The following is a 55,424-nucleotide window of genomic DNA, read 5'->3' on the forward strand; positions in this document are numbered from 1 at the left end:
AAGGGCGCGAGCTCGACGCCCGCGTCGGTGAGCAGGGGCGTGTCGGCGGCGAAGCGCGCCACCGGGCTCCTCGGGTCGAGCGCCTGCGAGCGCTCGGACGCGCGCCGCGCCGGCTCGTCGATCGGGTCCGGCCTCAGGGCCGTGTCCGTTTGGGTGTCCATGGCGGGTCTTGACGACCGTGTATCGGTTCGGATCCGAACCGGGAGAGCACGGGATCGCCTGACGCGCCGCACTCGCCCGACGCGGCCAGCCCCGCCGAGGTAATGCGCGGGGGGCCGAGCGTCAACGCGGGCGGGCCGGACGGTCAGGCCCGGTCGGGTCGCTCACGCGATCGGGGCGGCCATCACGGCGAGCCCCAGGGCGGGCAGGCCGAGCGCGAGGGCGGCCCGGGCATCCAGACGGTCCGCGCGGACGCCCGCCCGCCAGTGCCGGCTCGCCGCGCTCTCGATCAGCATGCCGGCGAGCACGAGACCGCAGCCGATCAGGGCCTGCATCGAAACCATGGGAACCTCGCCCGGACAGCCGCGCGACCGGGGGCGCCGCGCGTCTCGGCGCGCCCCCGGTTGCCGCTGGGAAAGTCCGTCCGGTGTCTGACGGTTCCTCGCCGACGCCTCAGCCGGCGCCTCAGCGCATGGCGGCCGCGCAGGCCGCGAAGACCAGGGCGGCGCCGGCGGCCGTGATGCAGCCGTTGGCCCAGGGCGCCGCCTCGGCGCGCCGCAGGCGGCAATCCGCGGCGACCGAAACGAGGATCCCGATCAGGAAGAGGCTGCAGGGGATCAGGTCACCGGGCATCGTCGATCCATCCAGGGGTTGCGGGTCGGGGCACGCCCGACGCGCCCCTGTTCTCCCGGTTCAACAGGCCGAAACGTGGCGAGTGCCCCGCGGCATTTGCGCGTCGCCGATTTGCCGCGGCGCCCCGGATGGATCGCGCTGGTTGAAGTCCCGCCGATGAAGTCCCGCCGATCAGGTCCTGGCCGAGGCCGGCCGGGTGTCGAAATCCTCCGGGCCCAGATCGAGGAGGTCGTTGGGGGTCTCGGTGCGGTCGTAGGCCTGGCTCGCCGCGGCCTCGATCACCGGCTGATTGCGGGCGAACAGCTCCAGGGGGGCGAGGTCGGCGCCGCCGAACTGCTGGCGCAGCACGGGAACCGGGACCTCGACCGCGATCACCCGCTGGCCGTTCGTCATGGCGAAGCGGATCAGCGAGTCGTCGGCGGGGAGGATGTGGGCGCCGCCGTCCAGGTAGCGTTCGAGGGGCATGCGGGGATCCTTCGTGTTGGGCGCCTTTCGGCGGAGCGCCGGCATACAGGCACGACTCCGTGGGGCCGGACAAGTCGCCCCGGCAGGGTCGGGCCGCCACCTCCGGAGTCGGCCCCGGGTTCACCGGCCGAGGAAATGCTGTAGACGGGCGCGGAACCGACCGAACCCCGCGCATCCCGAGTCGCACCGCAATGTCCGCCCCCCGACCCGCCCGTCCGGAACCGCGTCCCGGCGTCCTGGCGATCGACACCTACGTGCCCGGCAAGAGCGGGCGGCCCGGGGGCGGCAAGGTCTACAAGCTGTCCTCCAACGAGACGCCCCTCGGCCCGAGCCCGGCGGCGCTGGCCGCCCTCCACGCGGCGACTTCCAAGCTCGAGACCTACCCGGACGGGCGCGCCACGGTGCTGCGCACCGCCATCGCCCGGCGCTACGGGCTCGACCCCGAGCGGATCGTCTGCGGCGCGGGCTCGGACGAGCTCCTGTCGCTGCTGGCCTACGCGTATGGCGGGCCGGGCACCGAGGGGATCTACTCGGAGCACGGATTCCTCGTCTACCGGATCGCCATCCTGGCCTCGGGCGGCGAGCCCGTGGTCGCGCCCGAGCGCGACCTCACCGTCGACGTCGACGCGATCCTGGCCCGGGTCACCGACCGGACCCGGATCGTCTACGTCACGAACCCCAACAACCCGACCGGCACCTACCTGCCCTTCGACGAGATCCGCCGCCTCCACGCCGGCCTGCCGCCGCACGTGCTGCTGGTGATCGACGGCGCCTACGCCGAGTACGTCCGCGCGAACGACTACTCGGCCGGGCTCGAGCTGGCCCTCGAGGCCGAGAACGTCGTGATGACCCGCACCTTCTCGAAGATCCACGGCCTCGCCTCCGTGCGGATCGGCTGGATGGTCGCGCCGGCGCACGTGGCGGACGCGGTCAACCGGATCCGGGGCCCGTTCAACGTCTCGGGCCCGGCGATCGCCGCGGGCTCGGCCGCCATCGCCGACGAGGCGCACATGGCTGCCGCCGCCGCCCACAATGCCGAGTGGCTGCCGAAGCTCACCGAGGGCGCCCGCGCGCTCGGCCTGGAGGTCACGCTGAGCGTCGCGAACTTCCTGCTGATCCACTTCCCCGACGCGCCGGGCCGCTCGGCGGAGGACGCGGACGCGTTCCTGACCGAGCGCGGCCTCATCACCCGGCGGGTCACCGCCTACGGCCTGCCCAACGCCCTGCGGGTGACGGTCGCCGGGGCCGAGGCGAACAAAGCCTTCCTGGCCGCGCTCGGCGACTTCGTGCGGGGCCGGCATGGCTGAGACGTCCGTGGCCGGGGCGCCCGGGACCGAGGCGCCCGCTATCGGCCGCCTCGCCATCGTCGGCCTCGGGCTGATCGGCTCCTCGATCGCCCGGGCGGCGCGCCGCTACGGCCTCGCCCGGACCATCGTGGCGGTGGACCGCGACGCGGCCGTGCGCGCCCGGGTGCGCGAGCTCGGCATCGCCGACGTCGTCACGGGCGACCCGGCGGAGGGCGCCGCCGGCACCGACCTCGTCATCCTGTGCGTGCCGGTGGGCGCGATCGGGGCGGCGGCGGCCGAGATGGCGCCGCATCTCAAGCCCGGCGCGATCGTGTCGGATGTCGGCTCGGTGAAGGGCGCCGTGGTGGCGGCGGTCCGGCCGCACCTGCCCGAGGGCGTCGCGCTGGTCCCCGGGCACCCGATCGCCGGGACCGAGTTCTCGGGGCCGGACGCGGGCTTCGCGACCCTGTTCCAGGGCCGCTGGTGCATCCTGACCCCGCCCGAGGGCACCGATCCGGCGGCGATCGAGACCGTCCGCGCCCTGTGGGCGGGGATGGGCGCCGACGTCGAGACGATGAGCGCCGAGCACCACGACCACGTGCTCGCCATCACCAGCCACCTGCCGCACCTGATCGCCTACAACATCGTCGGCACCGCGGCCGACCTCGAGGCGGCGACGCAGTCCGAGGTGATCAAGTTCTCGGCGAGCGGGTTCCGCGACTTCACCCGCATCGCGGCGTCGGACCCGACCATGTGGCGGGACATCTTCCTCAACAACCGCGAGGCGGTGCTGGAGATGCTCGGCCGGTTCAACGAGGACCTGTCGGCGCTCGCCAAGGCGGTGCGCTGGGGCGACGGCGACGCGCTCCACGCGATGTTCACCCGCACCCGGGCGATCCGGCGCAGCATCGTGGCGCAGGGCCAGGAGACCGCGGCCCCGGATTTCGGCCGGCCGCGTCCGCCGGAGGAATAGGGAAGGCAGCGGACCGACCCTCACACGGACTGGGTCCCTCAGCGCCGTCTTTGCGAGCGCAGCGAAGCAATCCAGGGTGGCTCTACGCTGTGGGGGATGTCGCGCTGCCCTGGGTCGCTTCGCTGCGCTCGCGATGACGGGGAGCGCTCAAGCCGGCGGGCGGTTGACCAGCACCGGCTGCGCGGCCGTCCGCTCCGGGAACAGCTGCTTCAGGGCCTCGAGCTTCGGCGCGTCGTTGGCGGCGATGTACGGGTGGCCGGGGTGCAGGGCCATGAAGTCCTGGTGGTAGCCTTCCGCCGGGTAGAACGCGGCGCCCGGCTCGATCCGGGTGGCGACCGGCCGCGCGTAGGCCTGGGCCGCGTCGAGCTGGGCGATGTAGGCCCCGGCCACCCGCGCCTGGTCGGCGTCCTGCGGGAACAGGGCCGAGCGGTACTGGCGCCCGGCATCGGGTCCCTGGCGATCCACCTGGGTCGGGTCGAGGGCCACCGAGAAGAAGATCCGCAGCAGCTCGTCGTAGCGGATGACCGACGGGTCGTAGGTGACCGACACGGCCTCGGCGTGGCCGGTCCCGCCGCCGCTCACGGTGCGGTAATCGGCCTCCGCGCGGGTGCCGCCGGCGTAGCCCGACACCGCGCCGCTCACCCCGCGCACGTGCTGGAACACCCCCTGCACGCCCCAGAAGCAGCCGCCGGCGAAGACGGCCACGCGCGGCCCCGGCGGCTCGGCGGAGCGGGTCACGGCCTCCGGCAGGCGCCGGGGCGCCTCCTCGGCGAAGGCCGGGAGCCGGGGGAGCAGGACGGCGCCCGCGAGCCCGAGCCCGAGCCCCGCCCCGAGGACCGGGCGGGAGAGGGTGCGGAACGTGTCGCGAAGGGCCATGGTCAACCTCCTGCCGGATGCTGACAGCCCGTTCGCGCCGGCGCCCGATCCGGTTACGCGCGCGGCTGGCCGCATTGCGGTGACGGCGACATGGGTCTAGGCACCCGGCAACAGATCGACACGCGCGCGCAGGATCCGTCCCGTGACCATCGCCCCCGAGCCCAACTCCTTCCGCACCGGCCCCGACGAGCGCGGCCGCTTCGGCATCTTCGGCGGCCGCTTCGTCGCCGAGACGCTGATGCCGCTGATCCTCGAGCTGGAGGCGGCCTACGACGCGGCCAAGCAGGACCCGACCTTCCAGGCCGAGATGGAGAGCTACGGCACCCACTATATCGGCCGGCCGAGCCCGCTCTACTACGCCGAGCGCCTCACCGAGCACCTGCGCGCCAAGGCGCCGGCGGGGCAGGGCGCCAAGGTCTATTTCAAGCGCGAGGAGCTGAACCATACCGGCTCCCACAAGGTGAACAACGTGCTGGGCCAGATCCTGCTGGCCCGCCGCATGGGCAAGCCGCGGATCATCGCCGAGACCGGCGCCGGCCAGCACGGCGTCGCCACCGCCACGCTCTGCGCGCGCTTCGGCCTCAAGTGCGTCGTCTACATGGGCGCGGTCGACGTCGCCCGGCAGGCGCCCAACGTCTTCCGCATGAAGATGCTCGGCGCCGAGGTGATCCCGGTGGAATCCGGCACCAAGACCCTCAAGGACGCCATGAACGAGGCGCTGCGCGACTGGGTCACCAACGTCGCCGACACGTTCTACTGCATCGGCACGGTGGCGGGCCCGCACCCGTACCCGGCCATGGTCCGCGACTTCCAGTCGGTGATCGGCCGCGAGACCCGCGAGCAGATGATCGCCCAGGAGGGCCGGATCCCGGATTCCCTCGTCGCCTGCATCGGCGGCGGCTCGAACGCCATGGGGCTGTTCCACCCGTTCCTGGACGACCGCGAGGTCGAGATCTTCGGCGTCGAGGCCGCGGGCCACGGCGTCCAGTCGGGCCTGCACGCGGCCTCGCTCACCGGCGGCAAGCCGGGCGTGCTGCACGGCAACCGCACCTACCTGCTGATGGACGGGGACGGCCAGATCGCCGACGCGCACTCGATCTCGGCGGGCCTCGACTATCCGGGCATCGGCCCCGAGCACGCGTGGCTGCACGAGATGGGCCGGGTCACGTACCTGTCGGCGACCGATTCCGAGACGCTGGAGGCGTTCAAGCTCTGCTCGATGCTGGAGGGGATCATCCCGGCCCTGGAGCCGGCCCACGCCCTGTCCAAGATCCTGGAGCTCGCGCCGCAGCGCCCGGCCGAGCACCTCATGGTGCTCAACATGTCGGGCCGCGGCGACAAGGACATCCCGCAGGTGGCCGAGATCTTCGGCACGAAGATCTGAGGGCGCGCGGCGGCAGTCCTCCGCCCGCCGCGCCCCGCCTGTCCCGCGCGCGGACCGTCGGCCTCAGGCGGTCTCGATGTCCGTGAGCGGGAAGTCGTTGCCCTTGTGGAGCAGCGGGATGCCGTGGGCGCGGGCACAGGCGTAGGCGAAGCAGTCGCCGAAGTTCAGGCCGGCCGGGTGCCGGCCCTTGCCGAAGCGGTCGTAGGCGTCCAGCGCGCCCGCTTCGGCCTCCGGCGGGACGGCCACGATCTCGATGCCGGCGAGGTCGAGATAGGCGTGCACCGCCTCGCGGGCGGCCGGGACCGGGAGATCGAGGTGGCGCGCCAAGGCCACGCCGGTTTCCCAGACCGCCAGGGGCGACGTCACGCGGCGCAGCGCCCGCTGAAGCCGGGCCGCCAGGGCGGCCGCATCCGTCTCGTCGGTGAGGATCGCCGTGAGGGCCGACGCATCCACGAACATCGGGTCCCGCCTCAGGTGCGCTCGTACAGACCGTCGATGAACGCCGCGTCGGCGGGCTTCCGGTCCGGACCGGCACGCTCGTGCAGGGCACGGACGAAGTCGGCCGTCCGCTCGACGAGATCGGGCCGGTTCGTCTGGCGGGCGATCTCGTTCTGAAGCGCGCGGCGCACCGCGTCGGTCTTGCTCGTGCCCAGCAACGCCATGAGCTGGGCCGCGAGGGCGTCGACCTGCGGATCCTTGACGTAGAGCGGCATGCGCGGACCCCTGGGATATCCCGCACAGCGCTAATTTATATCCTCGGACGCCGCAAGGCGGAGCGGGCCGGAGCGGGTCGCCGGGCCGCGGCCGCTCACCGCACGGTCACCGCACGGTCACCGCACAGTCACCTGATCCTTGATCTTCTCGTAGACCGACCGGCTGAGCACGCGCTTCGACAGCAGCTGCTCCACCGACGTGTAGGGCCGCTTGGCGACGATCGCCCGGCCGATGGCGCCGCCGCCGCGCAGGTGATTGAGATCCGCCACCGAGGCGGTGTTGAGATCGAGGATGGCCAGGGCCCGGGGACCGGCGCTGTCCTCCGCCCGGTCGACCTCGGCCTGACCGGCCGCCTCCTGCGCCGACGGATCGGGCTGCGCCTCCCGCGGGGGCGGCTCGGCGGGGAAGGCCGTCGCGTCGGAGGGCATCTGCGTCGGCGCCGGAGCGCCGCCGGACGGGGCGGGGGCCGGCTCGACCGCCGCCGCGGGCGGGGCGGACGGAGCGGCCGGGGCGGGCGGCGCCGCAGTAGCCGCAGGAGGCGGCTCGACGCGCCGGACCGTGGCCGAGGGCTGGGGGGCCGCCGGTGTTTCCGGAGCGGACGCGGGCGGAGTCGCCGGTCCGGGCGCGGGGCTCGGCAGCAGGGCCTGCACCACCGCCGCGAGGATGCCGGCAATGATGAGGAGAACCGAAACTCTGAGAATTGCAGGACCGCTGAGCACGCACCACTCGACGAGGATTAAAACTATATGCATCTACAGTTAATGCTGTCCTTGCGCGTCGTCCAATCCACGCTCCAAACCCGGCGGGTCATCCCCAGGGTATGAGCGGGCCCGTACCGCGGCCGGGGGCGGGACTGCGTCGGCGGCTGGGTGAGCGACTCGGCAAGCGCCTGGGCGCGCGCGTCGGCGCCCTGCGCTACCTGCCGACCCTGTTCCGGGAGATCGCCGCCGCGAGCCCGCGCCTGCTGGCGGCGAGCCTGTCGCTGCGCCTCGTGGCGGCCTGCCTGCCGGTCCTGACCCTCTACCTCGCCAAGCTGATCCTCGACGGGATCGTGGCCGAGCACGCCCGGCCGGCGCCGGAGGCGGGGCTCGCTTCGTGGCTCGCCGATCCCGGCCGGGCGCGGCTCGCCGGCCTCGTCGCCGCCGAGTTCGGCCTCGCCCTGCTCTCGGACCTGACCGGCCGGCTCTCGAGCCTCGTCGAGACCCTGATCGGCGACCTCTACGCCAACGCGGCCTCCCTGCGGCTGATGGCGCACGCCGCCGAGCTCGACCTCGCCCAGTTCGAGGACAGCGCCCAGCAGGACCGGCTGGAGCGGGCCCGCCGGCAGGTCAGCGGCCGCACCGGCCTCATCGGCACGGTGTTCGGCCAGCTGCAGGGCCTGCTCACCCTCGCGACCCTGGCGGTCGGGGTCGCGGCCTTCACGCCCTGGCTCGTCGTGCTGATCGCCGCCGCCCTGGTCCCGGCGGTGCTCAACGAGTGGCACTTCACCAAGGCCGGCTACCGCCTCGCCTGGATCCGCAGCCCCGAGCGGCGGCGGATCGACTACCTGCGCTACCTCGGCGCCAGCGTCGAGACCGCCAAGGAGATCAAGCTCTTCGGCCTCGCGGGCTACCTCACCGGGCTCTACGCCGCGGTGGCGGGGCGGCTGCTCGCCGAGAACCGCGGCCTCGCGGTCGCCCGGGCCGGCTGGGGCTTCGCCTTCGCGAGCCTCGGGACGCTCGCCTACTACGCCGCCTACGCGGTGATCGTCTGGCGGACGGTGGCGGGCGCCTTCTCGGTGGGCGACCTCGCCTTCCTGGCCGGCGCGTTCCAGCGGCTGCGTGGCGGCCTGGAGGGGCTGCTCCTCGGGCTGACCCAGATCACCGGCCAGGCGCAGTACCTCGAGGACTTCTACGCCTTCTTCGCGATCCGGCCGCAGATCCGCTCGCCCGCGCGGCCCGCGCCGGTGCCGAGCCCGATCCGCGCGGGGCTGGTCTTCGAGGGGGTCGGCTACCGCTACCCGGGCACGCAGGTCTGGGCGCTGCGCGACCTCTCCTTCGCCGTCCGGGCCGGGGAGACGGTGGCGCTGGTCGGCGGCAACGGCGCCGGCAAGACCACGATCGTCAAGCTGATGACCCGGCTGTACGACCCGCACGAGGGCCGCGTGCTCCTCGACGGCGTGCCGCTGGCCGCCTACGACCTCGACGACCTGCGGGCGCGGATCGGGGCGATCTTCCAGGACTTCGTCCGCTTCGACCTCACCGCCGGGGAGAACGTCGCGGTCGGCCGGATCGCGGCCGCCGACGACGCGGACCGCATCGCGGCCGCGGCGGCCCGCGGGCTCGCGGCCCCGGTGATCGAGCGCCTGCCCGGGGGCTACGCCCAGCCGCTGGGCAAGCGCTTCGCCGGCGGCCTCGACCTCTCCGGGGGCGAGTGGCAGAAGGTCGCGCTGTCCCGGGCCTACATGCGCGAGGCCGAGATCCTGATCCTGGACGAGCCGACCGCCGCCCTCGACGCCCGGGCCGAGCACGACGTCTTCGCCCGGTTCCGGGAATTGTCGGCCGGGCGGACGACGGTGCTGATCTCGCACCGCTTCTCCACCGTGCGCATGGCCGACCGCATCCTCGTCCTGGAGGGCGGCCGGGTCCTGGAGGAGGGCAGCCACGCCGCCCTCATGGCGCGGGGCGGCCGCTACGCCGAGCTGTTCGCCCTCCAGGCCGAGGGCTACCGGTAGGCCGGCCGGCGCGTCGCCGGGGCGGCCCAAGCATTGCCCGATTCCCTGAGCCTGCTATCTGCGGCGGACCGAACCGGGGTTGTCCATGCGCCTGCGCCTCTTCCCACTGCTGACGGCCGGCCTTCTCGTCTGCGCCGGGCCCGCCCGCGCGGCCCCGCCCGCCGGGCCCGAACCGGAGGCCAAGCCGCCGGCGCCCGAGATCGTGCTCGCCAACCACCGCGCGGTCTACGACCTGTCGCTGGCCGAGGGCGGCGGCACCCGCTCGGTGGAGAGCGCCCGCGGGCGCATCGTCATCGACTTCCGGGGCGACGCCTGCCGCGGCTACACGATGCAGACCCGGCAAGTGACGGAGCTGTCCTCCGGCGAGACCGGCGCGCGCCTGTCCGACATGCGCAGCACCACCTTCGAGGGCGGGCAGGGGCGCGAGTTCCGGTTCAAGACGACGACGCTCACCAACAACAAGCCCGCCGCCCCCGTGGACGGGACCGCCTCCGAGCAGGGCGACGCCCTGACGGTGAAGCTGAAGGGCGGCCCCAAGCCGTTCACCGTGGAGGGGCCGGTCCTGTTCCCGAGCGAGCACATGCGCCGTCTGATCGAGGCAGCGCGGGCCGGCCAGTCGACCCTCGCGGTCAAGGTCTTCGACGGCTCGGACGACGGCCGGAAGGTCTACGACACCTTCGCGGTGATCGGCCACGCCGCGACCGGCCCGGCCCCGGCCTCCGGCTCGACCCGCGACAAGCCCCTGCGCGACGGGTCGCTGGCCACCATGCCGCGCTGGCCGGTCCGCCTCAGCTACTACACCGAGGGCGCCGGGGAGCGGACGCCGATCTACACCCTCGGCTTCGACCTCTACGAGAACGGCGTCAGCGGCGCGCTCAAGCTCGATTACGGCGACTTCGCCATCCTGGGCGACATGACCGCCCTCGACATCGACGCCAAGGCGGGGCGGGCCGACAGGGAGGCGGGCAAGGGCTGCACGCCCTGAGGCCCCGCCTCACGCCCATGCGTCGTCCGGCCGCGGCGAGAGCGCCTGCCAGGCCGCGGCGATCCGCTCCGGCTTGATCCCGAGGCCGTTCGCGCAGGCGACCAGCACGTTCTCGTCGCCCATCACGTGGTCGAGGACGCCGACCAAGAAGGCCGGCTCCCGGGCGCTCGCGCGGAGCGTGTCGGGGCTCAGGCCGCTCGCCGCCAGGAAGGGCAGGAGACGGTCGTCGTCCCCAGCGATCCACAACAGAACGTCCAGGGCGAGCCGTTCGGCCGACTCATGCCCTTGAAGAGGTTTGCCATTCATCAACATGTGAACGCTACAAAGGTGACGGAGGGGCTTCACGGCCCGCTAATCATGATCGGCGCGCACCGGGACAACGGATCATGAAGAAGACGGTGCTGATCGTCGAGGACAACGAGTTGAACATGAAGCTGTTCAACGATCTCCTGGAGGCGAACGGCTACGCGACGCTCAAGACCGCCCACGGCATCGAGGCGATCGAGCTGGCGCGCGCCCATCACCCCGACCTGATCCTCATGGACATCCAGCTCCCCGAGGTCTCCGGCCTCGAGGTGACGAAGTGGCTCAAGGAGGACGACGACCTCAAGAGCATCCCGGTGATCGCCATCACGGCTTTCGCCATGAAGGGCGACGAGGAGCGGATCCGCGAGGGCGGCTGCGAGGCCTACCTGTCGAAGCCGATCTCGGTCGCGAAGTTTTTGGCAACGGTTCGGGCCTATCTTGAACCGCGTTGACGCCGGCGAGGCGTGCCGTTGAACCGGACCCCCGGCCGCGCCGGGCCGGGTGACCGGTTCAACCGTCCGTCCCGTCGTGTCCGCCCCGGCCCCGGCGGCCGACCGGCGGCGCGCCCCCACGGCACACGGCGCCCGGTCCGGGCCGCTCACCCGCGCCCGCACGAGGAACCATGTCGGCCCGTGTCCTGATCGTCGACGATCTGTTCCCGAACGTCAGGCTTCTGGAGACGAAGCTCGGCCTGGAATATTTCGACACGCTCGCGGCCATGAACGGCCGGGACGCGATCGCGATCTGCGAGAAGGGCCTCTGCGACCTCGTCCTGCTCGACGTGATGATGCCCGGCATGGACGGGTTCGAGGTCTGCCGGCATCTCAAGAACAACCCGCTCACGGCCCACATCCCGGTGGTGATGGTCACGGCCCTCGACCAGCCCGCGGACCGCCTGCGCGGCCTCGACGCCGGGGCCGACGACTTCCTGACCAAGCCGGTGGACGACACCGCCCTGTTCACCCGGGTGCGCAGCCTCGTGCGGCTCAAGGCCGTGACGGACGAGCTGCGCCAGCGCGCGCTCGCCTCCCGGGAGTTCGGGATCGGCGATCCCCTGGCGCTCGCCACCGCCGAGACCGGCCTCGACGCCCGGATCCTGCTGATCGAGGACCGGCCCGGCTCGGCCGAGCGCCTCGCCGGGGCCCTGCGCCAGCACCACGTGGTCACGGTCGAGCCCGACCCGCAGGAGGCCCTGCGCCTCGCCGCCGAGGAGTCCTTCGACCTCGCCCTCGTGAGCCTCGACCTCACCGGCTTCGACGGCCTGCGCCTGTGCAGCCAGCTCCGGTCCCTCGACCGGACCCGGGCGATGCCGCTGATCATGCTCGCCGAGGAGTATGACCGCGCCCGGGTGGTCCGCGGGCTCGATTTCGGCGTGCACGACTTCCTGATGCGGCCGGTCGACCGCAACGAGCTGATGGCCCGGGTCCGCACCCAGGTGAAGCGCAAGCGCTTCACCGACGCGCTCCGGGGGGCGATGCAGGCCTCCCTGCAGATGGCCGTGACCGACGCGCTCACCGGCCTGCACAACCGGCGCTACCTCGACAGCCACCTCGGCACCCTGTTCGGCGACGAGGCCGCCCGCCGGGCGAGCCTCGCCGCGCTGATCCTCGACATCGACCACTTCAAGGGGATCAACGACAGCTTCGGCCACGAGGCCGGCGACGAGGTGCTGCGCGGCTTCGCCGAGCGGGTCCGCCAGCACACGCGGCCGATCGACATCGTGGCGCGCTACGGCGGCGAGGAGGTGGTGGTGATCCTGCCGGAGGCGGGCCTCGTCGAGGCGCAGGGCATCGCCGAGCGCATCCGCGAGCGCGTCGAGGCGGTGCCGTTCACCGTGCAGGGGGCGACCCGGACCGTGTCGGTGACGGTCTCGATCGGCGTCGCCGTGCGCCGCGGCGAGGATCTCGGCCCCGCCGACATGCTCCGCCGGGCCGACCTCGCCCTCTACCGGGCCAAGGCGGCGGGCCGGAACCGGGTCGAGTCGCAGGCGGCCTGACCGGCGGCCTGACAGGCGTCCCCGCGTCAATACGCGCGCCCGCGCGCGCGGATGAAAAGGCCGGCCTCGCCGTGTTATCGGATTCGGCCGGCCCGTCGAGGCCGGCGGAGCGGCGCGCGGGACCGAACCCATGGACATGCAGGTACCGGCCCGATCCGGCCGCGACGCGAGCGTGCTGAACCACCGCCGCCTGTGCAAGATCGCGTCCTCGCCGCACGCCTACGTCCGCGGCAGCACGGCGCGGTTCTACGAGCTGCTCGCCGGGATGCCGGCCGGCACCCTGCCCGAGGGGCCGCCCGTCTGGATCTGCGGCGACGCGCATCTCGGCAATCTCGGCGCGCTCGCCGGCCCGGACGGCGGGATCGACATCCAGATCCGCGACCTCGACCAGACCGTGGTGGCGAACCCGGCCTTCGACCTCGTCCGGCTCGCGCTCTCCCTGGTCACCGCGGCGCTCAACGCGACCCTGCCGGGCATCGTCACCGCCCGGATGATGGACGCCATGGCGGACGGCTACGCCGACGGGATCGCCGATCCCGAGGGGGCCGAGCGGGGCGTGGACCCGTCCGAGATCGTCGTCACGACGAAGCGGCGGGCGCTCGGCCGGCGCTGGCGCCACCTCTCGCGCGAGCGCCTGAAGGGCAAGGCCGCCCGGCTCCCGCGGGGCAGCCGGTTCTTCGACCTCGACGCCGACGAGCAGGACTCGCTGACGGCGCTGATCCGCGACCCGGAGATCCGCCGCCTCGTCCTGGCGCTCGGCAGCGCGGCCGACGACGCCGAGATCCGGCTGCTCGACGCCGCCTACTGGATCAAGGGCTGCAGCTCCCTCGGGCGCCTGCGCTACGCCGCCCTGGTGGAGGTGCTGGGCGGCGACCGCCCGCAGCTCGCCCTCCTCGACGTCAAGGAGGCGGTGCCGCACCTCGCGCCGGCCGCCGGGATCGCGGTGCCGCCCGACCACGCCGCGCGGGTCGTCGCGGGGGCGCGGGCGCTGTCGCCCAACCTCGGCGACCGGATGGTCGCCGGCCACATCGGCGGCACGCCCGTCACGGTCCGCGAGCTGCTGCCGCAGGATCTCAAGATCGACGCCGAGCAGTTCTCCCGCGGCGAGGCGGTCCGCGTCTCCCGGCACCTCGCCGCCATCCTGGGCCGGGCCCACGGCCGCCAGATGGGCGCGGCCGACCGCCGGGCCTGGATCGACGCCGTGCGGGCGCCGGGCCCGGGCCCCGACGCCCCCGGCTGGCTCTGGTCGGTGGTCACCGACCTGATGGGCGCGCACCAGCGCGGCTACCTGGAGCATTGCCGCCGGATCGCCCGGGAGGCGCTGGACGCGGCCTGACGCGGCCCTGACCGGCCCGGACCCGGGGCGCTTCCGCCACGACGCCGGTTGACACCATCCCCGCCATCGCCAACACCTCGCGCCCGCCGCCTCTCGCGCGGCGGACCCCGGGAAGACCTGTGATACGATGGCGGTGACGCGCACCTACCTCGACTTCGAGAAGCCAGTGGCCGAGCTGGAGGCGAAGCTCGAGGAGCTGCGCGCCGTGAGCGCGCGCGACGGCGCGGTCTCCATCGCCGAGGAGGTCGGCCGGCTCGAGGCCAAGGCCGGCCAGGCGCTCGCCGAGATCTACGCGAATCTGACCCCCTGGCAGAAGACCCAGGTGGCCCGCCACCCGCAGCGGCCGCACTTCGTGGACTACCGCGACGGGCTCATCACCGAGTTCACCCCGCTGGCCGGCGACCGCAGCTTCGGCGAGGACGAGGCGATCCTGGGCGGGTTCGGCCGGTTCCGCGGCCGGCCGGTCCTGGTGCTCGGCCAGGAGAAGGGCGCCACCACCGAGGCGCGGCTGCGCCACAATTTCGGGATGGCCCGGCCCGAGGGCTACCGCAAGGCGGTCCGCCTCATGGAGACCGCCGACCGGTTCGGTCTGCCGGTCCTCGCCTTCGTGGACACCGCCGGCGCCTATCCGGGCATCGAGGCGGAGGAGCGCGGCCAGGCCGAGGCCATCGCCCGCTCGACCGAGGCCTGCCTCGCGCTCGGCGTGCCCAACGTCGCCGTGGTGATCGGGGAGGGCGGCTCGGGCGGCGCGATCGCGCTCGCCACCGCCAACCGGGTGCTGATGCTGGAGCACGCGATCTACGGGGTGATCTCGCCGGAGGGCGCCGCCTCGATCCTGTGGCGCGACCAGGGCCGCGCGTCGGACGCCGCGACCGCCATGAAGATCACCGCCCAGGACCTGCTGCGGCTCGGCGTCATCGACGCGATCATCCCGGAGGCCACCGGCGGGGCGCACCGCGACCGCGAGGCGGCGATCCGGGCCGCGGGCGACGCCATCGCCGACGCCCTCGCGCAGTTCGACGGCCTCTCGCCCGTCGAGGTCCGCGACCGGCGCGCCGAGAAGTTCCTGGCGATCGGCCGGACCCTGTGAGCGAGCCCGGGGCGACGGGGGGCCTGTTCGGCGCGCTCGGCCGGCTGCTCGGCCGGCGCGACGCGCGGGAGCCGGGCCGGCACAACCACGCCTCCCTGGGCTGCAATTGCCAGATGGCGCACGTCCTCAAGACGCTCGACCTGCGCCAGTGGTCGGGGCCCCTCGACTGGATCTTCTCCATGCCCGGCATGGCCCGGGACTGCCTCGCCGACGACTTCGCGGCGCTCGTCGACCGGGGCCAGCTGGAGAGCATCCCGGAGGCCGAGCGGCGCGGCCCCGGCATCTGGCGGGGACGCCACCGCCTCTACCGGGAGCGGCACGGCCTCGAGTGCGTGTTCAACCACCACGACCCGGCGACGAGCGAGGCGGACTACGCCTTCCTCACCGAGGGCGTGCGCCGGCTGCGCCGGGCCCTCGACACGCCGGGCACCGACAACCGCCTCTGGATGATGACCCATCTGCACACGCCCCGCGACGTGGTCGAGGCGATCGACGACCTGCTCGGGCAGCGCGCCAGCCGCAACCACCTGACCTTCGTGCAGCTCGAGACCGGGCACCCGCGCATGGCGGTGGTCGAGGCGCTCGACCTCCGGCCCACCCTGCGCTGGCTCACCGTGCAGACGCCCTCGGAGCCGGTCGGCCTGCGGCTCGCCGACCCGGCCGACGACGCGGCGCTGGTGGCGATCATCCGCGCCGAGGCGGCGCGGCGGCCGGCTCTGTTCGCCTGAGCGGGCGCCCGGGGGCGACGTTGCGGGGCGGCGGACGGTCGGCTCCCGGGGCGGCCGTCAATGCGCGGCGCGCGACAGGGCAACGATCGCGCCGACGATGACGATCGTCTGGAAGCCGATCGAGCCGATCACCCATTTCATGATGTCGAACTTCGCTTCGGCCAGATCGGTCTTGGTGACGAGGTTCGTCAGATCGGAATCCCGACTCTCGCGGATCGCCGCGGTGATCGCCTCGGCCTGATCCTCTGACAGGCCGGTCGCCCGCAGGCGACGGACGAGGGCGTGCGTGTCGAGCGAGAGGGCCGTCATGGGCGACGTTCGCGTGTTCGAGCCGTCCGGGTCGATCGGCCGAATCCGGATGGCAGCCTCCGCGAACGTGGCGCCTTCATCCCGCCGAGGCAAGCAGCTCAAAGTTGGGCGCCCGGCGCGGTCGCACGCGTCCGCTCCGCCTGGGAGCCCACCGGTCCGCGCACCGGGCCGGCAGGCCGGACCGCGGGCGGGACCGCGCACGAGCACAGCATGGATCGCCGCGCGGCCCTGCGGCTCGAACGGCGCCGTCCCGCGACCCCGCCGCGGCGCGCTGTGGATAGCGCGCATGCGCGGGCTCTCCACACCCGAGAACAATCCAGTGTTGCAGCCGGGTCCTTGCGGTAAGGAAGGCGCAAGCTTAACGAGCCTATTGGGTTGGGGAGTGGCACCCGACGCGGCCAGCAAGGCCCGCGGGCGCGCGTAAGACGATCGAGGTTCCCCATGACGGCGCGTCTCGCGACCGCGCGACTGCTGGCGGCGGCGTCCCTGCTGGCCCTGTCGCTCGCCGCCTGCCAGGACGGTTCCGGGATCAACGGCCCGAGCGCGCGCAGCCTCGCGCCGATCGCCCCCCAGACCGTCGCGTTGATGCAGTCCAAGGGGATGCAGCCCTCCGACCCGATCCTGATCCGCACCTTCAAGAAGGAGGCGGAGATGGAGATCTGGAAGCGGGGGAGCGACGGCCGCTACGCCCTCCTGAAGACCTACCCGATCTGCCGCTGGTCCGGCCAGCTCGGGCCGAAGACCCGCGAGGGCGACCGGCAGGCGCCCGAGGGCTTCTACACGATCACCCCGGGCCTGATGAACCCGAACTCGTCGTACTATCTCTCGTTCGACACGGGCTTCCCGAACGCCGTCGACCGGGCCAACGGCCGCACCGGCAAGTACCTGATGGTGCACGGCACCTGCTCGTCGGCGGGCTGCTTCGCCATGACCGACGCCACCATCGCGGAGATCTACGCCGTCGCCCGCGACGCGTTCATCGGCGGCCAGCGCAGCTTCCAGTTCCAGTCCTACCCGTTCCGGATGACGGCCGAGAACATGGCCAAGTTCCGCAACGATCCGAACATCGCCTTCTGGCAGAACCTCAAGGAGGGCTCCGACTATTTCGAGGCCCTGCACGAGGAGCCGAAGGTCGGCCAGTGCGGGACCAAGTACGTGTTCGGCGGGGCCGACGCGGCCGCCGGCTCGTGCAAGCCGCGGGTCGACCCGCTGGTGGCCGAGAAGAGCGCGCGCGACACGCACGCGGTCGCCGACCTCGTCGCCAAGGGCACGCCGGCGGTGCGGGTCGTCTACCAGGACGGCGGCCAGAACCCGGTCTTCCGCCCGCAGAACGCCAGCGCCTTCGCGAGCCTCGGCGGCACCGAGACGGTCCTGCCCTACGACGCCAAGGAGTACGGCCGGCACAATCTCGGCGACGTGAGCCGACCCGAGACCCTGGCGGCCGGCCCGCAGGAGATCGAGCTCGCGCCGAAGGGCCAGCCCACGATGCTGGCCGGCGCCGAGCCGGCGGCCGCGACCCGCGCCGCGAAGGCCGGCGGCAAGGGGCACGGGCGGGAGCCAGCGGCGCCCACGACGCCCACGACGCTCATGGCGAACCGCGCCGATCCCGACGCGCAGGTCGAGACCACGGCGGCCCTGCCCGACAAGCCCGCTCGCATCGCGGTGGCGGACGCGGACGGCGATGCGAGCAGCTACCAGAAGCTGTTCGGCCAGCTCTTCGCCAAGGACAAGCCGGCCCCGGCGGCGCCCGCGGCCCCGGCGGTCGCCGCCGCGGTCGTGCCCGCGGCGGCGCCGGAGCCGGCGAAGGTCGCCCACGCCGCCGAGACGGTCGCGCCGAAGGCCGCCAGGGCCCACGCGGTGAAGACCGCGAAGGTCGAGGGCAAGGGTGAGTCGAAGGCCGACGCGAAGGCGGAGAAGCCCGCCCTCCGGAAGGGCGAGCCCGAGGGCCGGAAGCCCTGACGGTTCAGACCAGCGGCCGGTCGCGGTTCATCAGCCACAGGGCGTGGACCGTGCCGGGCAGCCAGCCCAGGATCCACAGCAGGATGTTCAGCAGGAACTGAAGGCCGAAGCCCGTGGTGACGAGCACGGCGATCGGCGGGAAGAAGATCGCGAGCAGGATGCGGACGAGGCTGGACACGGGGACTCCGGGCGTGAGGTCGGCACGTCCCGGCTCCAACGAAACACGGTTTTATCCGTTCCGCCCGATCTGACCCCGAACCGGCCCCGAAGACCCCGGCAGGCCGGGGCCGCGGGGGCGGCGCCTCAGTTCTTCGCCGGCGGCGTGGTGGCCGAGGGGACGTTGGCGGCCTGCTTCTCCGGGTGCTTCACCTGGCTGTAGGCGACGTTCGCGAAGGTGCCGATCACCGCGGGCCAGCTCGGGTTGCCGTATTGCGGGTCGTCGCGGCCGACCTTGCAGAAGGCCGTGGTCAGGCCGTTGACGATGTCGTCGTCGGTGACCCCGGTCGGCTCCGCCTTCACCTGCTGCACCAGCCGGGCGAGGGTCGGGACGAAGTCCTGCTGCTTCAGGCCCTTCAGGCTCGCCTGCAGGCCGATCTTGTCGAAGGCGGCCTTGAGCTTGTCCTGCTCGATCTCCGCGCAGGGCGCCGTGCCGGCCAGCATGGTCTTGGTGGCGGCGCGCGCCTCCGAGGCCTTCTCGCCGGTCACGACCGGCGCCTTGTTGCCCCAGGAATTGCGGATGTAGTCGGTGACGTTCTTCACCTCGACGTCGGTCATCTGCTGGCCGATCGCCACCATCGGGGCGAGCCCACTCTGGGCGCCGAGCCCGCCGTAGATCACCCGCAGCACCGTCTCGGGGCCCTCGGACTGGACCGAGGTGTTGCCGGCGAGCGCCGGGACCGCGCCCTCGATGCCCTTGCCGTCGGGCTGGTGGCAGGAGGAGCAGTAGGTCAGGTAGGTGGAGGCGCCGGGCGCGTCGGGCGTGTCGAAGGCCGTGAGGTCCTTCGGCTTGTAGGTCTGCTTGGCCGGCACGGTGCGCAGGTACGCCACCATGGCCTTCAGGTCCTCCTCCTTCACCTTGGAGAGGGATTCCATGATGGTCTGGCGCATCGGCCCGGCGGCGACGCCCGGCCGGTCGCCCGGGGCGGTGCCGGTCTTGAGGTAGGTCACCACCTGCTCGTCGGTCCAGGCGCCGATGCCCTGGTGGCCGTCCGGGGTGATGTTGGGGGCGTACCAGCCGTCGATCACGCCGCCGCCGAACCGGCCCGCGAAGCTCGAGTTGCCGACGAGCTTGTTCTCGTTGTGGCACATGGCGCAGTGGCCGAGCCCCTCCACGAGGTAGCCGCCGCGGTTCACCTCGGCGCTGGCCTTCGGGTCGGGCTTGAAGCGCTCCTCGGTGAAGAAGGCCGTCCGCCACGTCACCAGCGCCGTGCGGACGCTGAACGGGAACGGGATCTGGCTCTCCTTCCGCTTCTCGTTCACGGCCGGGACCGACTGGAGATAGGCCCAGATCGCCTTGGTGTCCTCGTCGGTGACCTTGGTGAACCACGCGAACGGGAAGGCCGGGTACAGGTAGCCGACGTTCTTGCTGTAGCCGTGCCGGAACGCCTGGTCGAAGTCGGCGTAGCTCCAGTTGCCGAGGCCCGTCTCCTTGTCGGGGGTGAGGTTGGGGGTCATGATCACGCCGAAGGGCATGTTCAGCGCGTAGTTGCCGGCGAGGTACTTGCCGCCCGGCGCCGTGTGGCAGGCCGCGCAGTCGCCCATCGTCACGAGGTACTTGCCGCGCTCGATCTGGTCGGCCGAGCCGTCCTGCGCCAGTGCCGGCGCGGCCAGGAGCAGGCCCGCGAGGAAGGGGGCGGCCCGCATCGGGGCCAGCCGCGTCGGGGCCGCGCGGCCGGAGGAGAGGGCTCTCGTGCGCTGCATGCCGCGTCTCCCATCCCGATTTTAGAGCTGTTTGAAACTTGTGACGCGCGTGAACGCGGCCGTCGCGGGCGTTGTTCCGGCCGGCGCCGCGCTGCGGCGTTGTGCCGTGGCCGCCCGGACCCGCAGGCCGAGGTCGGCGAGATGGGCGACGAGCCCGGCGAGCATCCACCCGGCGACCGCGACCCAGCCGGCCCCCACGAGCGCCGCCCGCAGGGCCAGCATCAGGGCGGCGCCGGAGGCGAGGTTGGCCAGCAGGGACGGCAGCGGCGGGCCGCCCCGGCGGGCGAGCCACGCGAGGGCGAGCGCCTCCAGGGCGACGAGCAGCAGGATCCCGTCGACGATCCGGCCCGACGCGAAGGCGGGGCCGAGGACCGGGTCGAGGAGCGCCCCCATCAGGCGGGCTCCGCGAACGGCCCGTTGAGGCGGACGATCCGCAGGTTCAGGCAGGCGGCGACGCTGACCCAGGCGAGGTAGGGCAGGTTCATGAGCCCCGCCGCGCCCGAGACCCGGCCGGTCACCAGCACCAGCACGGCGATGGACAGCCACAGGACCGCGACCTCGGCCAGCGCCCAGTCGGGCCGGCGGAACCGGAAGAACAGCACGCTCCAGGCGATGTTGAGCACCCCGTTCACCGCGTAGGCGGCCAGCAGGACGCCCCGGGCGACGGGGTCGGCGTCGCCGTTCCAGGCCAGCACGCCAGCCGTGGTGGTGAGCGCGAAGATCACCGCCCAGACCGGGCCGAAGGCCCAGTCCGGCGGCTTCCAGGCCGGGACCCGCAGGCGCCGGTACCACGTGTCCGTCGTGGTCGCGAGGCCGCCGGCCACGGCCACCAGCACGGCGGCGACCGCCGCCACCGCGGGCGGTCCCAGATCGGCGGCGGCGAGGCTCACGGCGAGACCCAGCGGAACAGGTGCGCGAGGTCCTTGAAGAAGATCCGCGCGTGGGCGGCCGGCTTCGCGCGGACCAGCTCCTTGTTCATGTAGCTGTCCCAGGTGAGCTGCTGGACGTCCTTGTCCCGGCAGATCGAGACGAAGCGCTCGCGCAGGCCGTCGCTGCGGTACCAGACCCACTGCATCATCCCGAGGATCCAGAACACGCGCCCGTGCAGCTTCATGAACTGCTTCCGCGCGCCCGCGAGGGCGCGCGCGTCCCCGGTCCGCAGGAAGGCGGCCGCGGCCTCGGCCGACAGCCGGCCGCCGAGCATCGCGTAGTAGATCCCCTCGCCGGAGGCCGGCGCGACGACGCCCGCGGCGTCGCCCGCGAGCAGCACGTCCCGGCCGTTGTCCCAGCGCTTCAGGGGCTTCAGCGGCAGCGGCGCCCCCTCGCGGCGGACGGTCTCGGCGTGGTCGAGGCCGGTGGCGGCGCGCAGGGCCCGGATCGAGGAGCGCAGCGAGAACCCCTTCCGCGCGCTGCCGGTGCCGATGCTCAGCGTGTCCCCGTGGGGGAAGATCCAGCTGTAGAAGTCCGGCGAGTGGCGGCCCTGGTAGTAGACGTCGCAGCGGGTCGCCTCGACAGACCCGGCCCCGGGGGCGCCGGCCTCCGGGACCCGCAGGATCTCGTGATAGGCGAAGACCTGCCGCATCCTGGCGTGGCCCGGCACCTCCGCGCGGCCGACCGGCGAGCAGGCGCCGTCGGCGCCGAGGACGAGGCGGGCCCGGACGGCGTGGCGGGCGAGGCCGGCCCCCGCGCCGGTGGTGAAGTGGACCAGCGGCGGCCCGTCGTCGGGCCGGGTGATCCGGTCGTAGGCCGCCGCGCGCAGGTCGGCGCCGGCCGCCGCGGCCCGCTCGCGCAGCCACGGGTCGAAGTGCTCGCGGTCGACCATGCCGACGAATCCCTCGCCCACCGGCATGTCGACGGCCTTGCCGCTCGGCGCCACCATCCGGGCGGACCGGATCTTCGCCACCAGGAGCGCGTCCGGGATCGCGAAGTCCCGGATCAGCCGGGGCGGGATCGCGCCGCCGCAGGGCTTGATCCGGCCGGGCTTGTCGAGGAGCAGCACCGCGTGGCCGGCCCGGGCGAGGTCGGTCGCCGCCGTGGCGCCCGCCGGCCCGCCGCCGACCACGACGACGTCGTAGCTGTCGCGGCCGGGGCCGCCATCATCCAACCGGGCCATGGCCTCACCTCGCGCTGAAGGCAGGATCGAGCGGCACCGTGTCCGGTGCCGGAGCGGGTTCGAGCCGCGCCGCCAGGACGACCGCGACGAGGAACAGCAGCCCTTCCGCGGCGAAGACCGCCGCGTAGGCCTGGACGGGTTCGGCGGTGACCAGCCGGACGGCGTCGACCGCCACGGCCCCGAGGAAGCCGCCGGCCCCGAAGGCGACGCCCTGCGCGGCGCCCCAGACGCCCATGCGGGTGCCGCGCTCCCGCGCGTCGCCGCGGCCGGCGAGCGCCATCATCGAGCCGATGGCGGCGACCGCGTAGGCGCCGTTGGCCACCCCGAGGGCGAAGACCGTCGCGCGCAGGGGGAAGTCCGATCCCGCCGCCGCGCCGCTCGCCAGGGCGAAGAGGGCGGCGGCCGAGCCGGCGCAGCCGATCCCGATCCAGAGCCGCAGGGAGGCGAGGACGGTGCCGCGGGCGAGGAGCGTCACCGCCGCCACCAGCAGCATGCCGGCGAGCACGCCGCCGTGCTGGAGGCCGGCGAGCTTGGTGGTGGCGCCGGGGCTCATCGCGAAGACGAGGCCGGCATAGGGCTCCAGTATCAGCTCCTGGGCGCTGTAGGCCAGCATCGACACGAAGACGAAGATCGTGAAGGTCCGGCTCACGGGGTCGGCCAGCACGTGGGCCAGCACGGTGAAGAACGGGCGGCGCGCCTCCGCGGGCTCGGGCGCCCGGACCGGCAGGCGGCGCTCGACGCCGGCGACCGCGAGCGCCGCCACGCAGAAGGCGACGAGCGAGACCGTGCCCGACACCGCCACGAGGCGCGGGCCGGAGAACGGGTCGAGGAAGTGCCCGGCGAGCGGCGCCGTGACGGCGAAGCCGACGATCATCATCACCCAGACGACGGTGGCGGCCGCGCCCCGCCGGGCCGGCGCGACGCCGCCCGAGAGCAGGACGAGGAGGGAGGTCCCGGCCGCGCCGACGCCCATGCCGACGCACAGGAACGAGAGGGCGGCGAGCGCCAGCCCCAGGGCGAGGCTCTCGGCCGCCAGCGCGGTGCCGCAGGCGGCGCCGAACCCGCCGAGGCAGAGGGCCGCCATGCCGCCGACGATCCAGGGGGTGCGCCGGCCGCTGCGGTCGGAGCCGTAGCCCCAGCGCGGGCGCAGGACCTGCACGGCGTAGTGCAGGGCGACCAGCAGGCCCGGCACGAGGGCGGGCAGCGCCAATTCCACCACCATGACCCGGTTGAGGGTGGCGGTCATCAGCACGACGACGCTGCCCAGCGCGGTCTGGACGAGGCCGAGGCGGACGATCTGGGGCCAGCCGAGGCCCGTGCCGGGGTCCGGTGCCATCACGCCCCTCCCACCAGCGGGCGCAGCGCGAAGGCCGAGACCAGCATGCCGAGGACGTAGAGGGTGGTGCCGGTGCCGTTGTACCAGATCGCCCGCTCCCGGGGATTCTCCAGGAACCGGGCCATCAGGGCGAACTGCCCGGCGAGCAGCGCGGCGACGAGGCCGGCGTGCCAGTAGCGCTCCCAGCCGACGAGGAGCGCGATCACCGCCACCTGCGGCAGGGCCATGACCAGGCAGGCGAAGCGCGCGGCGCGCTCGGAGCCCATCTGCACCGGCAGCGACAGCAGCCCCATCCGGCGGTCGCCCTCCACGGACTTGAAGTCGTTGAGGGTCATGATGCCGTGGGCCCCGGCCGCGTAGAGCAGCGCCACCAGGAGCACCCGCCGGTCGGGCAGGGCGGCGGCCATGACGGCGGCGCCGGTGAACCAGGGCAGCCCCTCGTAGCAGAGCGCCACCGCGGCGTTGCCCCACCAGCCGTTCCGCTTCAGCCGCACCGGCGGCGCCGAGTAGATCCAAGCCAGGACCAGCCCGAACAGCGCGGCCCCGAGGATCCAGGGCCCGAGCGCGGCGGCCACCGCCAGCGACAGCGCCGTCCAGGCGAGCGCGAGGTAGAGCCCCCAGCGGCCCGGGATCCGCCCGGAGGGGATCGGCCGGTTCGGCTCGTTGATCGCGTCGACGTGGCGGTCGAACCAGTCGTTGGCGGCCTGGCTGGTGGCGCAGACCAGCGGGCCGGCCAGCAGGATGCCGGCGGCGATCACCGGCCACTGGCCGCTGGCCGGCTGGCCCGAGGAGATCACCCCGCAGGCGAAGGCCCACATCGGCGCGAACCACGTGAGCGGCTTCAGCAGCTCGATGACTGCGCTCGGGGCGGGCGTAGCGGTCATGACGGGAGGCTACCGGCGCCCGGCGGGGTGTCAAGCCAGATTTACACCGCGCGCCAGCATGTGCGCGACGTTTGTCGAATAAATACAGCGGCGGACCAGAAATACATTATCCGGAACACCGAAAAACCGTGCCGGCGGGACCGCCCGCGCGGGCGCTTTCCGGCGCTCCGGCGGCGCCCCGGGCGCTCCCGGCGACCCCCGTCCGCGAGGACGATTCCGGGATCTTCGAGGCCTTCGGTGCCGGGATCCGAGGGGGTCCGGCGGGCCCCGCCGTGCGCACCTTCGGGGGATGGGATGGGATTGGATGGGATGGGTGCCGCCGCGCCCGGAGGCCGCGCCCGGATCCTCAGATGTCCTCGACCGGGCCGTCCAGATCGCCGACGCCGTAGCGCCGCATCTTGGCGTAGAGGCCCTGCCGGCTCAGGCCGAGCATCTCGGCCGCCGAGGCCCGGTTGTCCCGGGTGATCCGCAGGGCCGCCTCGATGCAGAGCTTCTCGATCAGGTCGGTCGTCTCGCGCACCAGGGTCTTCATCGAGACCCGGCCGACCAGCTCGGTCATCTGCTCCACCGAGCGGGGCACCTCCCGCCCGACCCCGGGGCGCCCTTCGGCGATCCGCCGCGGGCCCGACCGGATGGCGAAGCCCAGGCAGGGGCGGGCGCCGGCCACCGACACGGCGGCGACCTCCACGTCCTCCATGCCGCCGTAGGCGCCGCGGACGACGGTGGCGAAGCGGCGCACGGCGCCGTGGTCGACGAGGGTCGCGAACAGCGCCTGCGCCTCGGTCTCGTCGCGGCCGAGCCAGTGGTCGAGGGTGCGCCCGCGGGCCTGGCCCACCGTGGCGAGCTGCGCCAGTTCCAGGAAGGCGGCGTTGGCCATGAGGATCCGCCGCGCCGAATCGGTGACCACGAAGCCCTCCGGCATCGCCTCGATCACCGCGGCGGTGGGCGCCTCCTGGTCGGGCCCGGGCGCCGCCGTCGCCGGGTCGGCGACCAGCTGCAGCAGCGCGCTCGCGCCGCCCTCGCCCCGGAACAGCGAGGCCGAGACCGTGACCTCCCCGCGCCCGTGCTGCAGCGCCGCCCGGATCTCGCCCGCCTGCCCGGTCGCCCGCAGGGCGGCGAACTGCGCCTCCAGGGCCCGGGTGCTGGCGGGGTCGAACAGCTCGACGGCGTCCTGCCCGGCGATGCGCTTGGCCGGGCGCCCGAGGAGGCGCGCCGCGGCCGGGTTGGCCTCGGCCACCCGGCGCGTGCCGGCATCGACCACCAGCACCGGCTCGCCGGAGATCTGGAACAGGAGCCGGTAGCGGGTCTCGGCGGCGCGGAGCCGGTCGTAGTCCCGCTCCAGGGCCTGCTGGGTCTCCACCAGCCGGCGCTGCAGGGCCGCCACCGCCCGCATGTCGCGCCCGAGCACGAGGATCGGGCCGCCCTCCGAGGGCCGGATCGACGCGTAGCGGATCGGCAGGTCGGCGCCGTCGGGCGAGGGGTGGTTCACCTGGCGCCAGCGGGTGATGCCGTCGGCCCCGGCGTCCCGCAGCAGGGCGTCGACCTTCGGGCGGCTCTCCACCGTGACGGTGTCGATCCAGCGCCGGCCCAGCCAGCCCGCCACGGTCTCGGCCGCGAGGTCGGCGCCGACCGTGGCGTCCCGAATCACCCCGTCCGCGTCGATCACCAGGGAGAGGTCCGCGGACGCCGCGACGATGCGCCCGACCGCCTCGCCCTGGAGGAGGCCGGCCACCTGCTGCAGGGCCGCGGGCGGCGACTGCGGGGAGGGGCGGGGCTGAGGGGTCACGGTCACCGCAATGTGATAGTCGGTTGGAGGCCCTTTCAGCAGGCCAAGGCCTGTCTGTCCAGCAAAGCTTCCGCCGCGGCGGGCGCGAGGCACGCGTCCGACGCGCAGGCATCCGCCCCGACGATCCCCGCCTCGCCGCCGTGGCGCGCGAAGAAGGGGCCGCCGACCAGCACCCGGACGTCCCGGTTGCGCGAGACCCGGCGCACCTCCGCCACCGTCGCCGTCAGGACCGGCAGCAGGACGTCGCAGGAGAGCGACAGGCCGACCACGTCGAACCAGTCGGACCGGAGCAGGTCCAGGGGGTCGACCCCCGGCCCGGGCACCGCGGTGGTCACGTCCCAGCCGGCCTCCCGGAAGAAGCTCGCGACCAGCGACAGGCCGAAGACGTGGGTCTCGCCCGGGCAGGGCAGCAGCAGGACGCTGCGCCCGTTGGCCGGGACCGATTCGCTCTCCAGCTCGGCGCAGAGGCGGCGGCTCACGGTGTGGAGCCGCCCGAGGGCCTCGGTCACCGCCAGGAAGTCGCAGGCATCCTCCTCCCAGAGGGCGCCGAGGTGCCGGGCGGCCGGGGCGAGCAGGTCGAGGAGCAGGCGCGGGAGCGGCAGGCCGCCGTCGCGCAGGGCGTCCACGCGGGCGTCGAGGTCGACCGGGCCGGAGGCCAGGAGCAGGGCGCTGAAGTCGGCGATCTCCCGCGCGCTCGGCGCCCGGTCCGCCGGGACGGCGCGGCCGGCGGGCCGGTGGGCCAGCATCAGGCGGGGCAGGATCTCCGCCTCGACGACCTTGGCGAGCGCGTCGGGCACAGGCCTGTGCAGGTCGGGCCAGCCGAGGGCCGCCTCGCGGAACACGGGGAGCCCGTCGCTCACGGGGCTGCAGCCGGCCGCGGACGGACCGTGATCCAGACGGCCACCGAAATGCCTCCAGTTTCCCATCGGCATCCTCCCTGAGACGGCCCCGTCCCGGAAGGGCCGGCGGATCCGCTCGCGCGCTCGGTGTGGCGTTGCTCGCCCGTCTATTCTTCGTGTCCGTCAGTTCCTGAGTCTGACAAGCCGAACGGCAGCAATCTCTGCCGCCACGGCCGACGATACGCTTCCTGACGATCTTGGCAATGATCTTATTCGAAGAAAAAATATCCCTGCCACTGTCATGTCGTGGAAGCGTCAAGCGCACTTGACACTTCCCGGACCCCCGCCCTAGCCTCTGTCCACGACGGAGCCTGAGGCGCCGCCGACGACCAGGGAGCGGATGCATGGGTCCCGAGGACCGGCCGGCACGACCGCTCTACACGCCCGCCGAACGGCGCCGGCGCGATTCGTCGCTCTGGACCGTGGTCCAGGGAGTGCTGGCGCCCCTCCAGTTCGCGATCTTCCTGGTGAGCCTCGTCCTGGTGCTGCGCGCCCTGGCCACCGACGACGGCCTGCGCGCGGCCGAGATCTCGGTCGTCGTGAAGACCCTGGCCCTCTACGCGATCATGGTCACCGGCTCGATCTGGGAGAAGGTCGTGTTCGGGCGGTGGCTCTTCGCGCCTGCCTTCTTCTGGGAAGACGTGGTCAGCATGCTGGTGCTGGCTCTCCACACCGCCTACCTCGCGGCCCTCGCCACGGGCGCGCTCAGGGGTCAGGCGCTGCTGCTCCTCGCGCTGGCGGCCTACGCGACCTACGTGATCAACGCGGCCCAGTTCCTCCTGAAGCTCCGGGCCGCGCGCATGGAGAGTGCCGGAAGTCGCGCGCCGCGCCTCGCGGAGGCGCTGCCGTGAACGCTCCCCTGGTCCATCAGCCACCCTGCGGCGGCATCGAGCTCCGCCAGGAGCAGGGTCAGCGGGCCGTGTTCTGCGGGCTGACCGGCATCGTCTGGCTGCACCGGAAGATCCAGGATGCCTTCTTCCTGGTGGTCGGCTCGCGCACCTGCGCGCACCTGATCCAGTCCGCCGCCGGCGTGATGATCTTCGCCGAGCCGCGCTTCGCCACGGCGATCATCGACGAGCGCGACCTCGCCGGCCTCGCCGACGCCAACGAGGAGCTCGACCGGGTGGTGACCCGGCTGATCGAGCGCCGGCCGGACATCAAGCTCCTGTTCCTCGTGGGCTCATGCCCGTCGGAAGTGATCAAGCTCGACCTGTCCCGGGCGGCCCAGCGCCTGTCGGGACGGCTCGCCCCCGTACGCGTGCTGAACTACTCGGGTTCCGGCATCGAGACGACCTTCACGCAAGGGGAGGATGCCTGCCTCGCCGCCCTCGTGCCCGACCTGCCCCGCGAGGCCGAGACGGCGGTCCCTTCGCTCCTCGTGGTCGGGGCGCTGGCCGACGTGGTGGAGGATCAGTTTCTCCGGCTCTTCGCCGCGATGGGGATCGCGGATGTCCGGTTCCTGCCCGCCCGCCGGGCGAACGCGATGCCGGCTGTTGGGCGCAACACCCGCTATCTGCTGGCCCAGCCCTTCCTGACCGACACGGCCCGGGCCCTCGACGAGCGTGGCGCCCGCCGGCTGCCCGCGCCGTTCCCTCTAGGCGCCGAAGGCACTACCGGCTGGCTTCGGGCAGCCGCCGAGGCGTTTGGCGTCTCCGAGGCCGCCTTCGAACAGGCCACGGAAGCGGGCCGCGCCCGCGCCGAGACCGCGCTCGCCCCCCACCGCGAGAGGCTCGGCGGCAAGCGCGTGTTCTTCTTCCCCGATTCGCAGCTGGAGGTTCCGCTCGCCCGCTTCCTCGCCCGGGAGCTCGGCGCGGACCTCGTGGAGGTCGGGACGCCGTACCTGCACCGGGGGCATCTCGCCGCCGAGATCGAGCTGCTGCCCGCGGGCACGCGGGTGACGGAGGGCCAGAGCCTCGACGACCAGATGGACCGCTGCCGGGCGGAACGGCCGGATCTCACGGTCTGCGGCCTCGGCCTCGCCAATCCGCTGGAGGCGGAGGGGCTGTCGACCAAGTGGTCGATCGAGCTGCTGTTCACGCCCGTGCAGGGCTACGAGCAGGCCGGCGACCTCGCGGAGCTGTTCGTGCGCCCGCTCCGCCGCCGCGCCCTGCTGGAGGTGTAGAGCCATGCAGCTCACGCTCTGGACCTACGAGGGACCTCCTCACATCGGCGCGATGCGCGTCGCCACGGCGATGTCCGGGCTGCACTACGTGCTGCACGCGCCGCAGGGCGACACCTACGCCGACCTGCTGTTCACGATGATCGAGCGGCGGGACGCCCGCCCGCCCGTCACCTACACGACCTTCCGCGCCCAGGATCTCGGCCGCGACACCGCCGAGCTGTTCAAGCAGGCGGTCTCGGCCGCCCACGCGCGGTTTCAGCCCCAGGCGATGATCGTCGGCGCCTCCTGCACCGCCGAGCTGATTCAGGACGATCCGGGCGGCCTCGCCAAGGCGCTCGACCTGCCGATCCCGGTGATTCCGCTGGAATTGCCCGCCTACCAGAAGAAGGAGAACTGGGGCGCGTCGGAGACCTTCTACCGCCTCGTCCGGGCGCTCGCCGGTCCGCCCGCCCCGCATCCGGCGCGGGAACCCAGGCAGCGCCCGCTCTGCAACATCCTGGGACCGACGGCGCTGGGCTTCCGCCACCGGGACGACCTGATCGAGATCCGCCGGCTGCTCGACACCCTCGGCATCGCGGTCAACGTCGTGGCACCGCTAGGCGCCTCGCCCGCCGATCTGGGCCGGCTGCGCGAGGCCGATTTCAACGTCGTGCTCTACCCCGAGACCGCCCGGTCGGCCGCGGACTACCTGAAGAAGAGTTTCGGGCAGCCGTTCACGCAGACCGTCCCGATCGGCGTCGGCGGCACCCGCCGGTTCGTCGAGGAGGTTGCGAGCCTCGCCGGGATCGACCCGGCACCGGTGCTCGACGGCCCCGGCTCGCGGCTGCCCTGGTACTCCCGCTCGGTCGATTCGACGTATCTCACGGCCAAGCGCGTCTTCGTCTTCGGCGACGCGACCCACGCCATCGGTATCGCCCGGGTCGCCGCCAAGGAACTCGGCTTCACCGTCGTGGGACTGGGCACCTACGGCCGCGAATTCGCCCGCGAGGTTCGCGCCGAGGCGGCCGAGCACGGCATCGAGGCGCTGATCACCGACGATTACCTCGACGTCGAGGCGGCGATCCGCGCGGCCGCGCCGGAACTGGTGCTCGGCACCCAGATGGAGCGCCACGTCGCGAAGCGGCTCGGCATCCCCTGCGCGGTGATCTCCGCGCCGGTGCACGTCCAGGACTTCCCGGCCCGCTACGCCCCGCAGATGGGGTTCGAGGGCGCCAACGTCCTGTTCGACACCCTGGTCCATCCGCTGATGATGGGCCTCGAAGAGCACCTCCTCGGCATGTTCCGGGAGGATCCCGAATTCCACGACGGCGTCGGCCCCTCGCATCTCGGCGGCAAGTCCTACGGGACTCCGGCGGACGGGGCGTTCGAGGCCGCGGAACGGGCGCCGGCCGACACCCCTCCGACGCCGGCGCCCGTTCCGATTCTTCTGGACCGGGCCGCAGCGTGGTCGCCCGAGGCCGAGAAGGAACTCAAGAAGATCCCGTTCTTCGTGCGGGGCAAGGCGCGCACCAACACCGAGACCTTCGCCCGGGAGCGGCATCTGCCGCTCATCACCGTCGAGACCCTCTACGATGCCAAAGCGCATTTCGGCCGATAGGCCGCCGATCCGCATCGTCATCGTCACGCTCGACAATCACTTGGCGAGCGCGGTGGAACGGGCGCGCCTGCGCCTCCGGACCGAGATGCCCGGGCTGGTTCTGGGCTTCCACGCGGCGGCCGAATGGGACAACGACCCCGCGACCCTGGAGGCCTGCCGGGCCGACATCGCGCAGGCCGACATCGTGCTCTCGGCCATGCTGTTCATGGACGAGCACGTGCGGGCGATCCTGCCGGCGCTGGCGGCGCGGCGCGACGCCTGCGACGCGATGGTCGGCTGCCTCTCGGCCGGCGAGGTGGTGAAGACCACGAAGCTCGGCCGCTTCGACATGAGCGGCACCAAGCGCAGCGCCCTCGACTTCCTCAAGAAGCTGCGCGGCAAGCCGGGCCAGCAGGGCAATGCCGGACGGCAGATGGCCCTGGTGCGCAAGCTGCCGAAGATCCTGCGCTTCATCCCGGGCTCGGCCCAGGACGTGCGCGCCTATTTCCTCACCCTGCAATACTGGCTCGCGGGCTCGGACGAGAACGTCGCCGCGCTGGTGCGCTTCCTCGTGCACCGCTACGCGGCCGGCGAGCGGGCCGCCTGGCGTGACGGCCCGGCGGCGCCCGCACCCCTCGACTACCCCGAGACCGGCCTCTACCACCCGCGCCTGCCCGGCCGGATCGGCGCCGACCCGTCACGGCTGCCCCGCCTCGCGGGCGCGAAGGGCCGCGTCGGCCTCTTGGTGATGCGCAGCTACGTGCTCGCCGGCAACACCGCCCATTACGACGGGGTGATCGCCGCCCTGGAGGCGCAGGGCCTCGACGTCGTGCCGGCCTTCGCCAGCGGCCTCGACAACCGCCCGGCGGTGGATTCCTTCTTCATGAAGGACGGTCGCGCCTGCATCGACGCGCTGGTCTCGCTCACCGGCTTCTCGCTGGTCGGCGGCCCCGCCTACAACGACGCCGCCGCGGCCGAGTCGATGCTGGCCCGCCTCGACGTGCCCTACCTCGCCGCCCAGGCACTGGAATTCCAGACCCTGGAGCAGTGGGAGGCAGGCGACCGCGGCCTGTCGCCGGTCGAGGCGACCATGATGGTCGCTATCCCCGAACTCGACGGCGCCACCGCCCCGATGGTGTTCGGCGGACGGTCCTCCGCTTCCGGCAGCGACAACGCCCGGGACATGCGGGTCCATCCCGAGCGGGCGGCCCGCCTCGCCGAGCGGGTCGCACGTCTGGTCTCCCTCCGCCGGACCGCGAGGGCCGAGCGGAAGCTCGCCGTGGTGCTGTTCAACTTCCCGCCCAATGCCGGCGCCACCGGCACGGCCGCGTTCCTGTCGGTCTACGCCTCGCTGCTCAACACCCTGAAGGGCTTGGCGGCGGACGGCTACACGGTCGAGATCCCGGAAGACGTCGATGCCCTGCGCGCGGCGATCTTGGAGGGCAATACCAAACGCTACGGCACCCAGGCCAACGTCCACGCCCGCATCCCGGCCGAGGATCACCTGCGCCGCGAGCCCTACCTCGCCGAGATCGAGGCCCAGTGGGGCCCGGCGCCCGGCCGCCACCAGACCAACGGCGCCGAGATCTTTGTCCTCGGCGCGCAGTTCGGCAACGTCTTCGTCGGGGTCCAGCCGGCCTTCGGCTACGAGGGCGATCCGATGCGGCTGCTGTTCGAGCGCGGCTTCGCGCCGACCCACGCGTTCTCGGCCTTCTACCGCTACCTGCGCGAGGATTTTTCTGCCGACGCCGTGCTGCATTTCGGCACCCACGGCGCCCTCGAATTCATGCCCGGCAAGCAGACCGGCCTGTCCGAGGCCTGCTGGCCGGAGCGTCTGATCGGGGCGCTGCCGAACGTCTACCTCTACGCGGCCAACAACCCCTCGGAGGGGACGCTCGCCAAGCGCCGCTCGGCCGCGACGCTGGTGAGCTACCTCACCCCGAGCCTCGCGGCTGCCGGGCTCTACCGTGGGCTGATCGACCTGAAGAGCTCGATCGAGCGCTGGCGCGGCCTCGGCCCCGAGGCGGCGGGCGAGCGCGAGACCCTGGCCCGCCTGATCCAGGATCAGGGCGCGGCGGTCGACCTCGTGGCGGCCGATCCGGGCTGGAGCGGCGATCTGGAGGCGCGGGTCTCAGGCCTCTGGACCGCGCTGCAGGAGCTGGAGCAGACCCTGATCCCGCACGGGCTGCACGTGGTCGGGCAGGGGACGCCGGAAGAGGAGCGGGTCGATCTGCTCCTGGCGCTCGCCGAGTCGGCGCACGGCGTGAAGCCGGAGCGGGCCGGGATCGAGGCCCTGGTGGCCGGGCGGGGGATCGAGGCGGCGCTCAAGGCCTCCGGCCTCTCCGCCGACGAGACCAACCGCGAGACACTCAAGAACCTCGCCGAGACCGACCGGCTGCTGTCCCGCGACCATGAAGTTCCGGCGCTGCTGCGGGCGCTCGACGGCCGCTTCGTGCCGCCGGTGGCGGGCGGCGACATCCTGCGCAACCCGGCCGTGCTGCCGACCGGCCGCAACCTCCACGGCTTCGACCCCTACCGCCTGCCCTCGGCCTTCGCGGTGGCGGACGGCGCCCGGCAGGTCGCCCGGATCCTCGAGCGCTTCGCCGCCGACGGAAAGCCCTGCCCGGAGAGCGTCGCGCTGGTCCTGTGGGGCACCGACAACCTCAAGAGCGAGGGCGGCCCGATCGCCCAGGCGCTCGCGCTGATCGGCGCCGCGCCCCGCTTCGACGGCTACGGCCGCCTGAGCGGCGCCGAGTTGATCCCGCTGGAGACCCTCGGCCGCCCGCGCATCGACGCGGTGGTCACCCTGTCCGGCATCTTCCGGGATCTGCTGCCGCTGCAGACGAAGCTCCTGGCCGAGGCCTCGTACCTCGCGGCGATCGCCGACGAGCCGCTCGAGCAGAACTACGTCCGCAAGCACGCCCTCGCCATCCAGGCCGAGCAGGGCTGCGACCTGGAGACGGCGGCGCTCCGGGTCTTCTCCAACGCCGAGGGCGCCTACGGGGCCAACGTCAACCACCTCGTCGATTCGGGGAACTGGGACGACGACGCGGAACTCTGCGAGACCTTCTCGCGCCGCAAGAGTTTTGCGTATGGCCGCACCGGCCGCCCGGCGCCGCAGCGCGCCCTGATGCAGGCGGTGCTGGCCTCCGTCGACATGGCCTACCAGAACCTCGACTCGGTCGAGGTCGGCGTCACCTCCGTCGATCACTACTTCGACGGGCTCGGCGGCATGGGCCGGGCGGTGGCCCGGGCCAAGGGCGAGTCGGTGCCGATCTACATCAGCGACCAGACCCGCGGGGAGGGGCGCGTCCGCTCCCTGGAGGAGCAGGTGGCGCTGGAGACGCGCACCCGGATGCTCAACCCGAAATGGTACGAGGGCCTGCTCGGCCACGGCTACGAGGGCGTCCGCCAGATCGAGACGCATCTCACCAACACGGTCGGCTGGTCGGCCACCGCCAACGCGGTCCAGCCCTGGATCTACGAGCGGATCACCGAGACCTACGTCCTCGACAAGGACATGCGCGAGCGCATGGCCGCCTTGAACCCCACCGCCTCCGCCAAGGTCGCCCAAAGGCTGATCGAGGCGCACCGCCGCGGCTTCTGGACCCCCGACGCAGAGATGCGCGACGCCCTCGACCGGGCCGAGGAGGAGCTGGAGGACCGCCTGGAAGGCGTCACCGCAGGAGTGGCCGCATGAACATCGCGATCCGCAATCCCGTCGTCGCCCGGAAGGAGGAGGGGAGCCTTCAGGTCGCCCTCGACCCCGACCTGAAGATCGAGACCGCCAAGGTCTTCGCGGTCTACGGCAAGGGCGGGATCGGCAAGTCGACCACCTCGTCGAACCTGTCGGTGGCCTTCTCGAAGCTCGGCAAGCGGGTGCTGCAGATCGGCTGCGACCCGAAGCACGACTCGACCTTCACGCTGACCAAGCGCCTCGCCCCCACGGTGATCGACGCCCTGGAGGCCGTGAACTTCCACTCGGAGGAGCTGCGGGTCGAGGATTTCGTGGTCGAGGGCTACAACGGCGTGATGTGCGTCGAGGCCGGCGGCCCGCCCGCCGGCACCGGCTGCGGCGGCTACGTGGTCGGCCAGACCGTGAAGCTCCTCAAGGAGCACCACCTCCTGGAGGACACCGACGTCGTCGTCTTCGACGTGCTCGGCGACGTGGTCTGCGGCGGCTTCGCCTCGCCGCTCCAGCACGCCGACCGGGCGCTGATCGTCACCGCCAACGACTTCGACTCGATCTTCGCGATGAACCGGATCGTCGCGGCGATCCACGCCAAGTCCAAGAACTACGGCGTGCGGCTCGGCGGCGTCATCGCCAACCGCTCGGCCAAGACCGACGAGATCGACCGGTTCAACGACGCGGTCGGCCTGAAGCGCCTCGCCCACTTCCCCGACCTCGACGTGGTCCGGCGCTCGCGGCTCAAGAAGTCGACCCTGTTCGAGATGGATTCGTCGCCCGAGCTCGACGCCGTGACCGCCGAGTACATGCGGCTCGCCGAGACGCTCTGGGCCGGGGGCGAGCCCTGCGAGGCAATCCCCATGAAGGACCGCGACCTGTTCGAGTTCCTCGGTTTCGATTGAGTCTGGAGTTCGACCGATGGCCAGCGCCAGCTACGACGCCCGCCGGGGCGAGCTGACCACCTACTTCGACCGCACCGCGGTCGAGGCGTGGTCGCGCCTGACCTCGGACGCCCCGGTGAGCCGGATCCGCGCCACCGTGCGGGCCGGGCGCGACGCCATGCGGGCGACGCTGCTGTCCTGGCTCCCGGCCGACATGACGGGCTCACGCCTGCTCGATGCCGGCTGCGGCACCGGGGCGCTCAGCGTCGAGGCGGCGCGGCGGGGCGCCGAGGTGGTGGCGATCGACGTCTCGCCGACGCTGATCGGGCTGGCGCAGGAGCGGCTGCCGGCGATCGCGGGCGCGGGGCGCATCGACTTCCGGGTGGGCGACATGCTCGATCCGGCGCTCGGCCGGTTCGACCACGTCGTGGCGATGGATTCGCTGATCCACTACCGCGCCGCCGACATCGCCCGGGCGCTGGCGGTGCTAGGCGCGCGCACGGACGGCTCGGTGCTGTTCACCGTAGCGCCGCGCACGGCGCTCCTGACGGTGATGCACGCGGCCGGGAAGTTCTTCCCGCGCGGCGATCGCTCGCCCGCCATCGTGCCGGTGACCGAGGGCGGGCTGCGGCGGCGGATCGCCTCGGAGAGGGCCCTCGACGGCTTCGCCTGGGCGCGGTCGCACCGGATCAACAGCGGATTCTACCTGTCGAACGCGGTGGCGCTGACGCGCGCCCTGCCTCACCGCGCGGATGGTCGGCCAATGACACCCGGGGCGCGACCATGACCCCCGCCCGCAAGCTCACCGAGGCCCTGATGCGCCTCGGCCCGGCGCTGCTTCCCTTCGCGGACGCCGCCACCGCCGAGCTGCCGCTGGGACGGCTGCTCCGCCTCGCCCTGTTCCAGGTCACCGTCGGCATGGCCGCGGTGCTGCTGATCGGCACCCTCAACCGGGTGATGATCGTCGAGCTCGGCGTTCCGGCCTGGATCGTCGCGATGATGCTGGCGCTGCCGCTGGTCTTCGCGCCCCTGCGGGCGCTGGTCGGCTTCCGCTCGGACACCCACCGCTCGGTGCTGGGCTGGCGGCGCGTCCCCTACATCTGGTTCGGCACGCTGCTCCAGTTCGGCGGCCTCGCGATCATGCCGTTCGCCCTGCTGATCCTGTCGGGCGACACGACCGGGCCGCTCTGGGTCGGCAACCTCGCGGCGGCGCTCGCCTTCCTCCTGGTCGGCGCGGGCCTGCACACGACCCAGACCGTCGGGCTGGCGCTCGCCACCGACCTCGCCCCGGCGCACGCGCGCCCGAAGGTGGTGGCGCTGCTCTGCGCGGCGCTCCTGTTCGGCATGATGGCGAGCGCGGTGCTGTTCGGCCTGTTCCTCGCCCATTTCTCACCCGTCCGGCTGATCCAGGTGATCCAGGGCGCGGCGCTGGTCACGATCATCCTCAACGGGTTCGCCCTCTGGAAGCAGGAGCCCCGCGATCCGAACCGGACGCGGACGGCACCGCAGCGCGACTTCCGGTCCTCCTGGCAGGCCTATGCGGGGCAGGGCACCGCCCGGCGACGCCTCGTGGCGATCGGCCTCGGCACGGCGGGCTTCTCGATGCAGGACATCCTGCTCGAACCCTACGGCGGTCAGATCCTGCACCTCTCGGTGGCGGCCACCACGGCGCTGACCGCGCTGCTGGCCGCTGGAGGCGGGCTCGGCCTGCTGGTCGCGGCGCGCTGGCTCGGGCGCGGGGGCGACCCGTTCCGCGTCTCCGCGGTGGGCGTCGGGATCGGGATCCTGGCCTTCTCGGCAGTGGTCTTCGCCGCCCCGCTCGCCTCGGCCGACCTGTTCGCCGCGGGCGTGAGCCTGATCGGCCTCGGCGGCGGCCTGTTCGCCCACGGCACGCTCACCGCCTCGATGAACCGCGCCGGCCCCGAGGATACCGGGCTCGCCCTCGGTGCCTGGGGCGCCGTGCAGGCGACCGCGGCCGGGCTGTCGATCGCGGCGAGCGGCCTCGTGCGCGACGTCGGCGGCGCCATCGCCCAGTCGGGGGTGCTCGGCGAGGGCATGAACGAGCCCGCCATCGGCTACCTCATCGTCTACCACATCGAGATCGCCCTGCTGTTCGCGGCGCTGCTCGCGCTCGGACCGCTGGTGCGTGAGGACGCCCGGATACGAGTTCGAGACAGCATCACCGACGGCCTCGCCGGCCGCACAGCCTGAGACTTGGGGAGGACAGCCATGCCAACCGGCGCACTTACGGGTTACGTCGACGTCGCCCAGGTCGTACTCTACGCGTTCTTCCTCTTCTTCGCGGGGCTGGTCTTCTGGCTGCGCCGGGAGGACCGGCGCGAGGGCTACCCGCTGGAGAACGAGACGGTCGGCCGCCGCAAGGCGGACGACCCGATCCTGATCCCCCGGTCCAAGGCGTTCCATCTGCCGGGCGGCGAGACGACCTACGCGCCGCAGGCGGTTCATGGCCGGGACGACATCGAGACCGGGATCCCGGCCCGCAAGGTCGAACCCTGGCCGGGCGCCCCCTACGAGCGCACGGAGACGTCGCTCCAGGCCGGCGTCGGCCCGGGCTCCTGGGTGCTGCGGCACGACGTGCACGACCGGACCTGGGACGACGAGATCCGCATCGTGCCCCTGCGGGTGGCGAAGAACTTCGTCATCCACGAGGACGGCCCGAACCCGATCGGCATGACGGTGTTCGGCACCGACAACGCGGTCGCGGGCGTGATCAGCGACGTCTGGGTCGACCGCGGCGAGTCGCTGATCCGCTACTACGAAGTCGAGCTCCCGACGGGCGGGCGCCGGCTGATGCCGACAACGTTCTGCCGGGCCGGCGGCTTCACCAAGACGGTGACGACCGAGGCTCTGCTCGCGAGCCAGTTCGCCGACATCCCCAGCACCCGCGACCCCGACAGCGTGACCTTCCTCGAGGAGGAGCGGATCATCTCGTATTTCGGCGCCGGCACGCTCTACGCGACGCCGGCCCGGGCGGAGCCCCTGATATGAGCGGCGACTTCCTCCCCGAGGGCACCCTGCGGGGTCTGCCCGGCCCGCTGCCGGCGGGCGAGCGCATCCTCTGGCAGGGTGCGCCGACGACCGCGGGCCTGCTGGTCCGGGTGTTCCACGCCCGCTTGGTGATCGCGTGGTTCTCGGTCTGCGCCGTGGCCTTCGGCCTCGCGGCGGGCTCGCCCGCGGCGGCGATCAAGGTGGTGGCGCCGACCCTGGTGATCGGCGCCGGCGCCGTCGCGCTGCTCTGGCTGCTCGCCTGGCTCACTCACCGGACGACGCTCTACACGGTGACCAACCGCCGCGTCGTGCTGCAGGCCGGCATCGCCCTGCCGGTGACCCACAACCTGCCCTTCGCGCAGATCGAGACGGCGGCCCTGCGGGCCTTCACGGATGGCAGCGGCGACCTGCCGCTGCGGTTGCGGCCGGGCCTCCGGATCGCCTACCTTCACATCTGGCCGCATGTCCGGCCCTGGCATCTCGCCCGGACCGAGCCCATGCTGCGCTCGGTGCCGGACGCGGACGCCGCGGCGGCGCTGCTGGCACGCGCCCTCGAGGCCCATGCCGACGGCACCGCGCCGCCGGTTCGGGTGGCGCGTCTCGGCCGAGCGGACGAGAATCCCGGCCGCCTCGTCGCGGCCGAATAGGGAGGGGCACGATGGGCGAGCGGGCGGAGGGCGCCAGCCGGGCCATGGCGGTCGCGGGACCGGCACCGGCGCTGCTGATGATCGGCGCCGGCGCGCTGATGGGCTTCACCATGCTGGCGGTCCTGATCGGCCGGAGCGAGAAGGTCGGCCTCGTCGCCCTGCCGCCCGCCAAGGTGGTGGAGCGCCTCGAGTTCCGCGCCGAGGATCAGGTCGACGGCTCGATCGCCCTGCGGGACGTCGCCGACCGGCACATCGTCGCCTGGATCCGTCCCGGCGAGGACGGGTTCCTGCGCGGGACCCTGCGGGGCCTCGCCCAGGCCCGCCAGCGGGAGGGCCTCGGCCCCGAGAAGCCCTTCAGCCTGACCCGCTACGACGACGGCCGCCTCGCGCTGGCCGACGAGGCCACCGGCCGCCGGGTGCCCCTGGAGGCCTTCGGGCCGACCAATGCCGGGGCCTTCGCGCGACTGATGCCCGCGCCGGGCGCCCCCGCCGCGGAGACGCGGTGATGGGCCTGTTCGGCAGCCGCACCGTCACCGTGCCCTGCACGGTGGAGATCGAGCAGACGCCCGAGAGCCTGCACGCGCACGTGACCCTCGATGCCGGCTTCGAGATCGAGCCCGGCGACGAGGTCCAGGTCCACGACGCGCCGACCTCGGTGCCCTACGGCGAGCGCCTCACCGTGCGGCGCACCGCCACCGTGACGCGGGCCGGCGCGCTGGAGCGGGCCTGGACCAAGCTCATCGCGCATCTCGAGCTGACCGAACTCTACGAGGTCAGCTTTTCCGAGAGGAGGAAGCTGTGAACGCACCCGTCCCGCCACCCTCCGGCCAGCCCGTCCCGAAGACGCCGATCAATGAATCGACCCGCTCGGCGCAGGAGACGACCTTCCTCAGCCCGCGCTTCTACACGACCGATTTCGACGAGCTCGACCGCACGAACGTCGAGCCGGTGCGGCGCGACTGGGACATCCTGATCGCCGAGCTGCGCTCCGACCCGAACAAGCGCCACTTCACCCGCAACGAGGAGTTCGACTGCGACCTGTCGAAGATGGAGCCGGAGCTGCGGAAGGAGTTTTTGGACTTCCTCGTGTCGTCCATCACCGCCGAGTTCTCCGGCTGCGTCCTCTACGCCGAGATGCGCAAGCGGGCGAAGAACAAGGACATCAAGGAGCTGTTCGGCTTCATGAGCCGGGATGAAGCCCGCCACGCCGGCTTCATCAACGACACGCTCAAGGATTTCGGCATCGGCGTGGACCTGGGCTTCCTCACCAAGTCCAAGAAGTACACGTTCTTCCGGCCGAAGTTCATCTTCTACGCCACCTATCTGTCCGAGAAGATCGGCTACGCCCGCTACATCACGATCTTCCGCGAGCTGGAGCGGCACCCGGAGCGGCGCATCCACCCGATCTTCAAGTGGTTCGAGCTGTGGTGCAACGACGAGTTCCGCCACGGCGAGGCCTTCGCGCTGCTGATGCGCGCCAACCCGAAGCTGACGAGCGGCGTGAACCGCTACTGGATCCGGTTCTTCCTGCTCGCCGTCTTCGCCACGATGTACGTGCGCGACCATCACCGCCCGGCCTTCCACGCCGCGCTCGGCGTCGATCCCAGCGATTACGACTTCAAGGTCTTCCGGATCACCTCGGAGATTTCCCGCCAGACCTTCCCGCTGGAACTCGATATCGACAACCCGAAGTTCAAGGCGGGCCTCGACCGGCTGCTCGCCTGCTCCCGGGCGATCGCCGACGCCAAGGCGCGGGGCGGCCTCGTCGGCAAGGCCCTGCAGGGCCTCCACGCCGCCCGGGCGGCCGTGACCTTCGCGCGGCTCTATCTCCTGCCCGTCAAGGCCAACGCCCTGCCGGCCGACATCCGCCTCCAGCCGGTCTGGTAGCATGGGGACCTACGCCGCCCCGGTCCTGTATGCGGTCCTGCTCTGGTGGTTCTCCACCGGGCTGATCCTGCTGCTCGATCACGCCCCGCGGCGGACGCATCCGTGGAGCATGGCCGGGGCGACCCTCCTGCTCGCCGGCGCCCTGGTGGCGATCCGGTCCAGCGCCGCCGACACGAGCGCCACGGGGGCCTACACGGCCTTCACGGCGGCGCTCGTCGTCTGGGGCTGGCAGGAGATGAGCTACTACATGGGCTTCCTGTCGGGCCCGCGGCCCGTCGCCTGCGCGCCGAGCGTGCGCGGGCTCGACCGGTTCTTCGCCGCGCTCGCCACCAGCCTGTGGCACGAATTCGCCATCGTGGTCGGCGGCCTCGCGATCCTGGCGCTGGTCTGGGGCAGCCCCAACCGCTTCGCCCTGTGGACCTACGGCACGCTGGTGGTGATGAACCTGTCGGCGCGGCTCAACCTGTTCCTGGGGGTGCGCAACCTCCACGCCGAGTTCCTGCCGGACCATCTCGGCTACCTCGCCTGCTACCTGTCCCGGAAGCCGATGAACCTGCTGTTCCCGGTCTCGGTGAGCCTCGGGACCATCGCGGCGGCCCTGCTCGGGCGCGCGGCGCTGGGTGCCGACCTGCTGGAGCACGAGCTGATCGGCTTCACGGTCCTGGCGACGCTGACCGCGCTCGCCACCCTGGAGCACTGGTTCCTGATGCTGCCGCTGCCCTCGGCGGAGCTGTGGCGCTGGAGCCTGCCGGCCCGGGCGCCCGGGGAAGCGGCCGGGCCGCCGGACCACATGTAGGCCGAGGGATCACGAGCGGGCGACGCACGTCCACCAATCTGGAACTGGTCTTGTGCGAAGTCCGGTGTCACAGGCGGGATCAACCCGCAGGATTTGTTCGGGGAGAGGCGACATGGATTACGAGACCTTCTTCGGGGCTGAGATCGCCGGGCTCCACCGCGAGGGCCGCTACCGGGTCTTCACCGACCTCGAGCGCCACGCGGGCAACTTCCCGCACGCCACCCACCACCACGCGGCCGGCACCCGGCCCGTGACGGTCTGGTGCTCCAACGACTATCTCGGCATGGGCCAGCACCCGACCGTCACCGGGGCGATGCACGAGGCGATCGACCGCTGCGGCGCGGGCGCCGGCGGCACCCGGAACATCTCGGGCACCAACCACTACCACGTGCTGCTGGAGCGCGAGCTCGCCGACCTCCACGGCAAGGAGGCGGCCCTGCTGTTCACCTCCGGCTACGTGTCGAACTGGGCGGCGCTGGGGACCCTCGCGTCGCGCCTGCCGAACTGCGCGGTCTTCTCCGATTCCGAGAACCACGCCTCGATGATCGAGGGGATCCGGTTCTCGCGGGCCGAGCGCCACATCTTCCGCCACAACGACCCGGAGGACCTGAACCGCAAGCTCGCGCTGGTCGATCCCGCCCGGCCGAAGCTGGTGGCCTTCGAGTCGGTCTACTCGATGGACGGCGACATCGCGCCGATCGCCGAGATCTGCGACGTGGCCGAGGCCCACGGGGCGCTGACCTACCTGGACGAGGTCCACGCGGTCGGCCTCTACGGCGCACGCGGCGGCGGCATCTCGGAGCGGGACGGCGTCGCCCACCGGCTGGACGTGATCGAGGGCACGCTCGGCAAGGCCTTCGCGGTGCACGGCGGCTACATCACGGCGTCGGAAAAACTCTGCGACTTCGTGCGCAGCTTCGCGTCGGGCTTCATCTTCACCACCTCGCTGCCGCCGGCCGTCGCGGCGGGCGCGGCGGCGTCGATCCGCCACCTCAAGGAGAGCGGCGTCGAGCGGGCCCGGCATCAGGAGCGGGTGGCGAAGGTCCGGCAGGCGCTGGAGGCCGCCGACATCCCGACCATGCCGAACGACAGCCACATCGTGCCGGTGATGGTCTGCGATCCGGTGCTCTGCAAGGGGATCTCCGACACCCTGCTCGACGAGTTCGGCATCTACGTGCAGCCGATCAACTACCCGACGGTCGCCCGCGGCACCGAGCGCCTGCGGATCACCCCGTCGCCGCTGCACACCGACGCCGACATCGCCCATCTGGTCGAGGCGCTCACCACGATCTGGGGCCGGATCGGGCTCCGGCAGAAGGCGGCGGAGTAAGCGCGGGCGGGGGTTCCCTTCTCCCACCTTCGCCCTCATCCTGAGGTGCCCGCGTCAGCGGGCCTCGAAGGAGGGCTCCAGCCATCGCACGTCTTCTGGAGACCTCCTTCGAGGCCTCCGCTACGCTGCGGCACCTCAGGATGAGGGGGTGGGTTGGATGCCCCCGCAGCATCGAGTCATCGCGTGCCCACCTTCCCCTTCTCGGCCATCGTCGGCCAGGACGAGATGCGCCAGGCGCTGCTGATCGCGGCGGTGGACCCGGCGGTCGGCGGCGTGCTGGTCTTCGGCGACCGCGGCACCGGCAAGTCCACGGCGATCCGGGCGCTGGCCGCCCTGCTGCCGCCGATGCGGGCGGTGGTCGGCTGCCCGTACAATTGCGATCCCGAAAGTCCCGCAGAATCCTGTCCGCACTGCGCGAGCCTGCCGGGCGCGCGGAGAAAGTCCGAGAAAAAACCGGTGCCGGTGGTGGACCTGCCGCTGGGCGCCACCGAGGACCGGGTGGTCGGCACCCTCGACCTGGAGCGGGCGCTCGGCGCCGGCGTGAAGGCCTTCGAGCCGGGGCTGCTGGCCCGCGCCAACCGCGGCTTCCTCTACATCGACGAGGTCAACCTCCTCGAGGACCACCTCGTGGACCTCCTGCTCGACGTGGCGGCCTCCGGCGTCAACACGGTCGAGCGCGAGGGCCTGTCGCTCCGCCACCCGGCGCGGTTCGTCCTCGTCGGCTCCGGCAACCCGGAGGAGGGGGAGCTGCGGCCGCAGCTCCTCGACCGGTTCGGGCTGGCCTGCGAGGTCGCGACGCCGAGGGACATCCCCACCCGCATCGCGGTGGTGCGCGCCCGCGACGCCTACGAGCGCGACCCGGAGGGGTTCTGTGCTGCCCGTGAAGGCGAAGAGCGAAAGATTCAAAAAAGAATCCTGCTGGCACGGGAGCGCCTGCCATCGGTCACCGTGCCGGATGCCGCCCTGGAGCGCGCCGCGCGGCTCTGCCTCGCCCTCGGGACGGATGGCTTGCGCGGGGAACTGACCCTGATGCGCACGGCCCGGGCGCTCGCGGCGCTCGACGGCGCCGCGATGGTCACCGACGATCACCTCCGGCGCATCGCCCCGGCCGCCCTGCGCCACCGGCTGCGGCGCAACCCGCTCGACGAATCCGGATCCACCGCCCGGGTGGAGCGGGCGCTGGCGGAGGTCTTCGCGTGACGGCGCCGCTGCGCGCGCCCCGAGCGCGAGGGCGTTCATCGCGCGGCTCCGGCCGAGTCGGCGCGGAACGGAGCGCGGGGCCCCTCTCCCGTGCGGGCGAGGGACAGGGTGGAGGACGGGGACCGGCCGGACGAGGCTCGGCCCGAACGCGTCGCGCGCGTCTGCTCAGTCCTGGAACTCCGCATCCCGCACCCCGACCCTCTCCCGCCCGGGAGAGGGGGCCGGTCGCGCTCCGTCGCCCGCGTCGGGGTCCGATGGACGTGTCTGACCCTCGGCACCCGCTCGGGAGCGGGGCCCTGTCGCGCCCCGCTCGAGCCGATGCCTGAACATCGCCGTCCCGCAGAGCAGGGAGGGACACCGACCTGCGCCTGGGCCGATGCCCGCCTGGCCGCCCGGCTTCTCGCCGCGAACCCGCACGGGCTCGGCGGCGCGGTGCTGCGGGCCCCCGCCGGGCCCGTGCGCGAGCGCTGGCTCGACAGCGTGCGGGCGGCGCTGCCCCCGGGAACGCCCTGGCGGCGCCTGCCGCCCGGCATCGGCGACGACGGCCTGCTCGGCGGCCTGGATCTCGCCGCGACCCTGGCGGCGGGCCGCCCCGTCGCGCGGGCCGGCCTGCTGGCGGAGGCCGATGGCGGGATCGTCGTCGTCCCCATGGCCGAGCGTCTGCCTCCGGGCACCGCGTCGCGGCTCGCCGCCGCCCTCGACACCGGCACGGTCTCGGACCGCGGCGCCCGGTTCGGCCTGATCCTCCTCGACGAGGGCGTGGCGGACGAGACGGTCGCCGAGGCGCTGGCCGATCGCCTCGCCTTCCGGCTGGACCTGAGCGGGCTCGGCCTCGCGGACGCCGCGGCGGCCGAGCCGGAACCCGCCCCGGGCGCGCCGGAGCCCGACCCGGTCGGGAGCCTCTGCGCCCTGGCCGAGGCCTTCGGGATCGCGTCGCTGCGCGGCCCGATCCTGGCGGCGCGCGTGGCGCGCGCCCTCGCGGGAGACGGGCCGATCGGCCAGGGGGCGATCGTGGCGGCCGGGCGCCTCGTCCTGGCGCCGCGGGCGACGCGCCTGCCCGCACCGGAGCAGCCCGCCCCCGAGACCGCGGAGGCGCCGGCGGAGCCGCCCGAGCCGAACGACGCGGAGGAGGCGTCGGGTCCGGCCGCAGAGGCGCCCGACGACGTCGTGCTGGAGGCGGTGCGCGCCGCGATCCCGCCGAACCTCCTCGACCAGCTTCTGGCGGGCGCGCAGCGTCTCCCGGCCGCGAAGGCCGGCCGGGTCGGGCAGGCGGCCTCGGCCCGCACCGGCCGCCCCGTGGGCAGCCGGCGGGGCGACCCGCGGCGGGGACGGCTCGACCTGCTCGCCACTCTGCGGGCGGCGGCGCCCTGGCAGGCCGTCCGCAGAGTAGAAGGAGAGACGCGCCGCATCGTGGTGCGGCGGGACGATCTGCGGATCCGGATCCTCAAGCAGCGGACCGAGACCACCACGGTGTTCTGCGTGGACGCCTCGGGCTCGGCCGCCCTGGAGCGGCTGGCGGAGGCCAAGGGCGCGGTCGAGCTGCTGCTGGCGGAGGCCTATGTCCGGCGGGACCGGGTGGCGCTGGTGGCGTTCCGCGGCACCGGCGCGGATCTCGTTCTGCCGCCGACCCGGTCGCTCACCCGGGCCAAGCGCGGGCTCTCGGGACTGCCGGGCGGAGGCGGGACGCCGCTCGCGGCGGGGATCGACGCCGCGGTCGCGGTGGCGCTGGGCGTGCGCCGCGGCGGCAGCCGGCCGGCAATCGTGCTGCTGACCGACGGGCGCGCCAACGTCGCGCGGTCGGGGGAGGGGGGACGGGCCCGGGCGGGCGCGGAGGCGCTGCAGGCGGCCCGAGCCCTGCGTGCGGCCGGGCTGCCGGCCCTCGTGGTCGATACCGGCACGCGGGGCGACGAGGCCCGTTCTGTGGCGGACGCGATGGGCGCCCGCTACCTGAAGCTACCCCGGGCCGAGGCCGGTCAGCTCAGCGCGGCGGTGCGGGCGGCGCTCTGAGCGCCGCACCCGTCACCCCCGCGACAGGGTGTCAGAGGTCGCCGCCGATGCCGCTGTCGGCGAGGCGCTGGTGGTGGGCGAGCCAGGAGCTCAGCATCTCGCGGACGATGGCCTTGAGGCTCCAGCCGCCGGAGACCGGAGCGGCGATGTTCTGGGTCGAGGAGGTGAAGAGGATCATGACCTTCTCCGGAGTTGGTGGACGCGTCTTGTTCTTGCTCGCCCGAGATATGCCGTTGCTGTTGCAGCGCAGCAATCGGTCTCCGCTCACCGGTGGCATGCGGCCGCCGCATAGGATTGTTCAGTGTTACGAAATACTTCCGGCCATGAACGATAGCGCCGCCGTCGCCCCTGGATCGTCCGGCCATGCCGCAGTGCAGGATACGCGCGCATGCTGACCGGCTTCGACGCGGACCGGCCCGACTGGGCCGTGGAGGGCCGGGACTGGCCCCATCGGGAGGCCAGCCGCTTCGTGGAGGCGGCCGGCCTCCGCTGGCACGTCCAGGAATACGGGCCTCCGGACGCCCCGATGCTGCTGCTCCTGCACGGGACCGGGGCGGCCACGCATTCGTGGCGCGGGCTGGCGCCGCTCCTCGCGCGCGACTTCTCCGTGATCGCCCCGGACCTGCCGGGCCACGGCTTCACGGACCCGCTGCCCGACGCCGACCTGTCGCTGCCCGGCATGGCCCGGGCCGTGGCGGGCCTCGTTGCGGCGCTCGGCCGGCCGCCGGTCCTGGCGGCGGGCCACTCGGCCGGCGCCGCCGTCCTCGCGCGGATGTGCCTCGACGGCACCATCGCGCCCCGGCTGCTGGCGGCGTTCAACGGCGCTCTCGCGCCGCTGCCGGGGGCGGCGAACCTGCTGTTCCCCAGCATGGCGCGCCTCCTGTTCCTCAACCCCTTCACCCCCCGGATCTTCGCCTGGACGGCGGACCGGTCCGCGGCCAAGCGCCTGATCGAGGGGACCGGCTCGCGCCTCGACCCGGAGGGGGTCGACCTCTACCGGCGGCTCTTCGCCCGGGCCGGCCATGTCCGCGGGGCGCTGGGCATGATGGCGAACTGGGATCTCGCCGGGCTGCACCGGGCGCTGCCCGGCCTCGCCACCCGGACCCTGCTGATCGTCGGCGGCGACGACAAGGCCATCCTGCCGGACACCGCCTTCGCCCTGCGCGACCGCATGCCCGACGCCCGCGTCCGCCTGATCCGGGGGCTGGGCCACCTCGCCCACGAGGAGGCGCCGGAGCGCGTGGCCGAGGTCCTCCGCGCCGAGGCTTCGGACGCGGGCGTTCTGTCGCCGCCGTGAGCCGGACGGGACTGGCGCCGGCCTTGCGTGGGTCGTAGAGCCTGCCGCGGCGGGCAGGGCAGGATCGAGGAGCGGCCGGAACGATGGCGAGACCCGTGATCGGCGTCATCGGCAACGCGCGCCTGATCGACAGCCGCTTCCCGGCGCAGATCGTCGGCGAGAACAACATGCGGGCGGTCGCCGCGGTGGCCGGCGCCCTGCCGCTGATGTTCGCCGCCGTCCCGACGATCACCGACCTCGGGGACCTCCTCGACACCGTGGACGGCGTCCTGCTCACGGGGGGCCGCGCCAACGTCCATCCGGCGCGCTTCAACACCGAGCCCTGCGCGGCGCACGAGCCCTACGACGAGGATCGCGACGCCGTGGCGCTGCCCCTGATCGAGGCCTGCGTGGCGGGGGGCGTGCCGCTGTTCGGCATCTGCCGCGGCTTCCAGGAGATGAACGTCGCCTTCGGGGGCAGCCTGCACCCGGAGATCCGCGATCTGCCGGGCCGGCTCAACCACCGCATGCCGCGCCTCGCGAACGGCGAGATCCACCCGGACCTGGAATTGATCTTCGCCGACCGTCACGAGGTCCGGCTGACGCCCGGGGGCGCCTTCGCCCGCCTCCTGGAGCGCGAGACGATCCGGGTGAACTCCCTGCACGGCCAGGGCATCCTGGAGCCGGGCGGCCGGATCGTGATCGAGGGCCTCGCCGAGGATGACACGGTCGAGGCGATCCGCGTCCGCGACGCGGCGGGCTTCGCGCTGGGCGTCCAGTGGCACGCCGAGCACGATCCGGCGACCAACCCGATCAACCGCACGCTGTTCGAGGCCTTCGGGGCCGCGGCGGCGACGCGGCACCGGGCGCGGCGGGCCGGCCGGGGATGAGCCGCTCGCGCGCTGGGACGACCCAGTGCAGAGGCCGCGCGTGGCAGCACAGCGCCGGCACACCGCCGGCACCAGGAGTCTTTCCGGCCTTAACCTATGTTTATTCGCTGGCGCTGATCCACGGAATATTGGCTGTCCATCCGCACAGATCTTGATCACACGCGACCGGATTCACCTTATCCCCCGGACGACCTGTCGCAGGACGGAACAGTGGCCTCCCGGTGGTGTTCCCGGAGTCCCGAACAGCGGCCGCCTCGCGTGGAGGCCGGCCGCGCAGAGACCGGGCAGGCCCTGCATGCATCTCCCCCGCGACGACCGAGAGCACCCCCGTGCCGAGGCCTTCCGCGACTTCATCCGGAACCCGCCCTTCCCCTGCGTGGGCGCCAAGTCGGCCCTGTCCCGCGGGCGGATGCGGATCGTGGTGGCCCGGGACATCACCTCGGGCTGGGACGACATGCGGATCTACCCGGCGCTGCTCGCCTTCGTGGCGCAGTACCGGGCGCAGCCCGACCTGTTCCAGAGCTTCGCGGTCGTGTTCGAGGGGCCGGGCGACCTCTCGGAGGAGGCGTTCGAGCACAACCTCTGGGCGCGCGCGCAATCCCTGACCGACAAGGACGCCTGGCTCGGCCAGCCCCACGATGCCCGCGTGGCCGAGGATCCCGACAACCCGCACTTCTCCCTGAGCTTCGGCGGCGAGGCGTTCTTCGTCGTCGGGCTGCACCCGCAGGCGAGCCGGCCGGCGCGGCGCTTCTCGTCGCCGGTCCTGGTCTTCAACCTGCACGCGCAGTTCGAGCGGTTGCGGGCGGAGGGACGCTACGAGAAGCTGCGCGCCGCGATCCTGGAGCGCGACGAGGCCCTCGCTGGCAGCGTGAACCCGATGCTGGCGCGCCACGGCGAGGCCTCGGAGGCGCGCCAGTACAGCGGCCGCGCGGTCGACGCGGACTGGCGCTGCCCGATGAAGGGCCGACCGGCGCCGGCCCCGGAGGCCCGGGACTGGAACCCGCCGGCCCTGCCCTTCGATTGCGGGCTGCCGGGCAGCGGCGCCTGAGCCGGTCGGATCCGGTCCCCAGTACGGAGCGAGCCACCCCCATGTGCCAACCCACCCTGTGCCAGGCCGACGTGCAGACGATCGCGCCGCGCTCCGGCGTCGCCTTCACGCTCGACCGGGGCCAGCGCCTCACGGTGATCGACCCGTGCGGGGAGCAGGTGGCCGACCTCCTCGCCTTCAACCGCCACGATACGGGAGAGGTGATCTCGTCGGGCCGGACCCTCGACTACGCCAGCCGGATCTACCTCACCACCGGCGACCCGCTCTACTCGAACCGCTCGAAGATCCTGCTGCGGATCCTCGAGGATACGGTCGGCCGGCACGATTTCCTGCTGACGCCGTGCTCGGCCGACACGTTCCGCATCATCTACGGCGACGCGAACCCGCATCGCGGCTGCTTCGGCAACCTCGCGGCGGCGCTCGCACCCTACGGCATCGCGCCGGACGCGATCCCGGTGGCGTTCAACTGCTTCATGAACGTGCCGATCGACGGCGCGACCGGGGCGCTCACCGTGGCGCCGCCCCTCAGCCGGGCGGGGGACCGGATCGTGTTCGTGGCCGAGACCGACCTGATCATCGGGCTCACCGCCTGCTCGGCCCTGCAGTCGAACAACGGCAGCTTCAAGCCGATCCACTACAGCGTGAGCGCCTAGCTGCGGGCCCTCAAAAGCCCCGGCCCGATCCCGATATTGATCCATGTAAAGCTGTAGACTGTATCGCATACAATGACTTGACATCGATATTCACCCACTGACTGCCGGCGAACGGCCGCAGGTCTTTGCGATTTACTAACCCGAATGCACGAGGTTGAGCCCGTACGGCGCCCACGGCGAGTCCCCGCCGGCCGCAGGCTCCCTGTTCCGGTGCTCGGATGACCCCCACGCAGACCAGCCGCCCGCCCGCCGACCGTGCCGCGCCGTGGCAGCGCCTCGCCGATCTCCGGCTTCGCCACAAGCTCGCGGCCGTGATGGCCCTGGTGCTCCTGGCCATCGGCGCCCTCAGCGCCCTGAGCTTCCTCGACATGCGCGGCTCGGCGCTCGAGGACCGCGCGCTGATGACCAAGCGCCTGACCGAGGTCGCGCAGAGCCTGCTCGTCCACTACGAGGCGCAGGCCCGGACAGGCCAGATGCCCGTCGCCGACGCGCAGAAGGCCGCGCTCGCGGCGATCACCGCCCTGCGCTTCGGCAGCGAGGACTACTTCTTCGTTCTCGACGACCGGGGCCACCTGATCGCCAACGCCTTCAACGCCAAGAACGTCGGCAAGCAGGTGGTGGACCAGACCGACGTCCCCGGCGGCAAGCGCTACTTCGCCGAGATGGTCGAGACCGCCAAGCGCGACGGCTCCGGCTTCGTCGACTACATGAAGCCGCGCCCCGGCGGGTCCGTGCCGGTGGAGAAGGTCGCGAGCGTGCAGATGTTCAAGCCGTGGGGCTGGATCGTCGCCACCGGCCTGTACCGGGACGACGTCCACGCGGCCGTGCGCGACCGCGCGATCACCATCGGCCTCTGGTCCGCCGGCCTCGCCCTGCCGATCCTGGCGCTGCTCCTGCTCGTCGGCAACGGCCTGTCGCGCCCGATCACCCGCCTGACCGCGGCGATGCGCGGCCTCGCGGACGGCGACCTCGCGGTGACGGTCGCCGACCAGCGCCGCGGCGACGAGGTCGGCGCCATGGCGCGCGCCGTCCAGGTGTTCAAGGACGCCCTGATCGCCAAGCGCGCCGCCGACGCGGCCGCCGTCGCGGAGAACGACGCGAAGATGCGCCGCGCCCAGATGCTCGACACGGTCACCGCCCGGTTCGACGCGCAGGTCAGCGCGCTGACGCAGGGCCTGTCGGCGGCAGCGGTGGAGATGGAGGCCACGGCCCGGGAGATGACGCGCACCGCCGCGCGGACCACCGACCAGTCGGTGCGCGTCGCCGCGACCTCCGAGCAGACCTCCAGCAACGTGCAGACCGTGGCGGCGGCCAGCGAGGAGATGGCCGCCTCGATCAACGAGATCGCGTCCCGCGTCGCCCAGTCTTCCGCGATGGCCGACCGGGCCGGCACGGACGTGGCCCAGACCAACGCCCTGATGCAGGTGCTCGCCCGCGGCACGGACCAGATCAGCGAGGTGATGGGCCTGATCGCCGGGATCGCCGGGCAGACCAACCTGCTGGCCCTCAACGCCACCATCGAGGCCGCGCGCGCCGGCGAGGCCGGCAAGGGCTTCGCCGTGGTGGCGGGCGAGGTGAAGGCTCTGGCCTCGCAGACGGCCCGGGCGACCGAGACCATCGCGACGCAGATCGCCGCCATCCAGAACGAGACCCGCCAGGCGGTCGAGTCGATGCGGACGATCGGCGGCACGATCGACGAGATGCGCACGGTGGCGCTCAGCGTGGCCGCCGCCATGGAGGAGCAGGGCGCGGCGACGAGCGAGATCGTCCGCAACGTCACCCAGGCGGCGCAGGGCACCCAGGCGGTGAGCACCGACATCGCCGACGTCCGGCAGGCGGCCCGCGAGACCGGCGCGGCCTCCGACCAGGTGCTCAGCGCCGCGCAGGAGCTGGCCCGCTACTCGACGAGCCTCGGCCAGGAGGTCACGACCTTCCTGGCCGCCGTGAAGGCCGCCTGAGGGCGGGGTCGCCGGACCGCCCGGCGACCCCGCACCCTTACAGGCTGATCCGCTCGCGCACCGCGATGTCGGGGCTCGACGCGCCGCAGGTCGGCAGGCTCTCGACGGGGCCGTGCACCGCCGACGTCGTCGCCGAGAGGTCGTGGTAGCAGATGCAGCCTTCCGCGAAGTAGTGGTGCACCAGGGCCTTGCGGGAGCGCTGCATGTCGGCCCGCGCGGAACCGCCGTGCAGCAGGTTCGCGTGCCAGAACAGCACGTCGCCCTTGCGCGCCGTGAAGTAGGCCGGCGTCGCCCCGTGCTCCCGGATCTCCTGCTTGATCGCCGGTTCGTAGCGCTCGGAATAGGCACCGTAGCCGCGCTCGCGGAACTCGTCCGTGGTGATGCCGACGTCGTGGCTGAACAGGTACGGCAGGCGGTGGGTGCCGGGATAGTAGACCAGCGGCCCCGCATCAGCGTGGATGTCCTCCATGGCGACCCAGCAGGCGGCCAGGTAGCCGAGCGGGTAGGTCGTCATGTGGATCGAGTCCGAGTGCTCGGATTGCTGGCTGCCCTTGTGGGACGCGATGGTCTGGAACGGGATCGCGGGGCGGCCGAGCACCATGCTGCTGAAGTTCATCAGCACGGGGTGCTTCAGCAGCCGGTCGATCGCCTCGACCTTCAGGTGCGGGTTGAGGTAGCGGCCCGGATGGGGATCGTCCGGCGCCGCCTTCTCGGGGGCGAGGGTCAGGTCGCCGCCGGCGATCGCGGCCTCGTAGGCGGCCCAGACCTCGTCGATCGTGTCGGGATCGATCGCGCCGCGCAGGACGTAGTAGCCGTGCTCCACCCAGGACCGGCAGATCTCGGCCTGCCGGGGCGTGATCTCCCGGCGCGCGACGCGGCGCGCGACGATGTCGAGGGCGTCGGGCTGATCGAGCCAGGGGCTCGGCCCGGATTCCGGGAAGCTCTCGGCCCGGAACACCTTGATGCAGCCGATATCGACCGGGATGTCGGCGTCGACCGTGTGGGACGGCGCGGGCGGCAGGTGGGGCGCGAGGGGCGGGACGTCGTCGCGCCCGAGGGCGAGGTTGCGCACCGTGGTCCCCACCGTGCGCGCCAGCGACGCAGCGCGCGCAAACCCCTGAGCCATCGTCTCAACCCGCCGGTTCCGTCTCCAGCGTAACCAGGCCGGACGATCGCGACTTTAGCGAGGCAAACAACTTTACGGCGACGGACTTTCGTCTTCGTCGCGTCGGCGGTCTCATCGATGCTCGGGTTGGCCGTCCGGTCCGCTCGCGGCTCAGGCGATCCCGTCGATCGCCACCCGCAGGTGCTCCGGGCCGCGCAGGGCGGCGCCCGGCCGGTAGGGTGGCGGGTCCTCGACCAGACGCGGCGCCTTCAGCCGGCGGGCGAGGGCGGTGAGCGCCGCCTCGGCCTCGAACCGGGCCAGCGGCGCGCCCACGCAGTAGTGCAGGCCGCCGCCGAAGCCGAGATGGCGGATCCCGCTGCGGTCCGGGTCGAACCGATCGGGGTCGGGGAAGACGGCCGCGTCGCGGTTGCCGGAGGCCAGCAGCAGCACGAGATCGGCCCCCTCGGGGATCGTGACCCCGGCGATGTCGATGGGCGACAGCGTCCGTCGTGTCCGGAACTGCACCGGCGGCTCGTAGCGGAGCAACTCCTCGATCAGCCGCGGCGCCCGGAGCGGGTCCTGCCGCAGGCGCTCCAGCTCGTCCGGATGCCGCAGCAGGGTCAACAGGCCGTTGGTGATCAGGTTCACGGTGGTCTCGTGCCCGGCGACCAGCATCAGGATCGAGGTGGCGATCAGGTCGTAGTCGCCCATCTTCACGCCGGCCGGGGTGGCGTGGTTGGCGAGGCCCGACAGCATGTCGTCCTGCGGGTGCCTGCGCTTCTCCCTGATCAGGTCGCCCATGTAGCCGCCGATCGCGTCGAAGGTCCGGCTGTTCGCGGCGCGGATCTCGGGGTCGGACAGGCTGTCGGGCTCCAGCGCGGTGGCGAGCTGCGTCGCCCAGCCGTGGAATTTCGGCTCGTCCTCCCGGGGCACGCCGAACAGCTCGCAGATCACCGTCACGGGCAGCGGGTAGGCGAGGTCGTCGACCGCGTCGATCTCCCGGGCACCGCACTTCTCGTTGAGCAGGTCGGCCACCAGCCGGTCGGAGCGGGCGCGCATCGCCTGGACGCGCTCGCGGGAGAACTGGTGCATCACCGCCGAGCGCAGGGCGTCGTGGTCCGGCGGGTCGCGGAAGATGAAGACCCGGTGCCGGTCCATCATCCAGTCCTTGAGCGGCTTGACGATCAGGTCGGTGAGGGGGTTGCCGGTGCGCGGCCGGTCGGCCGGGGGCAGGGTCTCGGAGCTGACCCGCGGGTCCTGCAGCAGGCGCGCGATGGTGCCGTGGGTCGCCGCCACCCAGGTGCCCGCCTCGGTGCCGTCGTCCTGGCGCGAGACAGGATTCTCCCGCAGCTTCGCGTAGACCGGATAGGGGTTCGGCCGGTTGGCGAAGTCCTTGACCTGGTCGAGGAGGGTGGCGTCGGGCATTCGGTCTCCTTCACGCATCGACCCGGATGGCGGCCACCGGCCTTCGGGAAAGATGCTGCAACGACAAAGGCTTCGCCCGATGGGCCGGTTCCGTTTCCCGACGCGTTACGGAAAACCCGGCTCGTGGACCGTGACGCGCTTCGGCCGGTCGGTCGCGGCGTCCTCGGGCGGGAACGGCGCGCGAGCCTCCACGAGCTCGGCATGGGCCGGCAGCCAGCGGGCGGAATCCACCGCGACCGCCGCGATGCAGCGCCCGTCGCGGCCGTAGGTGGCGACGAAGCGGCCGGCCGCCGGATCGCCCTGCGTGATCGCCACCGCGTCGGCGCCCTCGGTCAGGCCGACGGATTTCACCACGAGGTCGCCCTGCGTCGACCAGAAGGTCGGCAGGGCGCCGTAAGCGACTTCAGGCTCCGCGCCGGCGAGGAGCCGGCCGGCATGGACGCCCTGCGCCGCCGCGTGGCTCCAGTGCTCCAGGGCGACGCGCCGGCCGTCGTAGAGGGGGTGGGGGAAGCGCGCCACGTCGCCGGCGGCGGCGATGTGCGGGTCGGGCCGGCCCTCGGTATCGAGGACGTGGCCGCGCGCGTCGCAATCGACCCCGCCCGGATCCGCCGACAGGCCGGACCCGTCGAGCCACTCGGTGTTGCGCACGGCCCCCAGGGCGATGACGGCGACGTCGGCCGCGAGGCTGCTGCCGTCGACCAAGTGGGCGCGCGCCAGCCGGCCGTCCCGACCCTCCAGCCACTCGACCTCGCGGCCGCAGCGCAGCGCGACCCCGTGGCCCTCGTGGATCGCGCCGATGAACGCCCCGACGGTGCTGCCGAGGATGCGGGCCAGCGGCGTCAGGCCGGGCTCGACCAGGGTGACAGGGAGGTCGAGCTGCCGGCACAGGCTCGCGACCTCGCAGCCGATGAAGCCGGCGCCGATCACCAGCACGTGGTCGGGGCCGGCGGCCAGCGCCCGCCGCAGGGCGGCGGCGTCGTCCCGCCCGCGCAGGGTGAAGACGCCGGCGAGGCGGCCCTCGTGCGGGTTCGCCCAGGGCCGGGCGCGGGTGCCGGTGGCGATGAGCAGGCGGTCGT

General features: G+C 72.9%; 55 protein-coding genes (2 of these 55 cut by a window edge). 32 read left to right on the forward strand and 23 right to left on the reverse strand.

Going from position 1 to position 55,424, the window contains the following annotated elements; genetic code table 11:
• The 4 genes from metX to LXM90_RS14045 form a co-directional block, all read right to left on the reverse strand.
• On the reverse strand, window positions 1–161 hold the beginning of the coding sequence (gene metX, locus LXM90_RS14030) for a homoserine O-acetyltransferase MetX (RefSeq protein ID WP_020095220.1). It extends 1,045 nt beyond the left edge of the window; only the first 161 of its 1,206 coding nucleotides appear in the window; its start codon is at window positions 159–161; the stop codon falls past the left edge of the window.
• A 162-nt stretch (window positions 162–323) separates the two neighbouring features.
• Window positions 324–503 (reverse strand): hypothetical protein, encoded by a 180-nt coding sequence (locus tag LXM90_RS14035; protein WP_020095221.1) that lies wholly within the window; start codon window positions 501–503, stop codon window positions 324–326.
• A 121-nt stretch (window positions 504–624) separates the two neighbouring features.
• On the reverse strand, window positions 625–792 hold the full coding sequence (locus LXM90_RS14040) for a hypothetical protein (protein WP_020095222.1): 168 nt from the start codon (window positions 790–792) through the stop codon (window positions 625–627).
• Between the two features lie 171 nt (window positions 793–963).
• The gene (locus LXM90_RS14045; RefSeq protein WP_026605255.1) at window positions 964–1,257 is read right to left on the reverse strand and encodes a hypothetical protein; all 294 of its coding nucleotides are present in this window, start codon (window positions 1,255–1,257) and stop codon (window positions 964–966) included.
• Between the two features lie 191 nt (window positions 1,258–1,448).
• Here LXM90_RS14045 and LXM90_RS14050 point away from each other — a divergent pair, with 191 nt between their 5' ends.
• Both LXM90_RS14050 and LXM90_RS14055 read left to right on the forward strand, forming a co-directional pair.
• A complete protein-coding gene (locus LXM90_RS14050) occupies window positions 1,449–2,564 on the forward strand; it encodes a pyridoxal phosphate-dependent aminotransferase (RefSeq protein ID WP_234082902.1) in 1,116 nt (371 codons plus the stop codon).
• Window positions 2,557–3,516, forward strand: coding sequence for a prephenate/arogenate dehydrogenase family protein (locus tag LXM90_RS14055; protein WP_042673722.1), 960 nt, complete (start codon window positions 2,557–2,559; stop codon window positions 3,514–3,516). Before LXM90_RS14050 ends, LXM90_RS14055 begins: the two co-directional genes overlap by 8 nt.
• 147 nt (window positions 3,517–3,663) lie before the next feature.
• On the opposite strand, the gene msrA is transcribed toward LXM90_RS14055, so the two are convergent.
• Entirely contained in the window at window positions 3,664–4,392 is a 729-nt protein-coding gene (msrA, locus tag LXM90_RS14060) for a peptide-methionine (S)-S-oxide reductase MsrA (protein ID WP_020095226.1), read from the reverse strand.
• A gap of 142 nt (window positions 4,393–4,534) precedes the next feature.
• Here msrA and trpB point away from each other — a divergent pair, with 142 nt between their 5' ends.
• Window positions 4,535–5,776: a tryptophan synthase subunit beta gene (trpB, locus tag LXM90_RS14065; protein ID WP_020095227.1), complete on the forward strand. Its 1,242-nt coding sequence runs from the start codon at window positions 4,535–4,537 to the stop codon at window positions 5,774–5,776.
• 63 nt (window positions 5,777–5,839) lie between these two features.
• On the opposite strand, the gene LXM90_RS14070 is transcribed toward trpB, so the two are convergent.
• The 3 genes from LXM90_RS14070 to LXM90_RS32020 form a co-directional block, all read right to left on the reverse strand.
• On the reverse strand, window positions 5,840–6,235 hold the full coding sequence (locus LXM90_RS14070) for a type II toxin-antitoxin system VapC family toxin (RefSeq protein ID WP_020095228.1): 396 nt from the start codon (window positions 6,233–6,235) through the stop codon (window positions 5,840–5,842).
• An 11-nt stretch (window positions 6,236–6,246) separates the two neighbouring features.
• Window positions 6,247–6,489, reverse strand: a complete 243-nt coding sequence (locus LXM90_RS14075; RefSeq protein ID WP_020095229.1) for a type II toxin-antitoxin system VapB family antitoxin — start codon at window positions 6,487–6,489, stop codon at window positions 6,247–6,249.
• A 117-nt stretch (window positions 6,490–6,606) separates the two neighbouring features.
• Complete coding sequence (locus LXM90_RS32020) at window positions 6,607–6,918, reverse strand: helix-hairpin-helix domain-containing protein (RefSeq protein WP_326491903.1); 312 nt, start codon at window positions 6,916–6,918, stop codon at window positions 6,607–6,609.
• A gap of 392 nt (window positions 6,919–7,310) precedes the next feature.
• Here LXM90_RS32020 and LXM90_RS14085 point away from each other — a divergent pair, with 392 nt between their 5' ends.
• Window positions 7,311–9,203, forward strand: a complete 1,893-nt coding sequence (locus LXM90_RS14085) for an ABC transporter ATP-binding protein (RefSeq protein WP_234082904.1) — start codon at window positions 7,311–7,313, stop codon at window positions 9,201–9,203.
• An 85-nt stretch (window positions 9,204–9,288) separates the two neighbouring features.
• Window positions 9,289–10,188: a cell envelope integrity EipB family protein gene (locus tag LXM90_RS14090; RefSeq protein WP_056523962.1), complete on the forward strand. Its 900-nt coding sequence runs from the start codon at window positions 9,289–9,291 to the stop codon at window positions 10,186–10,188.
• Between the two features lie 9 nt (window positions 10,189–10,197).
• On the opposite strand, the gene LXM90_RS14095 is transcribed toward LXM90_RS14090, so the two are convergent.
• Window positions 10,198–10,500: a DUF3572 domain-containing protein gene (locus LXM90_RS14095; protein WP_307188484.1), complete on the reverse strand. Its 303-nt coding sequence runs from the start codon at window positions 10,498–10,500 to the stop codon at window positions 10,198–10,200.
• Between the two features lie 74 nt (window positions 10,501–10,574).
• Here LXM90_RS14095 and LXM90_RS14100 point away from each other — a divergent pair, with 74 nt between their 5' ends.
• The 5 genes from LXM90_RS14100 (at window position 10,575) to LXM90_RS14120 (ending at window position 15,644) form a co-directional block, all read left to right on the forward strand.
• Window positions 10,575–10,946 (forward strand): response regulator, encoded by a 372-nt coding sequence (locus LXM90_RS14100; RefSeq protein WP_007560977.1) that lies wholly within the window; start codon window positions 10,575–10,577, stop codon window positions 10,944–10,946.
• Between the two features lie 170 nt (window positions 10,947–11,116).
• Window positions 11,117–12,490 (forward strand): PleD family two-component system response regulator, encoded by a 1,374-nt coding sequence (locus LXM90_RS14105; RefSeq protein WP_091682506.1) that lies wholly within the window; start codon window positions 11,117–11,119, stop codon window positions 12,488–12,490.
• 130 nt (window positions 12,491–12,620) lie between these two features.
• The gene (locus LXM90_RS14110; protein ID WP_234082905.1) at window positions 12,621–13,826 is read left to right on the forward strand and encodes a DUF2252 family protein; all 1,206 of its coding nucleotides are present in this window, start codon (window positions 12,621–12,623) and stop codon (window positions 13,824–13,826) included.
• Between the two features lie 127 nt (window positions 13,827–13,953).
• Window positions 13,954–14,916 (forward strand): acetyl-CoA carboxylase carboxyltransferase subunit alpha, encoded by a 963-nt coding sequence (locus LXM90_RS14115; RefSeq protein ID WP_020095236.1) that lies wholly within the window; start codon window positions 13,954–13,956, stop codon window positions 14,914–14,916.
• The gene (locus tag LXM90_RS14120) at window positions 14,913–15,644 is read left to right on the forward strand and encodes a DUF1796 family putative cysteine peptidase (RefSeq protein ID WP_020095237.1); all 732 of its coding nucleotides are present in this window, start codon (window positions 14,913–14,915) and stop codon (window positions 15,642–15,644) included. Before LXM90_RS14115 ends, LXM90_RS14120 begins: the two co-directional genes overlap by 4 nt.
• Before the next feature lie 57 nt (window positions 15,645–15,701).
• Here the strand turns inward: LXM90_RS14120 and LXM90_RS14125 are convergent, their stop codons facing one another.
• Complete coding sequence (locus LXM90_RS14125; protein ID WP_234082908.1) at window positions 15,702–16,241, reverse strand: CCDC90 family protein; 540 nt, start codon at window positions 16,239–16,241, stop codon at window positions 15,702–15,704.
• A 153-nt stretch (window positions 16,242–16,394) separates the two neighbouring features.
• Between LXM90_RS14125 and LXM90_RS14130 the strand changes: the two genes are divergently transcribed.
• Window positions 16,395–17,912, forward strand: a complete 1,518-nt coding sequence (locus LXM90_RS14130; RefSeq protein ID WP_020095239.1) for a L,D-transpeptidase family protein — start codon at window positions 16,395–16,397, stop codon at window positions 17,910–17,912.
• A gap of 4 nt (window positions 17,913–17,916) precedes the next feature.
• On the opposite strand, the gene LXM90_RS14135 is transcribed toward LXM90_RS14130, so the two are convergent.
• The 9 genes from LXM90_RS14135 to LXM90_RS14175 form a co-directional block, all read right to left on the reverse strand.
• Window positions 17,917–18,090 (reverse strand): YqaE/Pmp3 family membrane protein, encoded by a 174-nt coding sequence (locus LXM90_RS14135; RefSeq protein WP_012318839.1) that lies wholly within the window; start codon window positions 18,088–18,090, stop codon window positions 17,917–17,919.
• Between the two features lie 125 nt (window positions 18,091–18,215).
• Window positions 18,216–19,832, reverse strand: a complete 1,617-nt coding sequence (locus LXM90_RS14140) for a cytochrome c (RefSeq protein ID WP_091682500.1) — start codon at window positions 19,830–19,832, stop codon at window positions 18,216–18,218.
• 21 nt (window positions 19,833–19,853) lie between these two features.
• Entirely contained in the window at window positions 19,854–20,225 is a 372-nt protein-coding gene (locus LXM90_RS14145) for a hypothetical protein (protein WP_020095241.1), read from the reverse strand.
• Window positions 20,225–20,722 carry a TspO/MBR family protein gene (locus LXM90_RS14150; protein WP_020095242.1) on the reverse strand — a complete coding sequence of 166 codons (498 nt, stop codon included), beginning with the start codon at window positions 20,720–20,722 and terminating at the stop codon, window positions 20,225–20,227. The genes LXM90_RS14145 and LXM90_RS14150 overlap by 1 nt, the downstream gene beginning before the upstream one ends.
• Window positions 20,719–21,945, reverse strand: coding sequence for a geranylgeranyl diphosphate reductase (locus tag LXM90_RS14155; protein ID WP_234082909.1), 1,227 nt, complete (start codon window positions 21,943–21,945; stop codon window positions 20,719–20,721). The genes LXM90_RS14150 and LXM90_RS14155 overlap by 4 nt, the downstream gene beginning before the upstream one ends.
• Before the next feature lie 4 nt (window positions 21,946–21,949).
• The gene (locus tag LXM90_RS14160) at window positions 21,950–23,281 is read right to left on the reverse strand and encodes a BCD family MFS transporter (protein ID WP_091682497.1); all 1,332 of its coding nucleotides are present in this window, start codon (window positions 23,279–23,281) and stop codon (window positions 21,950–21,952) included.
• Entirely contained in the window at window positions 23,281–24,165 is an 885-nt protein-coding gene (chlG, locus tag LXM90_RS14165) for a chlorophyll synthase ChlG (RefSeq protein ID WP_091682495.1), read from the reverse strand. The genes LXM90_RS14160 and chlG overlap by 1 nt, the downstream gene beginning before the upstream one ends.
• Window positions 24,166–24,511: 346 nt before the next feature.
• Window positions 24,512–25,957 (reverse strand): transcriptional regulator PpsR, encoded by a 1,446-nt coding sequence (ppsR, locus tag LXM90_RS14170; protein WP_020095246.1) that lies wholly within the window; start codon window positions 25,955–25,957, stop codon window positions 24,512–24,514.
• A gap of 29 nt (window positions 25,958–25,986) precedes the next feature.
• On the reverse strand, window positions 25,987–26,877 hold the full coding sequence (locus tag LXM90_RS14175) for a cobalamin B12-binding domain-containing protein (RefSeq protein WP_056523988.1): 891 nt from the start codon (window positions 26,875–26,877) through the stop codon (window positions 25,987–25,989).
• Between the two features lie 317 nt (window positions 26,878–27,194).
• On the opposite strand from LXM90_RS14175, the gene bchF reads away from it, so the two are divergent.
• From bchF to LXM90_RS14255, 16 genes are all read left to right on the forward strand, one after another.
• Window positions 27,195–27,701: a 2-vinyl bacteriochlorophyllide hydratase gene (gene bchF, locus LXM90_RS14180; RefSeq protein ID WP_020095248.1), complete on the forward strand. Its 507-nt coding sequence runs from the start codon at window positions 27,195–27,197 to the stop codon at window positions 27,699–27,701.
• The gene (locus tag LXM90_RS14185) at window positions 27,698–28,972 is read left to right on the forward strand and encodes a ferredoxin:protochlorophyllide reductase (ATP-dependent) subunit N (protein ID WP_020095249.1); all 1,275 of its coding nucleotides are present in this window, start codon (window positions 27,698–27,700) and stop codon (window positions 28,970–28,972) included. The genes bchF and LXM90_RS14185 overlap by 4 nt, the downstream gene beginning before the upstream one ends.
• 4 nt (window positions 28,973–28,976) lie before the next feature.
• Window positions 28,977–30,569, forward strand: a complete 1,593-nt coding sequence (gene bchB, locus LXM90_RS14190; RefSeq protein WP_020095250.1) for a ferredoxin:protochlorophyllide reductase (ATP-dependent) subunit B — start codon at window positions 28,977–28,979, stop codon at window positions 30,567–30,569.
• Window positions 30,544–34,248 (forward strand): magnesium chelatase subunit H, encoded by a 3,705-nt coding sequence (locus LXM90_RS14195; protein WP_020095251.1) that lies wholly within the window; start codon window positions 30,544–30,546, stop codon window positions 34,246–34,248. Before bchB ends, LXM90_RS14195 begins: the two co-directional genes overlap by 26 nt.
• Window positions 34,245–35,138, forward strand: a complete 894-nt coding sequence (gene bchL / locus LXM90_RS14200; RefSeq protein WP_020095252.1) for a ferredoxin:protochlorophyllide reductase (ATP-dependent) iron-sulfur ATP-binding protein — start codon at window positions 34,245–34,247, stop codon at window positions 35,136–35,138. The genes LXM90_RS14195 and bchL overlap by 4 nt, the downstream gene beginning before the upstream one ends.
• Window positions 35,139–35,154: 16 nt before the next feature.
• Window positions 35,155–35,904 carry a magnesium protoporphyrin IX methyltransferase gene (gene bchM, locus LXM90_RS14205; RefSeq protein WP_020095253.1) on the forward strand — a complete coding sequence of 250 codons (750 nt, stop codon included), beginning with the start codon at window positions 35,155–35,157 and terminating at the stop codon, window positions 35,902–35,904.
• Window positions 35,901–37,328 carry a BCD family MFS transporter gene (locus LXM90_RS14210; RefSeq protein WP_020095254.1) on the forward strand — a complete coding sequence of 476 codons (1,428 nt, stop codon included), beginning with the start codon at window positions 35,901–35,903 and terminating at the stop codon, window positions 37,326–37,328. The genes bchM and LXM90_RS14210 overlap by 4 nt, the downstream gene beginning before the upstream one ends.
• Window positions 37,329–37,346: 18 nt before the next feature.
• The gene (puhA, locus tag LXM90_RS14215; RefSeq protein WP_020095255.1) at window positions 37,347–38,126 is read left to right on the forward strand and encodes a photosynthetic reaction center subunit H; all 780 of its coding nucleotides are present in this window, start codon (window positions 37,347–37,349) and stop codon (window positions 38,124–38,126) included.
• Entirely contained in the window at window positions 38,123–38,773 is a 651-nt protein-coding gene (gene puhB / locus LXM90_RS14220; protein ID WP_020095256.1) for a photosynthetic complex putative assembly protein PuhB, read from the forward strand. Before puhA ends, puhB begins: the two co-directional genes overlap by 4 nt.
• Before the next feature lie 11 nt (window positions 38,774–38,784).
• Window positions 38,785–39,279 (forward strand): photosynthetic complex assembly protein PuhC, encoded by a 495-nt coding sequence (gene puhC / locus LXM90_RS14225; RefSeq protein ID WP_020095257.1) that lies wholly within the window; start codon window positions 38,785–38,787, stop codon window positions 39,277–39,279.
• Window positions 39,279–39,575 carry a hypothetical protein gene (locus LXM90_RS14230; protein ID WP_020095258.1) on the forward strand — a complete coding sequence of 99 codons (297 nt, stop codon included), beginning with the start codon at window positions 39,279–39,281 and terminating at the stop codon, window positions 39,573–39,575. The genes puhC and LXM90_RS14230 overlap by 1 nt, the downstream gene beginning before the upstream one ends.
• On the forward strand, window positions 39,572–40,660 hold the full coding sequence (gene acsF, locus LXM90_RS14235; protein WP_020095259.1) for a magnesium-protoporphyrin IX monomethyl ester (oxidative) cyclase: 1,089 nt from the start codon (window positions 39,572–39,574) through the stop codon (window positions 40,658–40,660). The genes LXM90_RS14230 and acsF overlap by 4 nt, the downstream gene beginning before the upstream one ends.
• A 1-nt stretch (window position 40,661) precedes the next feature.
• Window positions 40,662–41,456 (forward strand): putative photosynthetic complex assembly protein PuhE, encoded by a 795-nt coding sequence (puhE, locus tag LXM90_RS14240; RefSeq protein ID WP_020095260.1) that lies wholly within the window; start codon window positions 40,662–40,664, stop codon window positions 41,454–41,456.
• A gap of 112 nt (window positions 41,457–41,568) precedes the next feature.
• Entirely contained in the window at window positions 41,569–42,786 is a 1,218-nt protein-coding gene (hemA, locus tag LXM90_RS14245) for a 5-aminolevulinate synthase (RefSeq protein WP_020095261.1), read from the forward strand.
• Window positions 42,787–42,969: 183 nt separating this feature from the next.
• Window positions 42,970–43,986 (forward strand): magnesium chelatase ATPase subunit I, encoded by a 1,017-nt coding sequence (gene bchI / locus LXM90_RS14250; RefSeq protein WP_042673186.1) that lies wholly within the window; start codon window positions 42,970–42,972, stop codon window positions 43,984–43,986.
• Window positions 43,987–44,304: 318 nt separating this feature from the next.
• On the forward strand, window positions 44,305–45,993 hold the full coding sequence (locus tag LXM90_RS14255; protein ID WP_051123777.1) for a magnesium chelatase subunit D: 1,689 nt from the start codon (window positions 44,305–44,307) through the stop codon (window positions 45,991–45,993).
• 31 nt (window positions 45,994–46,024) lie between these two features.
• Here LXM90_RS14255 and LXM90_RS14260 read toward each other — a convergent pair whose 3' ends face one another.
• Window positions 46,025–46,171 carry a hypothetical protein gene (locus LXM90_RS14260; RefSeq protein ID WP_020095264.1) on the reverse strand — a complete coding sequence of 49 codons (147 nt, stop codon included), beginning with the start codon at window positions 46,169–46,171 and terminating at the stop codon, window positions 46,025–46,027.
• Window positions 46,172–46,381: 210 nt separating this feature from the next.
• On the opposite strand from LXM90_RS14260, the gene bchO reads away from it, so the two are divergent.
• The 5 genes from bchO to LXM90_RS14285 all read left to right on the forward strand — a co-directional run bounded on the left by bchO (window position 46,382) and on the right by LXM90_RS14285 (window position 51,818).
• Window positions 46,382–47,290, forward strand: a complete 909-nt coding sequence (bchO, locus tag LXM90_RS14265) for an alpha/beta fold hydrolase BchO (RefSeq protein ID WP_020095265.1) — start codon at window positions 46,382–46,384, stop codon at window positions 47,288–47,290.
• An 83-nt stretch (window positions 47,291–47,373) separates the two neighbouring features.
• Window positions 47,374–48,159, forward strand: coding sequence for a gamma-glutamyl-gamma-aminobutyrate hydrolase family protein (locus tag LXM90_RS14270; protein WP_026605260.1), 786 nt, complete (start codon window positions 47,374–47,376; stop codon window positions 48,157–48,159).
• Window positions 48,160–48,454: 295 nt separating this feature from the next.
• Window positions 48,455–49,207, forward strand: coding sequence for a guanitoxin biosynthesis heme-dependent pre-guanitoxin N-hydroxylase GntA (gntA, locus tag LXM90_RS14275; protein ID WP_020095267.1), 753 nt, complete (start codon window positions 48,455–48,457; stop codon window positions 49,205–49,207).
• A gap of 41 nt (window positions 49,208–49,248) precedes the next feature.
• Window positions 49,249–49,860 (forward strand): DUF1989 domain-containing protein, encoded by a 612-nt coding sequence (locus LXM90_RS14280; RefSeq protein ID WP_020095268.1) that lies wholly within the window; start codon window positions 49,249–49,251, stop codon window positions 49,858–49,860.
• A 218-nt stretch (window positions 49,861–50,078) separates the two neighbouring features.
• Entirely contained in the window at window positions 50,079–51,818 is a 1,740-nt protein-coding gene (locus LXM90_RS14285) for a methyl-accepting chemotaxis protein (protein ID WP_020095269.1), read from the forward strand.
• A 37-nt stretch (window positions 51,819–51,855) separates the two neighbouring features.
• On the opposite strand, the gene LXM90_RS14290 is transcribed toward LXM90_RS14285, so the two are convergent.
• The 3 genes from LXM90_RS14290 to LXM90_RS14300 form a co-directional block, all read right to left on the reverse strand.
• On the reverse strand, window positions 51,856–52,944 hold the full coding sequence (locus LXM90_RS14290) for a phytanoyl-CoA dioxygenase family protein (protein ID WP_043713080.1): 1,089 nt from the start codon (window positions 52,942–52,944) through the stop codon (window positions 51,856–51,858).
• Window positions 52,945–53,094: 150 nt separating this feature from the next.
• Window positions 53,095–54,348 carry a cytochrome P450 gene (locus tag LXM90_RS14295; protein WP_020095271.1) on the reverse strand — a complete coding sequence of 418 codons (1,254 nt, stop codon included), beginning with the start codon at window positions 54,346–54,348 and terminating at the stop codon, window positions 53,095–53,097.
• A 105-nt stretch (window positions 54,349–54,453) separates the two neighbouring features.
• A protein-coding gene (locus LXM90_RS14300) for an NAD(P)/FAD-dependent oxidoreductase (protein ID WP_042669638.1) crosses the window boundary here: on the reverse strand, window positions 54,454–55,424 show its 3' portion. It continues 301 nt past the right edge of the window; only the last 971 of its 1,272 coding nucleotides appear in the window; its start codon lies off the right edge, out of view — the gene reads right to left on this strand; it ends in the stop codon at window positions 54,454–54,456.

The organism is Methylobacterium oryzae (assembly GCF_021398735.1).
In the GTDB taxonomy this organism is placed as follows: domain Bacteria; phylum Pseudomonadota; class Alphaproteobacteria; order Rhizobiales; family Beijerinckiaceae; genus Methylobacterium.

Coding starts and splice junctions, on each gene's coding strand:
- LXM90_RS14035 (WP_020095221.1), bottom strand. CDS start 503: ATGGTTTCGATGCAGGCCCTGATCGGCTGCGGTCTCGTGCTCGCCGGC.
- LXM90_RS14040 (WP_020095222.1), bottom strand. CDS start 792: ATGCCCGGTGACCTGATCCCCTGCAGCCTCTTCCTGATCGGGATCCTC.
- LXM90_RS14045 (WP_026605255.1), bottom strand. CDS start 1,257: ATGCCCCTCGAACGCTACCTGGACGGCGGCGCCCACATCCTCCCCGCC.
- LXM90_RS14050 (WP_234082902.1), top strand. CDS start 1,449: ATGTCCGCCCCCCGACCCGCCCGTCCGGAACCGCGTCCCGGCGTCCTG.
- LXM90_RS14055 (WP_042673722.1), top strand. CDS start 2,557: ATGGCTGAGACGTCCGTGGCCGGGGCGCCCGGGACCGAGGCGCCCGCT.
- msrA (WP_020095226.1), bottom strand. CDS start 4,392: ATGGCCCTTCGCGACACGTTCCGCACCCTCTCCCGCCCGGTCCTCGGG.
- LXM90_RS14070 (WP_020095228.1), bottom strand. CDS start 6,235: ATGTTCGTGGATGCGTCGGCCCTCACGGCGATCCTCACCGACGAGACG.
- LXM90_RS14075 (WP_020095229.1), bottom strand. CDS start 6,489: ATGCCGCTCTACGTCAAGGATCCGCAGGTCGACGCCCTCGCGGCCCAG.
- LXM90_RS32020 (WP_326491903.1), bottom strand. CDS start 6,918: ATGCCCTCCGACGCGACGGCCTTCCCCGCCGAGCCGCCCCCGCGGGAG.
- LXM90_RS14085 (WP_234082904.1), top strand. CDS start 7,311: ATGAGCGGGCCCGTACCGCGGCCGGGGGCGGGACTGCGTCGGCGGCTG.
- LXM90_RS14090 (WP_056523962.1), top strand. CDS start 9,289: ATGCGCCTGCGCCTCTTCCCACTGCTGACGGCCGGCCTTCTCGTCTGC.
- LXM90_RS14095 (WP_307188484.1), bottom strand. CDS start 10,500: ATGTTGATGAATGGCAAACCTCTTCAAGGGCATGAGTCGGCCGAACGG.
- LXM90_RS14100 (WP_007560977.1), top strand. CDS start 10,575: ATGAAGAAGACGGTGCTGATCGTCGAGGACAACGAGTTGAACATGAAG.
- LXM90_RS14105 (WP_091682506.1), top strand. CDS start 11,117: ATGTCGGCCCGTGTCCTGATCGTCGACGATCTGTTCCCGAACGTCAGG.
- LXM90_RS14110 (WP_234082905.1), top strand. CDS start 12,621: ATGGACATGCAGGTACCGGCCCGATCCGGCCGCGACGCGAGCGTGCTG.
- LXM90_RS14115 (WP_020095236.1), top strand. CDS start 13,954: ATGGCGGTGACGCGCACCTACCTCGACTTCGAGAAGCCAGTGGCCGAG.
- LXM90_RS14125 (WP_234082908.1), bottom strand. CDS start 16,241: ATGCGCGCTATCCACAGCGCGCCGCGGCGGGGTCGCGGGACGGCGCCG.
- LXM90_RS14130 (WP_020095239.1), top strand. CDS start 16,395: ATGACGGCGCGTCTCGCGACCGCGCGACTGCTGGCGGCGGCGTCCCTG.
- LXM90_RS14140 (WP_091682500.1), bottom strand. CDS start 19,832: ATGCAGCGCACGAGAGCCCTCTCCTCCGGCCGCGCGGCCCCGACGCGG.
- LXM90_RS14145 (WP_020095241.1), bottom strand. CDS start 20,225: ATGGGGGCGCTCCTCGACCCGGTCCTCGGCCCCGCCTTCGCGTCGGGC.
- LXM90_RS14155 (WP_234082909.1), bottom strand. CDS start 21,945: ATGGCCCGGTTGGATGATGGCGGCCCCGGCCGCGACAGCTACGACGTC.
- LXM90_RS14160 (WP_091682497.1), bottom strand. CDS start 23,281: ATGGCACCGGACCCCGGCACGGGCCTCGGCTGGCCCCAGATCGTCCGC.
- chlG (WP_091682495.1), bottom strand. CDS start 24,165: ATGACCGCTACGCCCGCCCCGAGCGCAGTCATCGAGCTGCTGAAGCCG.
- LXM90_RS14175 (WP_056523988.1), bottom strand. CDS start 26,877: ATGGGAAACTGGAGGCATTTCGGTGGCCGTCTGGATCACGGTCCGTCC.
- bchF (WP_020095248.1), top strand. CDS start 27,195: ATGGGTCCCGAGGACCGGCCGGCACGACCGCTCTACACGCCCGCCGAA.
- bchB (WP_020095250.1), top strand. CDS start 28,977: ATGCAGCTCACGCTCTGGACCTACGAGGGACCTCCTCACATCGGCGCG.
- LXM90_RS14195 (WP_020095251.1), top strand. CDS start 30,544: ATGCCAAAGCGCATTTCGGCCGATAGGCCGCCGATCCGCATCGTCATC.
- bchL (WP_020095252.1), top strand. CDS start 34,245: ATGAACATCGCGATCCGCAATCCCGTCGTCGCCCGGAAGGAGGAGGGG.
- bchM (WP_020095253.1), top strand. CDS start 35,155: ATGGCCAGCGCCAGCTACGACGCCCGCCGGGGCGAGCTGACCACCTAC.
- LXM90_RS14210 (WP_020095254.1), top strand. CDS start 35,901: ATGACCCCCGCCCGCAAGCTCACCGAGGCCCTGATGCGCCTCGGCCCG.
- puhA (WP_020095255.1), top strand. CDS start 37,347: ATGCCAACCGGCGCACTTACGGGTTACGTCGACGTCGCCCAGGTCGTA.
- puhB (WP_020095256.1), top strand. CDS start 38,123: ATGAGCGGCGACTTCCTCCCCGAGGGCACCCTGCGGGGTCTGCCCGGC.
- puhC (WP_020095257.1), top strand. CDS start 38,785: ATGGGCGAGCGGGCGGAGGGCGCCAGCCGGGCCATGGCGGTCGCGGGA.
- LXM90_RS14230 (WP_020095258.1), top strand. CDS start 39,279: ATGGGCCTGTTCGGCAGCCGCACCGTCACCGTGCCCTGCACGGTGGAG.
- puhE (WP_020095260.1), top strand. CDS start 40,662: ATGGGGACCTACGCCGCCCCGGTCCTGTATGCGGTCCTGCTCTGGTGG.
- hemA (WP_020095261.1), top strand. CDS start 41,569: ATGGATTACGAGACCTTCTTCGGGGCTGAGATCGCCGGGCTCCACCGC.
- LXM90_RS14255 (WP_051123777.1), top strand. CDS start 44,305: ATGCCTGAACATCGCCGTCCCGCAGAGCAGGGAGGGACACCGACCTGC.
- LXM90_RS14260 (WP_020095264.1), bottom strand. CDS start 46,171: ATGATCCTCTTCACCTCCTCGACCCAGAACATCGCCGCTCCGGTCTCC.
- bchO (WP_020095265.1), top strand. CDS start 46,382: ATGCTGACCGGCTTCGACGCGGACCGGCCCGACTGGGCCGTGGAGGGC.
- LXM90_RS14270 (WP_026605260.1), top strand. CDS start 47,374: ATGGCGAGACCCGTGATCGGCGTCATCGGCAACGCGCGCCTGATCGAC.
- gntA (WP_020095267.1), top strand. CDS start 48,455: ATGCATCTCCCCCGCGACGACCGAGAGCACCCCCGTGCCGAGGCCTTC.
- LXM90_RS14280 (WP_020095268.1), top strand. CDS start 49,249: ATGTGCCAACCCACCCTGTGCCAGGCCGACGTGCAGACGATCGCGCCG.
- LXM90_RS14285 (WP_020095269.1), top strand. CDS start 50,079: ATGACCCCCACGCAGACCAGCCGCCCGCCCGCCGACCGTGCCGCGCCG.
- LXM90_RS14290 (WP_043713080.1), bottom strand. CDS start 52,944: ATGGCTCAGGGGTTTGCGCGCGCTGCGTCGCTGGCGCGCACGGTGGGG.
- LXM90_RS14295 (WP_020095271.1), bottom strand. CDS start 54,348: ATGCCCGACGCCACCCTCCTCGACCAGGTCAAGGACTTCGCCAACCGG.